Genomic DNA, 57671 nt, shown 5'->3' with positions numbered 1-57671 from the left:
ACGACCTGCGCGCCCTCGACCACCATCTCGCCGCCCACCGTGCGGGCGTTGTGCGTGGCACGGGCCCCGCACCAGCACAGGGCCTCCACCTGGAGCTGCTCCAGCCGGTCGGCCAGCTCGATCAGCCGCTGCGAACCGGGAAAGAGCTTGGTCCGGAAGTCCGTGGTGATGCCGAAGGCGAACACGTCCAGGCCCAGGTCGTCCACGATGCGCGCCAGCTGGTCGATCTGGACGGGGGCCAGGAACTGCGCCTCGTCCACGATCACGTAGTCCGCCTTGCCGCCCTTGGAGAGCTGGGCCACCAGGTACGCGTACAGGTCCATGCCCTCCGGCGCCTCGACCGCCTCCGTCACCAGCCCGAGGCGGGACGAGAGCTTGCCCTCGCCCGCACGGTCGTCACGGGTGAAGATCACGCCCTGCAGGCCCCGCGCATCGCGGTTGTGGGCGATCTGGAGCGCCAGTGTGCTCTTTCCGCAGTCCATCGTTCCGGAGAAGAACACCAGCTCGGGCATGGGGAGCAGGACCTTTCGGGTCAGGGAGAGGGAACGGCGGGGTGGGGGGGGAGGCGTCAGGAGCGGATTTCGAGCAGCGGGACGAGCTGCTCGGCCGGGGTCATGGAGCCGTGCATTCCGGTGAGCGCCGACTCGTTGGGCTCGTTGCGCGAGGCCGTGATCGCGACATCGGCCTGGGCGGCCGCGACCACGTCGCCGATCCGGCCCAGGACCCGCTCGTCGCATTCGCCCGGTGCGCCGAACCAGCCCAGTTCCAGGGCTTCTTCGCGGCTCGCGATCCAGAAGCGGTCGCCGAGCACCTCGCGCCAGACGGTCAGCACGTCGGCCTCGGCGCCCGGTACGGCGTACACGTGCCGGGCCCGGCCCTCGCCGCCCAGCAGGGCCACGCCCGCGCCGAGTTCCCAGTCGTCGTCGTAGTCGATGCGGGAGTCCTCGTCGAAGGGGACGTCCACCATGCCGTGGTCGGCGGTCACGTACAGCGCGGTGCGGGGCGGGAGTTGCTCGGCGAGGCGCTGGACGAGGCGGTCCACGTACATCAGCTGGCCGCGCCAGGCGTCGGAGTCGACGCCGTGCCGGTGGCCGGCCCCGTCGAGCTCGCTGTAGTACGTGTACACGAGCGAGCGGTCGCCGGCCGCGAGGCGCTCGGCCGCCAGGTCCATCCGCTCCTCGCCGGTCATCCGGCCGAGGAAGGTGCCGCCGCTCAGCGCGATCTTGGTGAGCGGGGTGCTCTGGAAGGCGGGGGCGGACACCTGGGCCGTGGCCACTCCGGCCGCATCCGCCTGCTGGAAGACCGTCGGGTACGGCTGCCAGGGCTTGGGCGAGGTCCACGGCTGCCAGCGGAGCTGGTTCATCAGTTCGCCGGTGGCCGGATTGCGCACGGCGTAGCCGGGCAGGCCGTGCCGGGCCGGCGGCAGGCCGGTGCCCACGGAGGCCAGCGAGGTGGCGGTGGTCGCCGGGAAGCCCGCGGTGATCGGGCGGCCGGTGCCGCCGCGCGAGCTGCCGAGGAGGGAGGTGAGGTACGGGGCCCACTCCGGGTGGGCCTTGATCTGCTCCCAGCCCATGCCGTCGACCAGGAACACGCAGTTCCGGTCGGCCGGGGTCAGCTCGGGGATCGAGGCCTCGAAGCCGGGTACGCCCTGGCCCGCGACGAGGGTGGGCAGCAGGTCGGCGAGCGAGCCCGAGCCGTACTCCGGGACGGGGGCGCCGGCCAGGTCCAGCAGTTCCGGCTCGTCCTGCCAGTTCTGCGCCGCGGCGGTGTACGCCATCAGCGGGCGGGGCCGGCGGACGAGGCCGCCGTGGCTTCGGAGAGGGCCTGGGCGAAGAGCAGCGTCTGGCGGACCGCCTCGGGGCCGTCGCCCGCCTCGCTGACGCGCAGGCTGAGGTCGTCGGCGGTGGAGTTGCCGGTGTACCCGTGGTCGGCGTCGCAGTTCTGGTCCCCGCAAGCGGCGGGTTCCAGATCGATGCGCGAGACCGCGCCCCAGCCGATGGTCAGGACGACCTCGCGGGGCAGGGTGCCCGGGGTGTAGGACTCCGGGTTGGCCACGACGCGGCTGAGGACCACGGAGGAGATGGTGCCCAGCTTGACCGACTCGGTGGAGGTGGTCGCGTACGGCGACGGGGAACCGGCGTCGGCGGCCTGCTCGTCGGTGTGGCTCACGATGAAGCGGTTGCCGGTCAGGACCAGCACGGTGACGTGCCTGCGCACCTCGTTGGAGTCGAAGGTCGTCTCCTGGTGGACCAGGTACGAGAAGATCGGCTCGCCGCCCACCGCGGCCTCCACGGCCTCGGCCACGAGGGCCGGGTAGTAGCCGCTGCGCTCGATCGCCGTGCGCAGCCCCTGGGTCGTCGTACCGGATTTCGCCATGAGGTCCATCCTAAGGCCCGTTCGGGGCACCCCGGCCGCCCCGGACCGCCCCGGACCGCCCCGGTCCGCACCGGCCCGCGCCGGTCCGGGGCTCAGTAGCTGGGCAGGGTCCGCGGCCCGAGGTCCCCGCGGGCGGGCGGGTGGGCGACGCGGACGGTCGCGCTGAGCACGGAGAGCCCGTCGGTGGCGACGACCACGGGCTCCAGGGCCACCCCGACCACCTCCGGGTGGTCGTCGACGAGGCGGGACAGGCGCAGGAGCAGTTCCTCCAGGGCCGGGGTGTCCACGGGGTCGCTGCCGCGCCAGCCGAAGAGGAGCGGGGCGGTGCGGATGGAGCGGATCAGGCCGGCCGCGTCCCGGTCGGTGGCGGGGACCAGCCGGTGGGCGGTGTCGCCGAGCAGTTCGGAGGCGACTCCGGCGAGCCCGAAGGAGAGGACGGCGCCGGCCGCGGGATCGATGACGGAGCGGACGACGGTGTCGACGCCCCGGGGAACCATGGACTGGACCACGGGGAGCAGCTCCTGCGGTCTGCCCAGCGCTTCGGTGAGCTCCCCGTAGGCCCGGCGCAGGTCGGCCTCGGTGTTGAGGTCGAGGCGTACGCCGCCGAGGTCGGAGCGGTGGCGCAGGTGGGGGGCGGTGGTCTTCAGGGCCACGGGGTAGCCGAGGACCTGGGCGGCGCGGGCGGCGGAGTCCGCGCTGGGGGCGGGGAGCGTGGGCAGCACCCGGATCCCGTACCGGGCCAGCAGCTCGCGGGCGTCGGGGTCCGGGAGCTGGAGCGCCTCCGTGTCCCCTACGTGCGCCAGCAGCCGGGAGAGCTGTCCGGCGGCCCCGCTCTCGTCGATGTCCTCGTACTCGGGCACCTGCCCGGCCTCGGCGGTGGCCCGCCGCCACTGTCCGTACCGCACGGCCTCGGCCACGGCCTTGACGGCCCGCTCGGCGGCGGGGTAGCTGGGGATCCGGATCGCGTCGCCGCCGGGTGCGTCCGGGCCCGCCGGCAGGCTTTGCGGCCCGGCCGGGGCGGAGGGCGCGGAGCCCCCGTACGGGGAGAGGGCGGGGTGGGGGAAGGTGCCCGCGGGGGCCGTGGCCGCCGAAAGGGCTTCGGCCAGGGCGCCCAGTTCCACGTGGACGACGGCCACCGGCTTGCCGGGGTGCTCCGCGACCGCCGCCCGCAAGGCCTCCGCCAGGTCGTCGGCCAGGGTCTGCTCGCTCACCCAGGGGATCGCGGTGACGACCACCGCGTCGTTGTCCGGCGAGGCCAGCGCCGCGGCGACCGCCTTGCGGAAGTCCTCCGGCGAAGCGGCGGTGGTCAGGTCCAGCGGCGCCAGCGGCCGCAGCCCCTCCGTCAGGCACGCGTCGTAGGTGAGCACCCCGAGCGACTCGGAGTTCCCGAGGATCGCCACCCGCGGTCCGGCCGGTACGGGCTGCGAGGCCAGCAGCAGGCCGACGTCCACCAGCTCCGTGACGGTGTCGACGCGGATCACGCCGGCCTGCCGCAGCAGCTCCGACACGGTCGCCTCGGGCAGCCGGGTGCCGGGGACCACGTGTCCGGCGGGGGTGTGGCGGCCGCCCTTGGCGACGACCACCGGCTTGACGGCCGCCGTGCGCCGCGCGAGCCGGGTGAACTTCCTCGGGTTGCCCAGGGTCTCCAGGTACATCAGCGCGACGTCGGTCGCCTCGTCGTCGTACCAGTACTGGAGGATGTCGTTGCCCGAGACGTCCGCCCGGTTCCCGGCGGAGACGAAGGAGGACAGCCCTTCCCCGCGCCGCAGCAGCCCCGAGAGCAGCGCGATGCCGATCGCCCCGGACTGCGTGAACAGGCCGACCCGTCCCCGCGCGGGGGCCGGGGCCGGGGCGAGCGAGGCGTTCAGCCCCACCTCGGGCGCGGTGTTGATCACCCCGAAGGCGTTCGGCCCGATCAGCCGCATCCCGTACGAGCGCACCTGCCGCACCAGTTCGCGCTGGCGGGCCAGGCCTTCGGGCCCGCTCTCGCCGTATCCGGCGGACAGCACCACCAGCCCCTGCACCCCGTGCTCACCGCAGGCCGCCACCGCCTCCGGGACCCGTTCGGCGGGGACGGCGATCACCGCGAGGTCGACCGGGGCTCCGATGTCGCCGACCGTGCGGTAGGCCCGTACGCCGTCCAGCAGGCCGCTCGCGATGCCGGGGGCGCACGCCTCGTTGACGGCGTAGAGGTGGCCGTGGAAACCGCTGTCGCGCAGGTTGCGCAGGGCGGCCGCGCCCACTCCCCCGCCGGAGCGGCTGACTCCGATCACCGCCACCGATCCGGGGGCGAGGAGCCGTTGCACGGACCGGGCCTCGGCGCGCTGTTCGCGGGCGCGCTGCACGGCGAGGGACTCGGCGGTGGGTTCGAGATCGAGGGTGAGGTGGACGGAGCCGTCCTCGAAGCTGCGCTTCTGCTGGTAGCCGACGTCCGTGAACACCTTGATCATCTTGGTGTTGGCGGGCAGCACCTCGGCGGCGAAGCGCCGGATGCCGCGCTCGCGCGCCACGGCGCCGATGTGTTCGAGCAGCGCCGAGGCGACCCCGCGGCCCTGGTGGGCGTCCTGGACGAGGAAGGCCACCTCGGCCTCGTCGGAGGGCCCGTTGGCCGGGCGGCCGTCGGAGCCGATCCGGTCGAAGCGGACGGTGCCGATGAACTCGCCCCCGATCGTCGCGGCGAGGCCCACGCGGTCCACGTAGTCGTGGTGCGTGAAGCGGTGCACGTCGCGGTCGGAGAGCCGGGGATAAGGAGCGAAGAAGCGGTAGTACTTGGACTCGTCCGAGACCTGCTCGTAGAAGCTGACCAGCCGGCCCGCGTCGTCGGTGGTGATGGGCCGGATCCGGGCGGTTCCGCCGTCGCGCAGGACGACGTCGGCTTCCCAGTGGTCCGGGTACGAGGGGTCCGACTCGGTGGTCATGGGGCCACCTTAAGGCTCGAACGGTTCGGGTGGCCTGGGCGCGGCGCATCGGGCAAGCTGTCCCGAATCAGTGCAAGCTGGGACAGGTCGAACGGCGGGATTTTCGGGCCGAAGGTCGGTCCGACCATTCCGGGCGTCGTGAGAGACTGGTCTAGACAACCGTAAGAACCTGAAGGGCATCACCATGGCAGAGCGCCGCGTCAACGTCGGGTGGGCCGAGGGCCTGCACGCTCGTCCCGCCTCGATCTTCGTCCGCGCGACGACCGCTTCCGGCGTCCCGGTGACCATCGCGAAGGCCGGCGGCGACCCCGTCAACGCCGCCTCCATGCTGGCGGTTCTGGGCCTGGGCGCCCAGGGCGGCGAGGAGATCGTCCTCTCGTCCGAGGCCGATGGCGCCGAGGCCGCACTGGACCGCCTCGCGAAGCTGGTCGCCGAGGGTCTTGAGGAGCTCCCCGAGACCGTCTGAACCCCTCGGGTTCGACCTCGCGGACTTGCACGGCGAAGCCGTTGCCGACCGACCACCGTCGGGGGGCAACGGCTTCGCTGCGTTTCAGCCGCACCGGGCGCGCGAATCGGGCGCGCGCGGCTGGTTAATCAGCCCGGCGGCAGGCTTGGCCGGAAATGCGCGCGGCGCACCCGGACACGAATTTCCGCGAATTGCACGGGCCGTGATATCCCCCGATGCCCCGCGGATATCCGACCTTTGTATACGGCGTTTGTTAATGCCGGCCGCTCGCCATGTTTACGGCAGGTTGCAAAGTCCTCACCCTGATCCGGTACGCTCCCGCCGCGCGGTCGACGTGGGCCGCGGTCAGCGTCCGGGCCCGCTCGGCGTCGCCCCGGGCCACCGCGTCCACGATCGCGCCGTGCTCCGCCCAGGACTCCACCGGCCGCGCCGGGGACTCCACCACGTACATCCAGGCCAGCTTGTGGCGCATCTGGGTGAGCAGCGTGATCAGGCCCGGACTGCCCGACGCCTGGGCGAGCGTCTCGTGGAACCAGCCGCCCAGGGAGCGCAGGTCCTCCCCCTGCCCCCTCCTGGCCCTCTCCTGGCCCAGCCTGACCAGCCCCCGCAGCACCTTGAGGTGGGCCTCGCCGCGGCGCCGGGCGGCCCGGGCGGCCGCCAGGGGCTCCAGCAGCATCCGCAGTTCCAGGAGGTCGGCCGCCTCCTGCTCGGTCGGCTCGGCCACGCAGGCGCCCGCGTGCCGGCGGGTGGTCACGAACCCCTCGGACTCCAGCGTGCGCAGTGCCTCGCGCACCGGGACGCGCGAGACTCCGTACCGGCGGGCCAGCACCTCCTCGGTCAGCCGGCCACCGGGTTCGAACACCCCGGAGACGATGTCGTCGCGGATTGCTGTGCATACCGTGTGCGCGGGAATACGCAAGACCGGACCTCCGCCTTTTTCGTATGGCTGTACGCACTGCGACTCTATTGCAACACACGATAATTTCCGAGGACGGCCGGAAATACGAAACATTCACACAACGCGAAGGCCCCGGCTCGGAGAGAGCCGGGGCCTTCGGGAAGACACGCGTGCGGCGGAGCGTCGTGCAGCCTGCGTCGTGCGGCCTGCGTCAGACGTTGACGCCGTGGGAGCGCAGGTACGCGACCGGGTCGATGTCCGTGCCGTACGCCTCGCCGGAACGGGCCTCGAAGTGCAGGTGCGGGCCGCTGGAGTTGCCGGTGGAGCCCGACAGGCCGATCTGCTGGCCCGGGGTCACCTGCTGGCCGACGGAGACGCTCAGCGAGGTCATGTGGCCGTACTGGGTGTAGGTGCCGTCGGCGTGCTTGATGACGACGTTGTTGCCGTACGCGCCGCCCCAGCCCGCCTCGACCACGGTGCCCATGCCGACCGCGTGCACCTCGGTGCCGGAGGCGGCGTGGAAGTCGATGCCGGTGTGGCTGCCGGAGGACCACATGCCGCCGCCCGCGTGGTACTGGGTGCTGACGTAGGAGTCCGTGATCGGGGCCACGAAGGTGTTGAGGCGCTTGCGCTCCTCTTCGCGGGCCGCGCGCTCGGCGGCGTCACGCTCTTCCTTGGCGCGGGCTTCGGCCTTCGCCTTGGCCTCGGCAGCCCGCTGCTTCGCGTCGGCCTCGGCCTGCGCCTTGGCGGCGGCGGCCTCGGCGGCCCGCTGCTGGGAGTGGGCCTGCGCCTGGATCTCGCCGGCGAGTTCGTCGGCCACCACGATGGTGTTCAGGCCGGTGTCCTCGACGGTGGGGGCCTTGTCCGCGGCGAACGCCGGGCCGGCCAGGGAGCCGACGACACCGGTGGTGACGACGGCGGCTATACCGGCGTAGCCGGCGGTCTTGCGGCTCAAACGACTGGAACCACGGTGCTTACCGGCGGCACGACTGCCAAAGGCCATGAAGGGGCTGATCCTTTCCTTCCCTCTCGCCTACCGGGTTAGCTGACGGGTTCGGAGCAGGAAGGTCTCCTACGGGCCCCCTCTCGCGAGGCGGTCCGATTCACCCCAGGGACACATGTGGGTCCCCGGCTCCCCAGGCTCGCGCCTGACGGGGACTCGGCGATCGCTGTCCGGTGCCGCGGACGCGGCGGTTACAACTGACGGACAGCACGGCCGACGCTAGGCGGATCATCAGTCAATCGCCAAACAGACACGCCCTTTTGTTGCGTACGCCACACCACATTCGAGCAACCACGCGACCAAACGGACAAAAGGGGCCCCTGCGGACAAGCCGCCAGAGCCCCTCCTGTGACCGCCGAACGGACGGTTTCCGTCCGGTCAGTTGGTGACCACGGTGACCTCGCCGATCCCGAGGGCCCGTACCGGCTCCTCGATCTGCGAGGCGTCGCCCACCAGCACCGTGACCAGGCGGTCCACCGGGAAGGCGCTGACGACCGCCGAAGTGGCCTCCACCGTGCCCGTTTCGGCGAGCCGCGCGTACAACTGCGCCTGGTAGTCGTCCGGGAGCTCCTGCTCGACCTGGTCGGCGAGGGTGCCCGCGACCGAGGCGGCCGTCTCGAACTTCAGCGGGGCCACGCCCACCAAGTTCTGTACCGCCACGTCCCGTTCGGCGTCGGTCAGGCCGCCCTCGGCGAGGGTGCGCAGCACCTTCCAGAGGTCGTCCAGCGCCGGGCCGGTGTTCGGGGTGTCCACCGAGCCGCTGATGGCGAGCATCGAGGCGCCCTTGCCGTCGGCGGTGGAACGCAGCACCTGGCCGAAGGCGCGCACGCCGTACGTGTACCCCTTCTCCTCGCGCAGCACCTTGTCCAGGCGCGAGGTGAGGGTGCCGCCCAGGCAGTACGTGCCGAGCACCTGGGGCGCCCAGACCCGGTCGTGCCGGTCCGGCCCGATGCGGCCGATCAGCAACTGCGTCTGGACGGCGCCGGGCCGGTCCACGATGACCACGCGGCCGCGGTCGTCGGCGGTGATCGGTGCGACCGGGCGGGGCTCGGTGGTGTCACCGGTCCACGCGCCCAGGGTGTCGGCCAGGACGGCGTCCAGGTCGATGCCGGTCAGGTCGCCGACGATCACCGCGGTGGCGGTCGCGGGGCGTACGTGGGCCTCGTAGAAGGCCCGTACGGCCGCGGAGTCGATCCGCGCGACCGTGTCCTCGGTGCCCTGGCGCGGGCGGGACATCCGCAGGGACGCCGGGAACAGCTCCTTCGAGAGCTGCTTGGCGGCGCGGCGCTGCGGGTTGGCCAGCTCGTGCGGGATCTCGTCGAGCCGGTTGCGCACCAGGCGGTCGACCTCGGCGTCGGCGAAGGCCGGCGCGCGCAGCGCCTCGGCGACCAGCCCCAGCGCCTTGTGCAGGCGGGAGGCCGGAACCTCCAGGGAGACCCGCAGGCCCGGGTGGTCGGCGTGCGCGTCGAGGGTGGCTCCGCAGCGCTCCAGCTCGGCCGCGAACTCCTCGGCGGAACGCTTGTCGGTGCCCTCGGACAGGGCGCGGGACATGATGGTGGCCACGCCGTCCAGGCCCTCGGGCTCCGCGTCGAGCGGGGCGGCGAGGTTGATCTCGACGGCGATGACCTGCTGGCCCGGCCGGTGGCAGCGCAGCAGGGTCAGGCCGTTGGCCAGGACCCCGCGGTCGGGGGCCGGGAAGGCCCACGGCTGCGGCTCGCCGGCCCGGGGCCGCGGGTGGAAGGTCATCGTGACGGCTGCGGTGTCGGCTGCGGTGTCGCTCACTGCTCCGCCCCTTCGTTCTCGTTCTCGTCGCTGTTCTCGGCCGCATCGGCCGACTCGTCCGCCGCGATCGGCTCGTACACGAGCACCGCGCGGTTGTCCGGGCGCAGTCGGGCCGCGGCCACGGCCTGGACCTCCTCGGCGGTGATGTCGAGGACCCGCTGGACGGCGGTCAGCGCCAGCTGCGGGTCGCCGAACAGCACCGCGAAGCGGCACAGTTCGTCGGCGCGGCCGGACACCGTGCTCAGCCGGTCCAGCCACTCGCGCTCCAGCTGGGCCTGCGCGCGCTCCATCTCCTCAGCCGTCGGGCCCTCGGCGGCGAACCGCGCGAGCTCCTCGTCCACGGCCGCCTCGATGGCGGGCACCTCGACCCCGCTGGAGGTCTTGACGTCCAGCCAGCCGAGCGAGGGCGCACCGGCCAGGCGCAGCATGCCGAAGCCGGCGGCGACGGCGCTCTGGTCGCGGCGGACCAGGCGGTTGTGGAGCCGGGAGGAGTCGCCGCTGCCGAGGACGGTCAGCGCCACGTCGGCGGCGTCGCACTCGCGGGTGCCGTCGTGCGGGAGCCGGTAGGCGGCCATCAGGGCGCGGGCCGGCACCTCCTCGACGATCTCCTCGCGCAGCTGCTCGCCCATGATGTCGGGGAGCGAGCCGTCGCGCGGCGGCTGCTTGCCGTCGTGGCCGGGGATGGTGCCGAAGTACTTCTCGACCCAGGCGAGCGTCTGCTCGGGGTCGATGTCGCCGACCACCGAAAGCACCGCGTTGTTGGGCGCGTAGTACGTACGGAAGAAGGTGCGCGCGTCCTCCAGGGACGCGGCGTCCAGGTCGGCCATCGAGCCGATCGGCGTGTGGTGGTACGGGTGGCCCTCCGGGTACGCGAGGGCGGTCAGCCGCTCGAAGGCCGTACCGTACGGGACGTTGTCGTAGCGCTGGCGGCGCTCGTTCTTGACGACGTCGCGCTGGTTCTCCATGGACTCCTCGTCCAGGGCGGCCAGCAGCGAGCCCATCCGGTCCGCCTCCAGCCACAGGGCGAGCTCCAGCTGGTGCGTCGGCATCGTCTCGAAGTAGTTGGTGCGCTCGAAGCTGGTGGTGCCGTTGAGGGAGCCGCCGGCCCCCTGGACCAGTTCGAAGTGGTCGTTGCCGGACACGTTCTTCGAGCCCTGGAACATCAGGTGCTCGAAGAGGTGAGCAAGGCCGGTACGCCCCTTGACTTCGTGGCGCGAGCCGACGTCGTACCAGAGGCAGACCGCGGCGACCGGGGTCAGGTGGTCCTCGGACAGCACCACGCGCAGGCCGTTGGCCAGCCTGTGCTCGGTCGCTGTGAGGCCGCCGGAGCCGGCCTGGGCTGTGGCCGTGTGACCCATGGGCATGTGGTCCCTTCGATCGCGATGCAGAGATTCCTGTCAGACCTGCCACTGTATGCAAGCGTGTCGGCGACCGGAGAAGTTCCCGGCCCAGTCCTGGGTCGGAGTCGGCGTTGTCGGTGCCTCGGGCCACAATGGTCCGCGTCACCCCTGTCCGAAACCCGGCCAGGCCCACCAGCCCACCCCGTGAGAGCTCAGCTCATCCCGATTCTTGGTTAAGGAGCCGCGCAGCGATGGCCCGCCGCAGCACGAAGACCCCGCCGCCGGAGGATTTCGAGGAGAAGATCCTCGACATCGACGTCGTCGACGAAATGCAGGGCTCCTTCCTCGAGTACGCGTACTCGGTGATCTACTCCCGCGCCCTGCCCGACGCACGCGACGGCATGAAGCCGGTGCACCGGCGCATCGTCTACCAGATGAACGAGATGGGCCTGCGCCCCGACCGCGGCTACGTCAAGTGCGCGCGCGTCGTCGGCGAGGTCATGGGCAAACTGCACCCGCACGGAGACGCGTCGATCTACGACGCCCTCGTGCGCATGGCGCAGCCCTTCTCCATGCGGCTCCCGCTGGTCGACGGCCACGGCAACTTCGGCTCGCTCGGCAACGACGACCCGCCGGCCGCGATGCGCTACACCGAGTCCAAGATGGCCGACGCCGCGTCGCTGATGACGGACGGCATCGACGAGAACACCGTCGACTTCGCCGCGAACTACGACGGCCAGGAGCGGGAGCCGGTCGTACTCCCGGCCGCGTACCCGAACCTGCTGGTCAACGGCGCGTCCGGGATCGCGGTCGGCATGGCCACCAACATGGCCCCGCACAACCTGGGCGAGGTCATCGCGGCCGCCCGCCACCTGATCCGCTACCCGGAGGCGGACCTGGAGGCGCTCATGCGCTTCGTACCGGGTCCCGACCTGCCCACCGGCGGCCGGATCGTGGGCCTCGCGGGCATCAAGGACGCCTACGAGAACGGGCGCGGCACCTTCAAGATCCGCTCGACGGTGGCCTTGGAGGACGTGACCCCGCGCCGCAAGGGCCTGGTCGTCACCGAACTGCCCTTCACGGTCGGCCCCGAGAAGGTCATCGCGAAGATCAAGGACCTGGTCGGCTCCAAGAAGCTCCAGGGCATCGCGGACGTCAAGGACCTCACCGACCGTTCGCACGGCCTGCGCCTGGTCATCGAGATCAAGAACGGCTTCCACCCCGAGGCCGTGCTGGAGCAGCTGTACAAGCTGACGCCGATGGAGGAGTCCTTCGGCATCAACAACGTCGCGCTGGTCGACGGACAGCCGCTGACGCTGGGCCTCAAGGAGCTCCTGGAGGTCTACCTCGACCACCGCTTCGAGGTCGTGCGGCGCCGCAGCGAGTTCCGCCGGGGCAAGCGGCGCGACCGGCTGCACCTGGTCGAGGGCCTGCTGGTGGCCCTGCTCGACATCGACGAGGTCATCCGGATCATCCGGGACAGCGACAACTCCGCCCAGGCCAAGGAGCGCCTGATGGAGCGCTTCTCGCTGAGCGAGATCCAGACCCAGTACATCCTGGACACCCCGCTGCGCCGCCTCACCCGCTTCGACCGGATCGAGCTGGAGTCCGAGCGCGACCGGCTGACCGGCGAGATCGACGAGCTGACCGGGATCCTGGACTCCGACAACGAGCTGCGCAAGCTGGTCTCCTCGGAGCTCGCCGCGGTGGCGAAGAAGTACGGCACGGAGCGCCGTACGGTGCTGCTGGAATCCGCCGGGACCCCGGTCGCGGCGGTACCGCTGGAGGTCGAGGACACCCCGTGCCGGGTGCTGCTGTCCTCCACCGGCCTGCTGGCCCGCACCGCGAACGCCGATCCGCTTCCCGAGGAGGAGGGCGGCGCCCGCGCCAAGCACGACCTGGTCGTCTCGCAGGTCGCGGCGACCGCTCGCGCCGACATCGGCGCGGTCACCTCGTACGGGCGGCTCCTGCGGCTCTCGGTGATCGACCTGCCGCAGCTGCCGGACACCCACGCCGCGCCGAACCTGGCGGGCGGCGCCCCGGTCTCGGAGTTCCTCTCCGGGCTGGAGGCCGACGAGAAGGTCGTCTGCCTGACCTCGCTGGACGAGTCGGGGCAGGGTCTGGCGCTCGGCACCGAGCAGGGCGTGGTCAAGCGGGTCGTGCCGGACTACCCGGCCAACAAGGACGAGCTGGAGGTCATCACCCTCAAGGACGGTGACCGGATCGTCGGGGCGGTCGAGCTGCGCACGGGCGAGGAGGACCTCGTCTTCATCACGGACGACGCCCAGCTGCTGCGCTACCCGGCGGGCCAGGTGCGCCCGCAGGGCCGCCCGGCGGGCGGTATGGCGGGCATCAAGCTGTCCGACAACGCCAAGGTGATCCACTTCTCGGCCGTGGACCCGGCGCGCGACGCCGTGGTGTTCACGGTGGCCGGCTCGCACGGGACGCTGGACGACTCCCTGCTGTCCGTGAAGCTGACCCCGTTCGACCAGTACCCGCGCAAGGGCCGGGCCACCGGCGGCGTCCGCTGCCAGCGCTTCCTGAAGGGCGAGGACCTGCTGGTCCTGGCCTGGGCGGGCGGCTCGCCCGCCCGCGCGGCGACGGCGAACGGCACCCCGGCCGAGCTGCCGGCGGTGGACCCGCGCCGGGACGGCTCGGGCACCTCGCTCCCGGTCGCGGTCGCGGCGCTGGCGGGGGCCGCGCTTTAGGAGGCGGGAGGTCATTCGGGTGGTACGTCCAGGGGACGTACCACCCGAATGGCGACTAGTGTTTTCCCTCTTGGCACGGTCGGGTGGGGCGGGGAGACACGGATCTGATGAGTCGTCGGTCGGGCGGATTGATCGGGGACTGGGCCGAGGCCCAGCGCCGGACGCAGCAGACACAGCTGATCCAGCAGCGCGAGGCGGAGCGCCGGCAGCGGACCTACGAACGTGACGTGGCCCGGGGTCAGCGTGAGCAACAAGCGGCCCACCGGCAGCGCCGCGAGGCCGAGGCACTGCGGCGGACGGCGCAGATCGACTCCGAAGTCGCCGCCCTGCAAGGCCTGCTGGTCGCGGGGTGCCGGGCACCGGCGTTCCGGACGGCCGCCCTCGCCCGGCCCGAGCTGCTGGAGCCGTTCAATCCCGGGACGCTGGCGAACCCGGTACCGATGCCGCGGATCGACCAGTTCCAGCAGCAGAGCAGCGGCTGGACCCTCGGCTCGGGCGGGCGGGCACAGGCGGAGCGCGAGGCCCACGACCGGTACACCCAGGCTTGGCAGGCCGCCCATGCCGCTGAGGCGCAGCGGCAGCAGCAACTGGCGGCGTACCGGCAGCAGTACGACCGGTGGGCGGCGGAGCAGCTCGCCGAGATCCGGGCGCACAACAGCGGGCTCACCGAGCTGACGGCGGCGCTGCGCACCGGCGACGCGGAGACGGTGGTGGAGTACTTCTCGGCCGCCCTGTACGCCTCTACGGCCTGGACCGAGGCGCTGCCGAGGCAGTTGGCGGCGGCGTACGACCCCTCGGCGCGCCAGCTGGTGCTGGACTGGGAGCTGCCCGGGTACGCGGTGGTCCCGGAGGCCAGGGCGGTCCAGTACCTGCCGAGCACGGACCAGGACAAGGTGAAGCCCCGGCCGGTCACGGAGCGGCGGGCGCTCTACCGGGACCTGCTGGCCCAATGCGTGCTGTTGGTGGTGCGCGAGCTGTACGCGGCAGACGAGTTCGGCGTGCTGGACTCGGTCGTGGTCAACGGCTTCGTGGACTGCCCCGATCCGGTGACCGGGCAGGAGGCCCGGTTCGTACTCGCCACGGTGTCGGTACCGCGCAGCACGTTCGCGGGACTTCGGCTGGAGCAGGTCAGCGCGGTGGACTGCCTTGTCGAAGGCCTGCGCGGGCAGTTGTCGACGCGGCCCGACCAGCTGACGGCCGTGCGGGCGGGGCGCCGCCCGGAGGAGGTCGGCGCCGTCGTCAGCCACGGCGGGAACGGGGGCGGTGGCGAGGAGGAGCCCGACCTCTTCGCGATGGACCCGATCGCCTTCGAGAACCTCGTCGCGGAGCTGTTCCGGGCCATGGGCATGGAGGCGGTGACCACGCAGCGCTCCGGCGACGGCGGGGTGGACGTCGAGGCGCTGGACCCGGCCCCGATCCGGGGCGGGCGGATCGTGGTGCAGGTCAAGCGCTACCGCAACACGGTCGCGCCGACGGCCGTGCGCGACCTGTACGGGACGGTCCAGGACCGGGGGGCGAACAAGGGGGTACTGGTCACCACCGCGACCTTCGGACCCACGTCGTACGCGTTCATCGCTGACAAGCCGCTGGAACTGGTCGACGGAGCCACGCTCGTGGACCTGCTGCACCAGCACGGACTGCGCGGACGCCTCGGCGGAGGCCCGGCGGCCCCGGTCCCGGCCCAGCGAACGGGCGAGTCCGAGCCTCCCGCCGAACGGAACGTGCTCGGCATGTCCTGGGCGGGTCCGGTCGTGCTGGACGTGTGCGCGCTGGTCTGCGAAGGCAACCGGGTGCTGAGCGAGGACCACTTCGTGTTCTTCAACAACCCCAGCACCCCCGACGGTTCGGTACGGGCCCACGCGCACTCGGCACCCGACAAGGCGGCGCTGGCGGTCGTCTTCGACGCCCTGCCGCTCCGCGCCGACCGGCTGGTCCTCGTCGCCGCGATCGACCCGGATGCCGATCCGCACGCCGACCTGGCGGGCTTCACCGACGCCCGGATCCGGCTGCTGGGACCCGGCGGCGAAGAGCTGGGCCGCCTGGAGGTATCGGACGGCCGCGCCGGCGAGACGGCCCTGGTCCTGGGCTCTTTCCGGCGCCGCGCGGGCGGCGACTGGGACTTCGTCCTCGGCGGCAAGGGCTACCCGAACGGTCTGGAACCCCTCCTCGGCGACTTCGGCATCGAGGTCGCCTGACGGGACCGCCGCCCTCACGGTTCCTCTACGTCGACCTCCGCCTCGGCATCGGCATCGGGAGCCGGTTCCGCCGGGCGGTGTACGTAGCGCAGGACGCCCCACATGGACTCCGGTCCCGCGCTCCGCGGCTCCGCCGCCCGGCACGCCTCCAGCTCGCGGAGCAGCCCCGGGCCGTCCGTGCCCGAGCCGATCAGGACGAGCTGCGTCAGGCGCGGCTCGCCCCGGCCCCAGGAGTGCGGGGAGAAGCGGAGGAACCGGCCGACCGCGTGGACCTCGTAGCACTCCTCGTGGCCGGGGACGCCGAAGTAGACGAAGCCCTTGATCCGGTAGAGCCCGGCCGGGCGGCGGTCGAGGAACTCGATGAACCGGCGCGGGTCGAGGGCCTGCTCGGACACGAACTCCGTGCTCTCGTACGCGGCGTGCGCGTGATCGGCGTGATCGGCGTCGTGGCCGTGGTCGTCCGCCTGTGCCAGCAGGTCCTCGAAGGAGAGCTGACCGCGGGTCTCGGTCCACGGCCGCCGGTCGAAGAGCAGCTCCGGGTCGATCCGCCCGTGATCCGCGCCGACGACCGGGATCCCCGGCGCGCAGAGCCCGCCGAGCACGTCCTCGATCCTCGCCCGCTCGCCCGCGTCCACCCGGTCGGTCTTGTTGAGCACCACCAGGTCCGCGACGGCCAGGTGCCGGTCGGTCTCCGGATGCCCGGCCCGGGTCGCGTCGAACTCCGCCGCGTCGACGATCTGCACCATGCCGCCGTACCGGACCGCCGGATTCTCGTTGGCGACGAGCATCCGGACCATCTCCTGGGGCTCCGCCAGCCCGCTCGCCTCGATGACGATCACGTCGATGCGGTGGACGGGGTCGGCGAGCTTCTCCAGGTACGCGTCCAGCTCGCTGCCGTCCACCGCGCAGCACAGGCAGCCGCCGCCGAGGGAGACCATCGAGTCGCCGAGCTGGCCGGCCACCGACATCGCGTCCACCTCGATGGAGCCGAAGTCGTTGACGACGACCCCGATCCGGGTGCCTCCCCGGTGGGTCAGGAGGTGGTTGAGGACGGTCGTCTTGCCGGATCCGAGGAATCCGGCAAGGACGATCACGGGGATGCTGTTCACCTGATCGATCGTACTCAGCCGGTGTACGCCTCCAGCTCGCCGAGCTGCCCGGCCGGCCAGCCGGTGTTCCCGGTGACGCTCAGCCGCAGGTGGCGCAGGTTCGTACCGTCCGGGAGGGCGATGGTGACCTTGTTGCCGCTCGCCGGATCGAAGCGGTAGCCCTGGGTGTGCGAGGACTCCGAGACCGGCCGGCCCTGGGCGAGGTTCCGCGTGGGGTCGGGGTCGGGGTGGGCGTGGGCGTCGGTGTGGGCGTCGGCGTCGGGGTCGGCGTAGGCGTGGGTGTCGGTGTCGGGTCCGGGCCCGGCTGGTCGTTGGCCGGCGGGAACGGCCCGCAGTAGGTGTTCGGCAGCTTGGAGTTCCAGCCGGAGTTCTCTCCGCCGCCACGTTGTCGGTGACGGAGTCGCTCATCGCGCCGCCGATCGCGTTGACCTGGTCGTCGTCGACGCGGGCGGCGATCTCGCCGATGATGGCGAAGTCCTTCAGCGTGACGTTCCGGCTCAGCCCGCCGCCCTCGTACGGGCGTATCTGGCCGCCGTATCCGCCGCAGCCCTGTACGTACTTCCCTTGAAGTGCTCTCCCGGCTGGAGCCGGGGGATTCCTGCCTACCTTGCGGTGGCGGGCTTGACGCGTTTCGCGCGCCTGACGACTGCCCTTCCGGCAGCCGGGAGGAGCGCGAGGCCCATCCGGTACAGGTGCAAGACGTTGCGGGCCGCGTTGTGGTCGGCGTTGCCCGACCATCCGCAGTCCGGGTTCTTGCACACGAACAGGGCCTGGGACTCCCGACTGCCGGGCGTGGTGATGCCGCACGCGGAGCAGCGCAGGCTGGTGCCGGAGGCGTGGACCCTGTGCAGGGCGCCGCCGTGCCGGGCGGTCTTGTACGTCAGCATGGTGACCGTCCGGCCCCACGCCTCCCCGCTGATCGAGCGGTTCAGCCCCGTCTTCTGGGCGACGTTCCTGCCCGGCTCCTCGATGGTCCCCTTGGCGGACTTGACCATGTTCGTGATGGTGAGCGCTTCGACCACGACCGTTCCGTACGTGCGGGCGATGGTGGTGGTCGTCTTGTGCTGCCAGTCCAGGGCCCGGCGCTTGGCTTTCGCACGGAGTCCCGCGATCTGGTCGGACGGACGAGGCGGCGGTCGCGGCGGGGGCCGCCAGCAGGGGCAGGGCGGCCGCCGCCCCGAGTACGGCGGTGGTGGCCAGCGCGGCGACCAGCGCGCTCGCCGGCCTCCCGCGTGCTGCGATTCGTGCTGCTGCGCTCATGACGGTGGGACCTCTCCATGCGGTGCTACGGGGTGTGGTGCGGGGAGGCGGTGCGTGTGGAGCGGTGGTGCCTGTCGGGCAGTGGTTCCGGCGGTCTGGCCGCGGCGTCAGGTCCGCAGCCAGACCGCCGTGTCCTGCGCGAGCAGCCCGCCGTCGTCCAGGGCGGAACTGCTCAGCAGGAGATCGGTGTGGGCCGGCAGCGGTACCGGCTCCGGTGACAGGTTGGCCACGCAGACCAAGCCGTCGGGGCGGGTGAAGGCCAGCACCCCGGGCGGCGCGTGCAGCCACTCCAGCGATCCGCCGCCGAAGCCGCCGGCGGCGCGGCGCAGCCACAGGGCCGTCCGGTAGAGGGTGAGCATCGAGTCCGGGTCGCCGGCCTGGCGGTCCGCGGCGTACGTCGCCCAGTGCGGGGGCTGGGGCAGCCAGGCCCCGTTCCACGGCTCGGCGGTCCAGGGCAGCGGGACCCGGCATCCGTCGCGGCCCGGGTCGGTGCCGCCGGAGCGGAAGTGCATGGGGTCCTGGATGCGGTCGAGCGGGATGTCGGCCTCGGGCAGGCCCAGTTCCTCGCCCTGGTAGACGTACACCGCGCCGGGCAGGGCGAGCGTGAGCAGCGCGGCGGCGCGGGCCCGCCGGGTGCCCAGGTCCAGGTCGGTCGGGGTCCCGAAGGCCTTGGCCGCGAAGTCGAACCCGGTGTCGGCGCGCCCGTAGCGGGTGACCGTGCGGGTCACGTCGTGGTTGCACAGCACCCAGGTGGCCGGGGCGCCGACGGGGGCGTGTTCGGCGAGGGTCTCCTCGATGGACGTGCGCAGCCGGCCGGCGTCCCACGGGCAGCTGAGGAAGGAGAAGTTGAAGGCCGTGTGCAGCTCGTCGGGGCGCAGGTAGCGGGCGAACCGCTCGGAGTCCGGCAGCCAGACCTCACCGACGAAGATGGCTCCGTACTCGTCGGCGATGGCGCGCCACGAGCGGTAGATGGTGTGCAGGTCGTCCCGGTCGATGTACGGGTGGACCTCGCCGGGCCAGGGTTCGGGCGAGCGGCCGGCCAGGTCGGGGAGGGCCGGGTCCTTCGCGAGCAGGGCCGCGGAGTCGATCCGTACGCCTGACACTCCGCGCTCGAACCAGAACCGCAGGACCTCTTCGTGCTCCCGGCGGACGGCGGGGTGGTCCCAGTTCAGGTCGGGCTGCTGCGGGGTGAAGAGGTGCAGGTACCACTCCCCGTCGGGTACCCGCGTCCAGGTGGCGGCGCCGTTGAACTGCGAGGGCCAGTCGCCGGGCGGCAGTTCCCCGTGCGCGCCGCGGCCGGGGCGGAAGTGGAACAGCTCGCGCTCCGGGCTGCCGGGGCCGGCGGCGAGGGCGGCCCTGAACCAGGCGTGCTGGTCGGACACGTGGTTCGGGACGATGTCGACAATGGTGCGGATGCCCAGCTCACGGGCTTCGGCGATGAGCTTCTCGGCCTCGGCGAGGGTGCCGAAGGCGGGGTCGATGGAGCGGTAGTCGGCGACGTCGTAGCCGCCGTCGGCCAGCGGGGAAAGGTACCAGGGGGTGAACCAGAGGGCGTCCACTCCCAGTTCGGCGAGGTAGGGGAGGCGGGCCCGGACGCCCACGAGGTCACCGGTGCCGTCCCCGTCGCCGTCGGCGAAGCTGCGTACGTACACCTGGTAGATGGCGGCCGAGCGCCACCAGTCGGCGGCGTTTTCGGGCAGGGGAAAGTCAGCCACGGAGGGGTCCTTTCACGGCGTTCTTTTCACAGCGTTCTCTTCACAGGGGGCGGCCGGGCGCGGCGGCGGAGCGGGGCTGTCACCCCTTGAGGGAGCCTGCCGTCAGGCCGCTCATGATGTTGCGCTGGAAGATCAGGAAGATGATGAGCGTGGGCGCGGAGGCCATCGCGAGTGCCGCGACGAGGTGGTTCTCGGGGACCCCCCTGGCCAGCGAGTAGATGCCGACGTTGAGCGTCTGCAGGGCCGGGTCGGGGAGGGTGAGCATGGGCCAGAGGAAGTCCTTCCAGACTCCGACGACCGCGAAGATCGACACGACTCCGAGGACGGGCCGGGACATGGGCAGGACCACGGAGCGCAGGGTGCGCAGGGCGGAGGCCCCGTCGATGGCGGCGGCGTCGAGGATCTCGCCGGGGATGGAGTCGAAGAATCGTTTCAGCAGGAAGATGTTGAACGCGTTGGTGACGGAGGGCAGCCAGATCACCCAGGGCGTGTTCAGCAGGTTCCGCTGGATGATCGGCATGTCCAAGACCGTGAGGTACTGCGGTACGACGAGCACGGTGGCCGGGATCATCAGGGTGCCCAGCATCATGCCGAGGACGGCCTTGCCGAAGACGGGCCGGAGCTTGGACAGCGAGTAGGCCGCGGCGACGTCGAGGACGAGCTGGAAGGCCAGGGCCCCGAAGGCGTAGTAGAGGGTGTTGAACAGCAGCTTGGCGAGGTCCATGACCTTCCAGGCCGCCGAGTAGTTCTCGGTGTGCAGGGAACCCGGTACCAGGGTCGGCGGGACCTGGGTGAACTCCTGGGTGCTCTTGAGGCCGTTGGCGACCATCCAGTAGAGGGGGCCGAGGAAGACGACGGTGAAACCGACGAGGACCAGGGCGAGGACGGACCAATAGGCGATCTTGCCCCGGGTGCGGCCGAGTTGGGCCGGCGATATCAGCGTGCGCTCTGCCATGTCAGGTGCTCCCGTCAGTTCTCGTTGTCGCGGCTCAGCCGGACGTACACGGCGGAGAAGCCGGCGAGCAGGACGAGCAGGCACAGGCCCAGGGCCGCGGCGCCGCCGTACTGGTTGAAGCTGAAGGCGTACTGGTAGATGAGGACGACCACGGTGGTGGTCGAGCCCTCGGGGCCGGCGCCGCCGGTCAGCATGAACGGTTCCACGAAGACCTGCATCGTCGCGATGATCTGCATGAGCAGCATCAGCGAGAGGATCAGCCTGGTCTGCGGGATGGTGACGTGCCAGATCTTGCGCAGCACGCCCGCTCCGTCCAGCTCGGCGGCCTCGTAGAGCTCGCCGGGGACTCCCTGGAGGGCGGCCAGGTAGATCAGGGTCGCGCCGCCCATGTTCATCCAGGTGGAAGCGATGACGACGGAGAGCATCGCGGTATCGGTGGATTGCAGCCAGTCTTGCGCCGGAAGGTGCAGGAATTCCAGGACCCTGTTGAAGATGCCGTAACCGGGGTCGTAGAAGTACTTGAAGAGCAGGATCGAGGCCACCGGCGGCAGCATCACCGGGAGGTAGACGAGCAGCCGCAGGTAGCCCTGTGCGTGGCGGAATTCGTTGAGCACGATCGAGACCGCGAACGGGACGACGAAGCCGAGGACCAGCGCGAGCCCGGTGAAGAGGAGGGTGTTGCGCCAGGCCTGCCAGAAGGCCGGGTCGTTGAAGACGTAGCGGAAATTGTCCCAGCCGACCCAGCGGACGGATCCGCCCCCGGTCTTCTGGAAGGCCAGCAGGAACTCCCGGACCATGGGGTACCAGGAGAAGAAGGAGAAGCAGAGGACGGCGCCGATCAGAAAGCCGTGGGCCGTGACGTTCCGCTTGAACGCCCGGACGAATTCCTCGCGGGAGGTACCGGACAGGGTGGGAGCCGACATCGCCGCTCGCTCCTAGGTGGGTCGTCGTCATCGATACGCGGGGCAGGGGCCGGAGGGCGGAGGGAGGGGCCTGCGGGCGGGTCCGGGCCGGGGAGGCCGCCCGGGCCTCCCCCGGCCGGGCCGCTACTGGTTGGCCAGCACCTGGTTGACCGCCTTCTCGGCTTCCGCGAGGAGCTGCGCCGAGTCCGCGTCCTTGTTCGTCAGGACGCCCGACATCACCTTGTCGAGGACCTTGTAGACCTCCTGGGCCTTCTTCGGCTCGGCCTTCCCGGCCACCGGGTTGTCCAGGAAGGACTTGAAGTTGACGACCGGCATGGTGGCGCTGGCGGCCTTGAGTTCGCCGTCCTTGGCCTTGCTGGCACCGGTGAAGAACGCGGGCTGCGGAAGGCCGACCGGCAGGCCGTCGGTCTTGGAGCGGTCGTACTGGAACTGGCCCTTGCCTACGGTGAGGAACTTGAAGTTCAGCCAGGCGATGCCGGCCTTGACCTGGTCGGGCGAGCTACCCTTCTTGATCATGTAGCCGTTGCCGCCGGCCAGTGTGGCGGCGCCGCCGGGGATGGGGCCCATGCCGAAGTTCTCGTACTTGGCGCCGAGCTGCTGGACCATGTACGTGATGTCGTCGGGCGCGGCCAGGAACATGCCGAGCTTGTCCGAGGCCATCTGCTTCTGCAGGTCGCCCCACTTGAGCAGCTGGGTCTTGCCCATGCTGTCGTCGTCCCAGCGCATGGCGTGGAGGTTGTCGACGATCTGCCTGCCGGTGGGGTTGTTGAAGGCCGCCTTGCCGTCGGCGCCGACGATGTCGCCGCCCATTCCGTACATCGCCGCCGTGTAGTGCCAGCCGCCGGTGTTCTCGACGCTGTAGTCGCCGTAGCCGGCGGTGCCGTTGCCGAGGGCCGCGATCTTCTTGGCCGCCTCGCGGACCTCGTCCCAGGTGCGCGGGGGCTGGTCGGGGTTGAGGCCCGCCTGCTGGAAGAGCTTGCGGTTGATCAGCAGGCCCATCGTGTAGTTGCTGGTGGGCAGGCCGTAGACCTTGCCGTCGCGCTTGAGGATGCTCGTGACGTTCTTGTCGATGTCGTCCAGGGCCGGCACCGACTTGGAGGTCGCGTAGGCCGAGATGTCCTCGGCGCCGTCGTTGTCCAGCACCTGCTGGAGATCGGTGAAGTAGGCGTAGAACACGTCCGGCTGGGACTTGGCCTTGAGCATCGCGGTGAAGCGCGGGGGCTCCAAGCACTGGCCGGGGGTGGAGCGGCCCTCGATCGTGACGTTCGGGTAGGTCTTGTTGAACTCCGCCACGTCCTCCTTCCACTCCTTGAGCTCGGCCGCCTTCGCCGCGGGCGGCATGCAGTCGATGGAGATGGTGACCTTGGTCTTCGGGTCGAGCGGGGCGGAGGCGTCGCTGGAACCGCCGGCGGACGGCTGGTTCTTGCCGGCGTCGCCGCCGCTGCTCGTGCCGCACGCCGCGAGGGCGGTGACGGCGAGCGCCGAGACGAGGGCGGCCGCGGTGGTGCGGCGGATGTCGGTTCTCATCGGTGGTCCCCTTCGAGCATCAAGCAGGAGGCTGGGGGCGAGTGTGGGGCGAGCGCGGCACACTCAACCACCACCCACAGATGAACGCAATATCTCGCGCAGATTTCGCAAGAGTTTGGCAACAGGGCGCCGGACAGGTCGGGCAGAGAACGCAAAACAGGGCTCCGAAACGTCGTCAAGACGTTGCGGAGCCCTGTGCTCAGGCGGTCGAGTACGCGGTGGAGCCGGCCGGAGCCCTACGCGGGACGGCGGCGCGGGACCTGTCCCGTGGAGCCGCGCACCACGAGCTCGGGCTCGAAGAGCAGCTCGCCGGGCTGCACGGCGGCGCCCTGGATCTGCGCGGTGAGCAGTTCCACGGCGGCCCGGCCCATGGCCTCGATGGGCTGGCGGACGGTGGTCAGCGGGGGCTCGGTGCAGTTCATGAACGCCGAGTCGTCGTACCCGACGACGGAGACCTCCCCGGGTACGTCCAGCCCGCGCCGACGGGCCGCCCGGATCGCGCCCAGCGCCAGTGGATCGCTCGCGCAGATGATGCCGGTCACCCCGCGGTCCAGCAGCCGGGAGGTGGCGGCGTGGCCGCCCTCCAGCGAGAACAGCGCCCGCTCCACGTGCTCGGCGGGCAGCTCGGTACCGGCCGCGGCGGCCACCGTCTGGGCGGCCACGAGCTTGCGCAGGGAGGGGATGTGGTCGGGCGGGCCCAGCACCAGACCGATGCGTTCGTGGCCCAGGGAGGCCAGGTGGCGCCAGGCCTGCTCGACCGCGACGGCGTCGTCGCAGGACACGCACGGGAAGCCGAGGTCCTCTATCGAGGCGTTGATGAGCACCACCGGGACCTTGCGGTCGTGCAGCAGCCGGTAGTGCTCGTGCGGGGCGTCGGCCTGCGCGAAGAGCCCGCCGGCGAAGACCACGCCGGACACCTGCTGCTGGAGCAGGAGCTCGACGTAGTCGGCCTCGGACACCCCGCCGGTGGTCTGCGTACAGAGCACCGGGGTCAGTCCCTGCTGGGCCAGCGCGCCACCGATGACCTCGGCGAACGCCGGGAAGATCGGATTCTGGAGCTCCGGCAGGACCAGGCCGACCAGTCGGGCGCGCTCGCCGCGCAGCTGGGTGGGGCGCTCGTAGCCGAGGACGTCGAGGGCCGTGAGCACGGACTGGCGGGTCGCCTCCGAGACGCCCGGCTTGCCGTTGAGCACCCGGCTGACCGTTGCCTCGCTGACCCCCACCTTCTTCGCCACTTGAGCAAGTCGTCGCGTCATGAGCGCAAGAGTAGCGCAAACAATGCAAGTTTCTTGCAGTTGGATTACAGCCAGTTTGGCCCATCGGAATCCGGCGTGGAACCCCCTGCGCCCCAGGGGCTGCGCCAGCGGGACGCGATCGACGCCGACCGGGCGAAATGGGCGGCGGCCTCGGACTCGCGTCCCAGCAGGACGGCGAGTTCGCCCAGGCTGTACGCCACCGGCCGCATCGCCACGGTGAACCCGGACGAGGGCGGCGGGGCGTCCGCGTAGGGCAGCAGGGCCTCGTAGAGCTCCTGCGCGCCCCGCTTCTCTCCGAGGGCCACCAGCGTCATCGCGCGGAAGGTCCCGAAGACCTTGAAGAGGTAGTTCGCGGGAAGCGGCCCCGCCTCGGCCAGGACCTCCCTGGCCCGCGCCGCGTCCCCGGCCTCGGCCAGCGCGACGGCCAGCAGGTCCGCGGCCAGGGGGCCGAACCCCTCGTACACCCGCCGGGCCCAGGCCACGGACTCCCCCAGCCGGCCCCGGCTCGCCCGGAGCGTCGCCGTGGCGATCGCCAGATGCCCGGCGGCGTGTGGTGAACCCTGCCGGGACATGGCCGCGGCCGCCTCCGCGTACATGCGCTCGGCATCCTCGGTACGGCCCTCGATGTGCGCGAGGGTGGCCCGTACGCCCTCGCCGACCACCACGGGTCCGGGCATCCGATAGGCCCTGGCGAACTCCGTGTACTCCCCCACCAGTCGGTGTACGGCGGCCACGTCCCCCGTCGCGGCGGCTGCCGTGGAGCGGATGAAGAGCCCGTACCACCGGTACGCCGGAAGGTCGTGCGCGGTCCCCAGATCCTCCAGTTCGCGCCCCAGCGCGGCCCGCTCGCGCCATGCCAGATCGGCGTCGAGCTCACGCACGAGCGCGGCGAGCGCGGCTGCCCGCAGCACGGGCCGGCCGAGCCCCTCGGCCAGCTCCACTGCCTCACGGGCCGCCGTGCGCACGGCCGGCAGCCGGGCGTCGGAGAGTTCGGTGGCGTACGCGACCAGCAGCCGGCAGCGGGTCGCCGGTTCGAGGTCCGGCCGCGCCAGCAGGCGTTCGAGCAGCGCCACCACCGGCCGGTCGACCGTCCCGTAGGGCCGTGTCTGCCACGGCGTCGGCTCGGTCCAGGCCGTGAAGGCACGGATCAGCAGGTCTTCGCGGCCCGCGCCGACTGCGTGGTCGATGGCCCTGCGGCGGGTCTCGCGCGCGGCCACGACCGCCCCGGCGCGCACCTGCGCCCGTACCAGCCGGCCCAGCAGGTCGGCCCGTTCGGCGTTCCGGTCCGGGCTCCGTCCGGCCTTCCCGTCGCTCGTATCACCCGCATCACCCGCGCCGCTGCCGCTGCCGGCATCCGCCGGGATGCGCTCGAAGCTCTCCAGCGCCTCCGACAGCAGTCCGGCGGCCACGTCGTGCGCGTAGCGCGCCTCGGCCAGTTCGGCCGCCCCCAGGCAGTACCGCACCGCCCGCGCCGCCGTGGCCGAGGAGGCGGCCCGGACGAAGTGGTGGGCCAGCGCGGAGACGTCGTCCGGCCCGAGCCGCTCCAGCACGGCCCCGATCCGGCCGTGCATCCGGGTGGCGCGCAGCCTGCTGAGGTCGGCCAGCAGGGTGTCGCGTACGAGGGCGTGCGCGAACCGGATCCGGCCCGGCCCGGGTTCGACCAGCAGTCCGGCGAGCAGGCCGGCCTCCAGCGCGCCCAGGACCCCGTCCTCGTCGGTGTCCGCGGCCCCGACCAGGACCTCCACTCCCGCCTCCCGCCCGGCGACGGCGGCCAGCCGCAGCACGGCGACCACCGGGTCCGGGAGCCGGCCGAGCCTCCGGCGCAGCACGTCGCGGACCCCTTCGGGTACCTCGGACAGCGCGACCAGGGCGCCTTCGCCGGCCAGCAGCCGGGCGCTCTCCCGGACGTAGAAGGGGTTGCCCCCGGTGCGTTCGGCGAGCGCCGGCACCGTCTCGGGGGCCACGCCCGGCCCGGCCACCGCCCGGACGACCTCGCCCACCGCGGCTTCGCCGAGACCGCGCAGCGCGATCCGGGCCGGGGAGCGGCGGGCCAGCGCGGCGAGGGTGTCGGCGAGCCGGTCGTCCACCTCGTCGGGCCGGTAGGCGCCCACCACCAGGACGGGCGTCCCGGCCGGCAGCTCACCGACGCCCGTGAGCAGCGCGAGCGTCTCGGCGTCCGCCCCGTGCAGATCGTCCAGCACGACGGCGACGGGCCGTTGCCCGGCCGCCGCCCCCAGCCACTCCCACACGGCCCGGTGGAGCCGGAACCGCCCCGCCGCGGCATCCTCCCCAGGCCGGTCTACGCCGGCACCCGCCGGGCCGCCTCCGAGCAGGGGCGCCAGGGCGGCCGACGCCCCGGGGCCGGGTGGGACGGCGGCCGCCACGGTGCGCAGGGCTTCGACCCAGGCCCAGGCGGGCGGTGCGCCCTCGGCTTCGCTGGCCCGGCCGAGCGCGACGAGCCAGCCCTCCCGGCGCAGGCGTTCGCCCAGCCGGTGCAGGAGCGCGGACTTGCCGAGGCCCGCTTCGCCGGTGACCAGCGCGACGGCGGGACCGGCGGCCAGCGCCCGGCCGGAGGCCTCGGCGAGCAGAGCCAGTTCCGCATCGCGGCCCACGAACAGCCCGGCTTCGCCTTCGGGTTCCGCGTCCGGTGGCTGCGCGGCCATCGGCACGACCGCCGGCGCGGCCACCCGCGCGGCCGGTGTCGCGGGCGGCCCGGCGGTGGCCTCCCGCAGCAGCCGGTCGTCCTGGGCCAGGACCGCCTTCTCCAGCTCCACCAGGGCCGCCCCGGGATCCAGTCCGACCTCGTCGGCCAGCACGGTCCGGGCCCGCCGCAGGGCGGCCAGTGCGTCGGCTTGCCGCCCCGCTGCCCACAACGCCAGCGCGTGCAGTCGCCAGGCCTCCTCCCGCAACGGCTCCTCCCGCGTGAGCAGCGCGGCTTCGGCCACCACCCGCGCGGGGTCGGAGCACCGCAGCCCGGCGGCGATGTCCAGTTCGCGGGCGGCCAGCCGGAGTTCGTCCAGCCGCAGGATCTCGGCGTGGGTCCACGGCTCGTCGGCACTCTCCGCGTACGCGGGCCCCTGCCACAGCTCCAGGGCCTCCCGCAGCAGGCCCCTGGCGGCGGCCGGACCGGCGGCCCCGCCAGTGACCGGACCGGCGACCCCGTCGGCTGCCAGCAGCTCACGGGCCTCCCCCAGCAGCCGTTCGAAGCGCCAGGCGTCCACCGCGTCCCCGGGCAGCCGCAGCGCGTATCCCGGGGGCGTGCTCACGAGCAGCCGGGCGGCGGTGCGCGGAGCCCGGCCCGGTTCGAGGAGTCTGCGCAGGTTGGAGACGTACGCCTGAAGCGAGGCCACCGCCCTGGCGGGCGCCGCCCCCTGCCAGAGTTCCTCGATCATCCGGTCGACCGAGACGACCCGGCCCCGCGCCGAGACCAGCAGCGCGAGGACCGAGCGCTGCCGGTGGCCGCCGAGCGGAACGGGCTCCCCGTCGAGCTCGGCGGCGAAGGACCCGAGTACGCGTATGTGCACCATGTGCCGACCAGCGTAATGCGGATCCCCCAACATCCCCTCCCTGAGAGGGAATTCGATCGGTCCGGCAGCCTGTCCGCCGTTCCAAGTCGCTTCCAAGAGCCCTCCATGAACCCGCGGCCAGTCTCGCCCCATGAACACGGAGACGAAGGACGCGGCGCCCGCGGCGAACGAGCTGGTGGCCCTCCAGCGCGGCCTGCGGCGCGAAGCGCGTCTGCTGGTCACCCTGGTCGCCGCGACGGCGCCCGGGGACACCGTCCGGGCCGGGTTGCTGTCCGGCCACTTCCGCGACTACCGCCGCGCCCTGCTCGACTGCCTGGACGCGCAGGCCTCGTCCCTTCGGCCGCTGCTCCTGGCCCGGCTCGACCTCGATGCCGACCTCGTGCTGCGCAGCACCCGGCGCGACGACCGGGTGGCGGCGACGCTCGCGGCGGCCGGGGCGGCGCTGCCCGGCTGGGAGGCCGGGGCGGGCGAGGCCGCCCGTGACGGGCTCACCGCCTTGCTGGCAGAACACCGCGCCGTGTTCGTGGAGCACCTGGCCGAGGAGGCGCGGACGCTGCTCCCGCTCGCCGCCCGGCACCTTTCCCCGTACGAGTGGGACGCGCTGGGCGGACGCCTCCCGGTGGGCCCCGGCCTCGCCCTGGAGGAGGCGGACCGGGCCGAGCGCCGGGCGCTGCTCGCCCGGCTCCCGCTGCCGGCCCGCCTGCACTGGTACGCCGTCGGCCGGGCCCGGTACGCCCGCCGGATGCGGGCCGTCCGCCGGACCCCGCGCCCGAACTGAACCCCTCCCCGCCCCACCCACCACACGCCACGCACCCCACCAGGAGACCGCCGTGAAGCTGAAGCACCTCACCACCGCCCTGGCCGCCCTCGGAGGCGCGTTCATCCTCTACGTCGGCCTCGGCTACCTGATCGCCCCGCAGGCCATGGCCGCCGACTTCGGCGTCCCGACCTGGCCCCGGAACGAGGGCGCGGCCTTCCTGGCGGTCAAGGGCGTACGGGACATCGCGACGGGCCTGGTCATCCTGGCCCTCCTGCTGACCGGGCACAGGCGGGCGCTGGGCTGGGCCACGGCGGCGATCGCCTTCGTGCCGCTCGGCGACGCGGTGATCGTGCTGAACACCGGAGGACCCGCCGCCACCGCGCTCGGGGTCCACGGTTCGACGGCCGCCGCCGTCCTGCTGACCGCCGTCCTGCTGCTCCGCGAACGTCCCGCCGCCGCCTGACCCCCTTACCTCCGTACTGCGTACCCCGTACCCCGTACCCCGTACCCCGTACCCCCGACCCGAACTGCCAGGGAGAAGACCCGATGTCCCTCATCGTCCCGAACTTCGACGACTCCGTGATCGTCCGCTCCGCCGACGCCGAGACCATCGGAGGCGGACCGACCACCGTCCGGCTCCTCGCCGACAGCGGCTCCACCGGCGGCGCCCTGTCCACGCAGCGCGTGACCCTCCTGGACGGCGCGAACGGCGCCGCGCCCCACCACCACTCCCGGTCCGCCGAGTTGTTCTACCTCCTCGACGGCACCGCCCAGCTCCTCTCGGGCGACCGGGTGGTGACCGCCGGGCGCGGCGACCTCGTGGTCGTCCCTCCCGGCCTCGACCACGCCTTCGCCGCCGCGCCGGGGGAGAACGCCGACATCCTCATCGTGATCACGCCAGGCGTCGAGCGGTTCGAGTACTTCCGCCACCTGGAGCGCATCGCCTACGGGAAGGTGCCGCCCGAGTCGCTGCTGGACGTACAGGAGCTCTACGACACGTACTTCGCCTCCAGCGAGCCGTGGACCGCGGCCCGCACGTGAAGCGGCGGGGCGCCCCCGAGGGGTGCCCCGCCGCTCTGCCGATCCGCGCATCCGCCGGTTCGCTACCCGACTACGGCAGCTGGTTGATCTTGAACGTCGAGGTCGTGTTGCGGACGTCCACGGCGTTGTCGTTCAGCTTCAGGTTCTGGATGGTGACCTCACCCACCGCCGGGCCCTGTCCCGCCTCGGGCATCTCGTTCGCCCAGAGGCCGAAGCCGGACTTGGCGTCGAAGGCGTCGCCGCTCTTCTTGGCCCCGGTGATGGTGATGTCCTTCAGGACGGTGTCCTTGATGGGATTGACCGGCTGCCCGCCTACGTACTGCGTCTGGAACATGATTCCGCTGTACGTCGGATCGATGATGTCGACGTTGTTGATCCGGATTCCCTGGAACACCTTGGAAGCCGAGAAGATCCAGATTCCGGGGAAGGTCTGCGCACCCCAGAAGTGGCCGCCGGACCGGACGATCGAGATGTTCTCGAAGGTCGTCGGGTCGGTCCCGAATCCGTTCATCGGATAACCGAAGTCCAGCGAGCTGATGGTGATGCCCGAGTAGACGAGGGTGTCGGCGATGTAGACGTTGCGGAAGGTGTTGTTGAAGCCGCCGTAGACGGCGACCCCGGCCGCACGCCAGGTCAGGATCGTGGTCAGGTTCTCGTAGACGTTGTTCTTCATGTCCGCGCCGCCCGCGTCGATCGCGGAGAACAGCGCGAAGCTGTCGTCACCCGTGGAGCGCGCCTCGTTGTTGGTCACGAGGTTGTCCGTGCTGCCGTTGGTCATGTTGATGCCGTCGGCGAAGGTGTCGCGGATCCGCGAGTTCTTGATGGTGATCCGGTCGGTGTTGGCACCCCAGTACAGGCACACCGTGTGCTCGTTCCAGACGTTGTCGATGGTCATGTCGGTGACATTGGAGAAGTCGAAGACCTTGCCCGGACCGTCGATGCGCGAGGTGTAGTTGCCGAAGTAGGCGAAGCCGGAGAAGGAGGATCCCTTCGCGGTGCCCTCCGCGCGCCAGCCGATGTCGGTGTTGTCCTGCGAGGCCGGGGCGTGGAAGCGGGTGAACCACGGTCCGGCGCCGACGACCTGCACGGCCTTGCCGTACACCTGGAACTTGCTCGCCGTCTCGTACTCCCCCGGCGGCAGGTAGACGCCCACGAGCTTGCCGGTGGTGTCCATGCGGACCTTGTCCAGGGCGTTCTGCACGTCCTGGTGGGTGAATCCGGCGGGCACGGTGTACGTCGCCGGGTCGGGGTTGGGGACGACGGTGGCCTGCTCCAGGCTCACGAAGTCGATCGCGTAGGTGGAGGTGTTGGCCGCGTCCTTCTGGAGGCGGATCTTGCTGCCCGCCGGGACGGTCTCGCCGAGGAGGATGTTGGCCTCGTCGTAGATGTGCCGCGGGGCGCCCCCGCTCGGGGAGTTGCCCGGACCGGCCTCGGCCCCGTAGAGCCAGGAGTACTTCGAGGTCAGCGGCATCGCCTTCTTCAGGACGCCGTTGACGTAGACGTCGATGGTGGAGTCGATGCCGCCGCCGCCCGGGGCGTCCGGGATGGAGAAGCGGGTGACCAGGGTGTTGGTGGCGGCCCGGGTGGTGAACTCCACGTACTCGCCGGTCGCGTCCAGGCTGACGGCCTTGCGGCCCGAGGCCTCGCCGGCGATGTCACCGATGGTGCGGTTGGGGCCGACGACACTGGCGCCGCCGCCGACCGCGCCGTCCTCCGCCTCGTAGGTGTCGAAGGGCATGTTCGCCCCGCGGCCGACGAAGAAGGGCTTGGTGGAGGTGTTGTTGCCGCGCTTGACCGGCAGTTCGTTGGCGTCGTCGGCGAGGACCACCTTGACGGTGTACTTGCCGTTGGCCGCCGTCCAGTTGCCGAGCGCCATCGGGGCCGAGGAGGCACCGGCCGCGAGCGCGCCGGAGAAGGAGCCCGTCAGGGTGCGGACGGTGGCGCCGGCCGCGTCCTGGAGGGTGAGGGTGACGTTGTGCGTGCCCGTGGCGGCGGCCACGGTGCCCTGGTTCTTGACGGTGACGGAGAAGTCCACCGGCTGGCCGGCGGAGGGGGCGCTCGGCGACCAGCTGATGGCTTGGGCCACCAGGTCGGAGCTGTCGACCGGCCGGATCACCAGCGGGGCGGCGGTGAAGGTGTTGTTGGTGTCGTTCTGCTCGATGACCGTGTTCGCCTCGTCGACGATCGCGCTCAGCGGGTACGAGCCGGCGTCGCGCGGGCCGATCCCGGCGGTGACGGTGGCCGCGGCGCCGGCGGCCAGCGCGGGCACGTTGGCGGTGGCGATCTTCGAGCCGCCGAGCTGGAAGGAGACGGCGGTGGCGCCGGCCGGGGCCGGGCCGGTGTTCTTGACGGTGGCGGACAGGGTGACGGAGTCCGATTCGACGGGGGCCGCCGGGATGGCGCTCAGCTCGGTGATCTGGAGGTCCGGGTTGGGCGCCGGGACGCCGATGACCTGGAACTCGGCGATCTGGCCGTTGCCCGCGCCGGTGTTGGAGGTGAAGCGCAGCTGCACGTCCGCGACCCGGGCGTTCACCGGGATGGTGACGGTGTTGGATCCGGCGGCCGGATTGAAGACGTAGTCCTTGGCGGCGACCAGGCTCGTGACGCCTGAGGCGCTCTGCTCGCGGCCGAGGACCTGGATGTTCTGGGTACGGGTGCCCCAGCTGCTGTCCGGGTTGAGCTTGAGGACCAGGCGGTCCACGTCGGCGTTGGCGCCGAGCTTGACCGTCAGGGTGCTCGGGTAGGCCCCGCCCGCGCCCTCCCAGTAGGTGGAGGTGCTGTTGTCGTTGGCGTTCTCCGCGACGAAGGTGTTGATCACGGAGGAGCCCTCGACGGGCTTGCCGACGGCCAGGTTGGAGCCGCCGCCTCCGCTGCCGTTGCGGGTCACGGAGTTGCTGTCGCCGGAGCGGTTGCCCGCCGCGTCCTTGGCACGGACGAAGTAGCTCACGGTGGCGGTGGCCGGCTGGGTGTCGGTGTACGTGGTGACGTTGCCCGCGACCGTGGTGAGCAGCGCGTTGTTGGCGAAGACCTCGTAGCCGGTGACGCCGGTGTTGTCGGTGGAGGCCTGCCAGGCCAGCTTGATCTGGCCGGAGGCGGGCTCGGTGAAGGACAGGGAGCCCGGGGTGGTCGGGGCCTGGGTGTCACCGGTGTCCCCGGCGCGGGTGACGCTGTTGCTGTTCGCCGACTGGTTGCCGGCCGCGTCCTTGGCGCGGACGTAGTACGTCACGCTCGCCGAGGCGGGCTGGGTGTCGGTGTAGCTGGTGACGTCTCCGGCGACGCTGGTGCGCAGCTGGTTGTTGGCGTAGACGTCGTAGCCGGTGACTCCGGTGTTGTCGGTGGCGGCGTTCCAGGTGAGCTTGATCTGGCCGGTGGCGGGCTCGGTGTAGGCGAGCCCGGCCGGGGCGGTCGGGGCCTGGGTGTCACCGGTGGTCGGGCCGTAGATCTCCAGCTCGGAGAGCTGCCCGCCGGGCTGTACGGAGTTGAGCGATATCCATACGCGTACGTAGCGGGTGGTGGTGGCGTCGAAGGTGATGGTCACGGCGTTGCCGCTGGCAGCGTTGAAGTCGTACGCCTTCGACGCGGTCAGGTCGGTGTAGTCCGTGCCGTTGGCGCTGCCCTGGATCTTGAGCGTCTGGCTGCGGGCGCCCCAGTTCTCGGGCAGCTTCAGGACCACGCGGTCCACGCGGACGGAGGAGCCGAGGTCGGCCTGGAGCCACTGGGGCATGGCGTTGTTGACGCTCTCCCAGTAGCTGGCCGTGTTCCCGTCGTTGGCGTTGCCGGGGACGTAGACCTGGGTGCTGCTGCTCGCGGTGAGCGTCTTGCCGAGCGCCAGGTTGGTGCCGGATTCGCCGGGGGCGTGGACTTCGAGCTCGGAGAGCTGGGCGGCCGGCCAGCCGGTGTTGGCGGTGATGTCGATCCGGACGTACCGGGTCTGGGTGGCGGGGAAGGCGATGGTGACCACGTTCCCGCTGCCCTGCCCGAAGGTGTACGTGGCCGAGCCGGCCAGGGTGCTGAAGCTGGTGCCGTCCGCGCTGCCCTGGACGGACAGGGTCTGGTTGCGGCTTTCCCAGGCGGCGGGGAGCTTGAGCACCACCTGGTCCACGCGGGTGGTGGCTCCGAGGTCGGTCTGCACCCACTGCGGGAAGGTGCTGCCGGCGCTCTCCCAGTACGAGGACTGGTTGCCGTCGGTGACGTTGGCGGCGGCGTAGCCGCCGTTGGTGCTGCTCGCCGTGGCGGGGCGGCCCGCCGAGATGCTCGGTCCACCGGCGGCCACGGCGGTGAGAGCGGGCCAGCCCAGCATCAGCAGGGCCGTGCTGATCAGGGCGGCCAGGGTCCGCCATCTCCAGTTGTGCATTCTCATACGTCCTCGTCCCTCGACATGAACTTTCTGAACCACGGGAGATAGGAATTTGCGATGTTCGGTGCGAGAGTTGCAGAGCTTTGCTGAGTCGTCTACCGCTCTGACCGCACTTTTATGTCGCCATCGCTTGCGCAAGCTGGGCGCAAATCACGCAAGCCATTTGCGTGCATGATGGAAATTCCGCTTACGGCCGAAGCGCCCTACGGTTCCTACTCATGCGGTTCCTCCAGATGAGCGCTCGGCGCCTCGGGCTGCCCAGACGGGCCGTCTCCCAGATCCTGCTGACCCAGCTGGCCATCGCCGCCGGGGTCCTCGCCCTGGCCACCGGCCTGTTCCTGGCCCCGCTGAGCGCGCAGCTCGACGACCAGGCCATGCGCCGCGCGCTGGCCATCGCCCAGAGCGCCGCGGCCGACCCTTCGCTCGCCGCCGACGTCCTCGGCTCGGGCCCCTCGCCCGACGGCCCGGTCCAGGCCTCGGCAGAACGGATCCGCAGCGCCACGGGCGCCGAGTACGTGGTCGTCATCGACCTGAACGGGATCCGCCGCTCACACCCGAGCCCCGACCGGATCGGGCATCCCGTCTCCACCGACCCCGGCGACGCCCTGGCGGGCCGCGAGGTCATGGAGATCGACGAGGGCACCCTGGGCCGCTCCGCGCGCGGCAAGGTCCCGCTGCTCGCCGCCGACGGCGAGATCGTCGGAGCCGTCTCCGTCGGAATCGACTACTCGGGCGTCCGCGACCGCCTGCTCGGCGCCGTCCCTGGGCTGCTCGCGTACGCGGGCGGCGCCCTGGCCGCCGGTGCGCTCGCCGCCTACCTGCTCTCCCGCCGGATCCAGCGGCAGACCCGCGATCTGGCCTTCTCCGACATCGCGGGCCTGCTCGCCGAGCGCGAAGCCATGCTGCACTCCATCCGCGAAGGGGTGATCGCCCTCGACCGGGACGGCCGGGTCCGGCTCGTCAACGACGAGGCCGCACGGCTGCTGGGCCTCACCCCCGACGCGGCCGGGGCCGTCGCGGGGCGCGCGCTGGACGAGGTACTCGGCGCGGGCCGCACCACCGACGTCCTCGCCGGCCGCGTCACCGGCCGCGACCTGCTGACGGTCCAGGGCCCCCGGGTGCTCGTCGCCAACCGGATGCCCACCGAGGACGGCGGAGCCGTGGCCACCCTGCGCGACCGCACGGAGCTGGAGAACCTCGGCCGCGAGCTCGACTCCACCAAGGGCCTGATCGACGCCCTGCGCGCGCAGGACCACGAGCACGCCAACCGCCTCCACACCCTCCTCGGACTGCTGGAGCTGGGCCTGTACGAGGAGGCGGTGGAGTTCGTGACGGAGGTCGTCGGCGTGCACCGCAGCACCGCCGAACAGGTCACCGAGAAGGTCCACGACCCGCTGCTCGCCGCCCTGCTGGTCGGCAAGGCCACGGTCGCGGCCGAACGCGGCGTCCCCCTGCGCCTGGCCGACTCCGCCCTGCTGCCCGACCGTCTCGTCGACCCGGGAGGGCTGGTCACCATCCTCGGCAACCTGGTCGACAACGCCCTCGACGCGGCGGTCGGCTCACGGGCGCCGCTGGTCGAGGTCGACATCCGCGCGCGGGGCCGCACGGCGGTCCTGCTGGTCCGCGACAGCGGCCCCGGCGTCCCGGTGGCGTGCCGCGAGGAGATCTTCACCGAGGGCTGGTCGACCAAGCAGCCCCAGGCCCACCGTGAGCGCGGGCTCGGTCTCGCGCTGGTGCGGCGCCTGGCGGAGCGACAGGGCGGCACGGTCCGGGCCGGCGAGACAGCGGACGGAGGGGCGGAGTTCTCCGTCGTACTCCCGGAGGCCCTGCGATGAGCGGGTCTGCGGTCATTTCCGTATTGGTCGTCGACGACGACATGCGGGTCGCCCGGATCAACGCGGCGTACGTGGCCAAGGTTCCCGGCTTCCGCGTGTCGGCACAGGCCCACTCGGCGGCCGAGGCGCTCGCGTTCCTCGACACCCACCCCGTGGACCTGATCCTGCTGGACCACTACCTCCCCGACGAGAACGGCCTCGACCTGGTCCGGCGGCTGCGCGAACGCGGCCACCACGCCGACGTGATCATGGTGACGGCCGCCCGCGACCTCGTCACCGTCCAGGCCGCGATGCGCCTCGGCGCCCTCCAGTACCTGGTCAAACCCTTCACCTTCGCGGGCCTGCGCACCCGCCTGGAAGCCTACGGAGCCCTGCGCCGCACCCTGGACACCGGCGGCGAGGCCGAACAGGCCGAGGTCGACCGGATCTTCGGCGCCCTCGCCGCGGCCGGCGCCCCCAACGACCTGCCCAAGGGCCACTCCACGACCACGGCCGACCTGGTCCGCCAGGTCCTGCGCGCCGCCGAGGGCCCGCTCTCCACCCAGCAGATCGCCGACCGCGCGGGCATCAGCCGCCAGACCGCACAGCGCTACCTCAAGCTCCTCGACCGCACGGGCCGCGTCACCCTGGCCCTGCGCTACGGCGAGACGGGCCGCCCGGAACACCGCTACGCCTGGCGCCCGGCGGACCCCGGCGGCGCGCACTGACCCGGCCGGTCCGGTGACGGCCCGGCCGGGCGGTCACACCGCTCCGGCTCCCGTCAGCGACCTGACCTCGGTCTCCGCGTGGCGCCGCTCGTCCGCTTCCTCCGCGGAGGTCACCGTGCCCAGCCAGCCCGCCAGGAAGCCCAGCGGGATGGACACGATGCCCGGGTTCTGGAGCGGGAAGTACTGGAAGTCGACGCCCGGGAACAGGGATTCCGGGCTGCCGGAGACCACCGGCGACAGCACCACCAGCAGAACCGCCGGGAGGAGGCCCCCGTACACCGACCAGACGGCGCCCCGCGTGGTGAAGCCGCGCCAGAACAGCGAGTACAGCAGCACCGGCAGGTTCGCCGAGGCCGCCACCGCGAAGGCCAGCCCCACCAGGAACGCCACGTTCAGGTCCTGCGCGAGCAGCCCCAGCGCGATCGCCACCGCCCCGATCCCGACGGCCGCCGCCCGGGCCACCGCCACCTCGCTGCGCTGCCGGGCGTGGCGGCGCTTGAGCGAGGCGTACAGGTCGTGCGCGACCGAGGCCGACGAGGCCAGGGTGATCCCCGCGACCACCGCGAGGATGGTGGCGAAGGCGATGGCCGCCACGAACGCGAACAGCACCGCGCCGCCGGTGGACTCGGCGCCGCCCCCGAGGAAGGCCGCCAGCAGCGGAACCGCCGTGTTCCCCGAAGCGTTGGACGCTTTGACCTGCTCCGGCCCGAGCAGGGCCGCCGCCCCGAAGCCCAGCACGATCGTCATCAGGTAGAAGCCGCCGATCAGCGCGATCGCCCACACCACCGACCGGCGTGCCGCCCGCGCCGTCGGCACGGTGTAGAAGCGCGACAGGATGTGCGGCAGCCCCGCCGTGCCGAGGACCAGCGCGAGTCCCAGGCTCATGAAGTCGACGCGGGCCGTCCAGCCGCCGCCGTACTTCAGCCCGGGGCCCAGGAACCGGGCCCCGTGCCCGCTGCGCTCGGCGGCGCTGCTGAGCAGCTGGTCGAAGTTCCCGTGGAAGCGCAGCAGCACCATCACCGTCAGGGTGATCGCCCCGCCCATGAGCAGCACGGCCTTGACGATCTGGATCCAGGTGGTGGCCCGCATGCCGCCGAAGGACACGTAGATCACCATGAGGGCGCCGACCCCGATCACGGTCAGCGTCCGCGCGGCCCGGCCCGAATCGGCGAGCAGCAGGCCCACCAGGCTGCCCGCTCCGACCATCTGCGCGACGAGGTACAGCACCGAGACCACGACCGACGAGGTCCCGGCGGCGATCCGCACCGGCCGCTCGCTCATGCGCGCGGCGACCACGTCGGCGAGGGTGAAGCGGCCGCAGTTGCGGACGAGTTCGGCGACGAGGAACAGCACGACCAGCCAGGCGACGAGGAAGCCCACGGAGTACATCAGGCCGTCGTACCCGAAGAGCGCGATCAGGCCGGAGATGCCGAGGAAGGAAGCGGCGGACATGTAGTCGCCCGCGATGGCGAAACCGTTCTCCAGCGGGGAGAAGAGCCGCCCGCCCGCATAGAACTCCTCCGCGGAGCCGTGCCGGTTGCGGCTGACCCACGTGGTGATGCCGAGGGTGACGGCGATGAAGACGCTGAACAGGATCAGTGCCAGGGTCTGGTGCTCGCTGGTCACCGGCCCGCCCCCCGGGTCCGGGTGCGTTCCTTGGCGTCCGCCCGGCGGACCTGCTCCTGCTCGAAGACCGTCCAGCGCAGGTCCAGGGCCGCGCGGTCGCGCCGCAGCCGCGCGTGCCGGGCGTAGGCCCAGGTGAGCAGGAAGGTGCTGAGGAACTGGCCGAGGCCCGCCAGCAGGGCCACGTTGACGGAGCCGACCACGGGCCGGGCCATCATGCCGGGCGCCGTGGTGGCCGCGACCACGTAGGCGACGTACCAGAGGAAGAAGCCGGCGGTCGCGGGGACGACGAACCTCCGGTAGCGGCCGCGCACCTCCTGGAAGGCGGCGCTGCGCTGCACTTCGAGGTAGATGTCGGATGCGCCGGGCGCGTGCGGGCCACCGGCGGCGAACCGCGGCGGTGACGTTTCCGCGCCTTGACCGGCTTCCCCGCCGGCACCCGCGCCTTCGCCGGCACCCGCGCCCTCGCCCCACCCGACGGCCAGCGCGTCGTACCAGGGGTCGTCCAGCCGGATCGTTCCGGCATCACGACCTTCGTGCTTGTCCACCGAACTCTCCTTGTCCGCGTCCGCATTGGCCGCGTGCCCACAAGGATGTGCGGGAGGGATGGTTTCCGGACTGGTGTCCCGGTGCTCTTCACTCCATCAGGTGATGGAGCGAAGAGCACCGGTGTGCCAGTGCGCCGGTGGTGCCCGCCGCTGTCAGGCGTCGATCCGCGAGCGGTCCAGGGTGGCGGCGGAGCTGGTGATGAACTCCTTGCGCGGGGCCACCTCATTGCCCATGAGCAGGTCGAAGACCGACTCGGCCGAGTCCAGGTCTCCGATGTTGATCCGGCGCAGGGTACGGAACCGGGGGTCCATCGTGGTCTCCGCCAGCTGGTCCGCGTCCATCTCGCCGAGGCCCTTGTAGCGCTGGATCGTGTCCTTGAACCGGATGTTCTTGCGCTGGTACTCCAACAGGGTCTGGCGCAGCTCGTTGTCCGAGTACGTGTAGACGTACTTGTCCTGGCCCTTCTTCGGCTGGACGAGCTCGATCCGGTGCAGCGGCGGCACGGCGGCGAAGACCCGGCCCGCCTCCACCATCGGGCGCATGTACCGCTGGAAGAGCGTGAGCAGCAGGCAGCGGATGTGCGCGCCGTCCACATCGGCGTCCACGAGCAGGACGATCTTCCCGTACCGGGCGGCGTCGATGTCGAAGGTCCGGCCCGAGCCGGCTCCTATGACCTGGATGATCGCCCCGCACTCGGCGTTCTTGAGCATGTCCGAGACGGACGACTTCTGGACGTTGAGGATCTTGCCGCGGATGGGCAGCAGGGCCTGGAACTCCGAATTCCGCGCAAGCTTGGCGGTGCCGAGCGCGGAGTCCCCCTCGACGATGAAGAGCTCGCTGCGCTCCACGTCGTCGCTGCGGCAGTCGGCCAGCTTGGCGGGGAGCGAGGAGGACTCCAGCGCGGTCTTGCGGCGCTGCGCCTCCTTGTGCTGACGGGCGGCGATCCGGGTCCGGGCGGCCGCGACGATCTTCTCCATCACGGCGCGGGCCTGCTGCTTGTCGTCCCGCTTGGTGGAGGTCAGGAAGGCCTTGAGCTCCTTGGCGACCACGGCGGCGACGATCCGGGTGGCCGCCGAGGTGCCGAGCACCTCCTTGGTCTGGCCCTCGAACTGCGGCTCGGCGAGGCGGACGGTGACCACCGCCGTCATGCCCTCCAGCGCGTCGTCCTTGACCACGTCGTCCTCGGCCACGCGCAGGAGCTTCGCCGAGCGCAGCACCTCGTTCACGGTCTTGGTGACCGAACGCTCGAAGCCGGAGATGTGGGTGCCGCCCTTGGGGGTGGCGATGATGTTCACGAACGACTTGACGTTCGTCTCGTACCCCGTGCCCCAGCGCAGCGCGATGTCCACGCCGAGCTCGCGGGTGACCTCGGTGGGGGTCATGTGGCCCCGCTCGTCGAGGACCGGGACGGTCTCCTTGAAGGTTCCCGTGCCGGTCAGGCGCTGTACGTCGCAGGCCGCCTTGTCCTGGGCGAGGTACTCGCAGAACTCGCTGATGCCCCCGTCGAAGCGGAAGGTCTCCTCGGTCTTGCCGGCCCCTTCGAGGGCGCGCTCGTCGCGCACCACGATGGTCAGGCCCGGGACGAGGAAGGCCGTCTGGCGGGCGCGCTGGTACAGCGTGTCCAGCGTGAGCTTGGCGTCCTTGAGGAAGATCTGCCGGTCGGCCCAGTACCGGATGCGGGTGCCGGTCCGGCCCTTGGTGACCCGCTTGCCCTTGCGGAGCCCGTTGTCGGGGTCGAAGGGGCTGTCCGGGCCCTGCTCCGTGAACATCCCGGGGACGCCGCGGCGGAAGCTGATGGCGTGCGTGGCGCCGTTGCGGTCGACCTCGACGTCCAGACGGGCGGAGAGGGCGTTGACGACGGACGCGCCGACGCCGTGCAGGCCGCCGGAGGCCGCGTACGACCCGCCGCCGAACTTGCCGCCGGCGTGCAGCTTGGTCATGACGACCTCGACACCGGAGAGGCCGGTCTTGGGCTCGATGTCCACGGGGATGCCGCGGCCGTTGTCCCGGACCTCCACGGAGGAGTCCTCGTGGAGGATCACCTCGATGTGGTCGCAGTACCCGCCCAGGGCCTCGTCGACGGAATTGTCGATGATCTCCCACAGGCAGTGCATGAGGCCCCGGCTGTCGGTGGACCCGATATACATGCCGGGGCGCTTGCGGACGGCCTCCAGTCCTTCGAGGACGAGCAGGTGCCGCGCGGTGTAGTTGGAGCCGTCCCGGTCTGCTCCGGTCAGCAGTGCGCTGGAAGGCACGGACGTGTCGGCGGTCACGCAGTTCGCTCCTCGCTGAATTTCTTTTCTGGCCCGGTCGGGCTCAGTGGTGGCTCGGCTGCCGCTGGAAGGGTACCGAGGCCTGGTAGAGCCGATGCAACGCCACCCCAGCCTCGTCGTCACCCTAGTGCAGATCCGCACGCGTGTTCGATCCCCCGTGGGAGTGAAGCAAACATCACGTTCCCTTCCACGCATGAACCATTTAGTGTTCGGGCACGTCCTCATGAACAACCGGCACCCAGCCGGAGAGGGCAGAACTGCGACAAGCGAACGACCTGACAACGCGAAACCGTAAAGCAACGCAATACGGCTCCTTCGCCGCCAACCGGCAACAGCCGGCCAGCTTCGGAAGGAAGTTTCGAGGAAAAGCCGCGAGCGGGAACGTTTTCGGCCTGGTTGGATGTTGACCCTGGTACGACAGCTCGTCGAGCTAGAGAAGAGGCGACGTGACTACTGTTCTGACACCCGCGACCCCGCTGACGGCCGCTGACCGATGCGACCGTTGTGGCGCCCAGGCATATCTGCGCGTCGTCCTGCTGAGCGGCGGTGAACTGCTCTTCTGCGCCCACCACGGGCGCAAGTTCGAGCCGGAACTCAAGAAGATCGCCGCGGAAATACAGGATGAGACCGAGCGGCTCACGTCCGCTCCGTCGGCGAATGCAGCCGACCCCGAGGACCGCTGACACAAGGCCTATACCTCGCATCCGACGAGCCAGGACCGGCCAGGCCGGTCAACGGGCGGGACCTCTGTGACCCAGGGGTACCGCCCGTCCTCATACCCGCTACCGGGCCGCGCTCAGCGCTTCGGCGGCTTCGGCGTTGGCCGGTCTCCCGCCAGAAGGCCCTTCCCGGGGCCGTGAGCGGGCCGTAGGCCCACGCCCAGCCCCCCGTGGGCATCTGGGCGGGTCCGCTTCCCCGGGCCCGCCTCCGGGCCGGTGGGGAAGTCGGCCACGAAGCCCATCAGCGGAGCGATCCGCGTGTACACCCCCGGGCTGTCGGCCCGGCCGCAGCCGCGCCCCCAGGACACCAGCCCGATGAGCCGCCCCTGGGCCACCAGCGGACCACCGCTGTCCCCCTGGCAGGCGTCCTTGCCGCCCTCGCGGTCCCCCGCGCACACCATGGAGTCGGCCCGGTACTGCCCGTCGGCATCCCCCGGGTACGCCCGTCCGCAGACCTCGTCCGCCAGCACCGTCACCCGGGCGGCCCGCAGCGCGTACGCGTAGTCACCGAATCCGCTCGTGTCGCCCCAGCCGTATACGGCCGCGTCGGTCCCGGCCGCGTACGCCGGATGCCCCAGGTCCGCCATGGGCAGCACGTGCTGCGCCGGCACGGGTTCGCCCAGCTCCAGCACGGCCAGGTCGCCGGCGTTGCTGCCGGGGTCGTAGCCCGGGTTCACCCGGGCGGAACGCACCGCGATCTCCCTGCCGTCGTCCGCACGCAGCTCCGTACGCCCGGTGATCACCCGGAAGTCCGCGACCGACTCGACCGGGCCGCCGAGCACCTGGCGACCCAGGCAGTGCGCCGCGGTCAGCACCTTGGTCGGGGCGACCAGGACGCCCCCGCAGAACTGCCCGCCCCGCGTACCCCCGAACCGGTCACGGCTCGCGAGGGCCACGACCCACGGGGCATCGGCCACCTTCACCGGCTTCCCGCCGATCACCACGCTGTCCGCAGCGGCTCGCGGCGCCTGGCTCAGCGGGGCCGCCGCCGCTCCCGCCACCAAGGTCAGCGCTCCCGCCAGGACACGGGCAAAGGGACGACGCATGAGGCCTCCTGACTCCGAGTGTGCATGACTCCACCCAGAGTGGGTCGCCCGGTGGCCGTGCGCACCCGCGCGGCCACCGGCGAAGGTCCTCGGCGAGGCTCAGTCCAGGTAGTCGCGCAGCACCTGGGAGCGGGAGGGGTGACGGAGCTTGGACATGGTCTTCGACTCGATCTGGCGGATGCGCTCACGGGTGACCCCGTAGACCTTGCCGATCTCGTCGAGGGTCTTGGGCTGGCCGTCCGTGAGGCCGAAGCGCATCGAGACCACGCCGGCCTCGCGCTCGCTCAGCGTGTCCAGCACCGAGTGGAGCTGCTCCTGCAGAAGCGTGAAGCTCACGGCGTCGGCCGGGACGACCGCCTCGGAGTCCTCGATGAGGTCGCCGAACTCGCTGTCGCCGTCCTCGCCCAGCGGGGTGTGGAGGGAGATCGGCTCGCGGCCGTACTTCTGGACCTCGATGACCTTCTCGGGGGTCATGTCGAGTTCCTTGGCCAGCTCCTCCGGAGTGGGCTCCCGGCCCAGGTCCTGGAGCATCTGGCGCTGGACGCGGGCCAGCTTGTTGATGACCTCGACCATGTGCACCGGGATGCGGATGGTGCGGGCCTGGTCGGCCATGGCGCGCGTGATCGCCTGGCGGATCCACCACGTGGCGTACGTGGAGAACTTGTAGCCCTTGGTGTAGTCGAACTTCTCGACCGCGCGGATCAGGCCCAGGTTGCCCTCCTGGATCAGGTCCAGGAAGAGCATGCCGCGGCCGGTGTAGCGCTTGGCCAGCGAGACCACGAGGCGGAGGTTGGCCTCCAGCAGGTGGTTCTTGGCGCGGCGGCCGTCCTCGGCGATGATCTCCAGCTCGCGCTTGAGCTTCGGCGCCAGCTTGTCGGAGTTGGCCAGCTTGTCCTCGGCGAAGAGGCCCGCCTCGATGCGCTTGGCGAGCTCGACCTCCTGCTCGGCGTTGAGGAGCGGGACCTTGCCGATCTGCTTGAGGTAGTCCTTGACGGGGTCGGCGGTGGCTCCGGCCACGGCGACCTGCTGGGCGGGTGCGTCGTCCTCGTCGTCCGAGATGACGAAGCCCTTGCTCTCGCCGCCGTCCTCTTCGTCCTCGGACTCCGCCTTGGCCGCGCCCTCTTCCGTGGCCTCGTCGCCGCCCGCCTCGTCGGCGTCCTTCTTGGCTGCGGTCTTCTTCGCCGCGGTCTTCTTCGCGGCGGCCTTCTTGGCGGGCGCGGCCTTCTTGGCCGCGGCCGTCTTCTTGGCCGCCGTCTTCTTGGCGGCGGGTTCGGTCGCCGTCTCCTGTACGAGGGCGTCGGCGGTCTCCGGGTCCGCCACCTCGGCCTCCGGGGCCGTCGCGGCGACGGCCGGCGCTGCCACCGTCTTCGCCGCGACCGTCTTCGTGGCCGTCCGCTTGGCGGGGGTCTTCGCTGCGACGCTCTTGCGGGTGGTGCGCTTGGGCGACTCCGCGGCACTGACCATCAGCGTCACACCCTCTTCCTCGAGGATCTGGTTGAGGCTGCGCAGAACATTCTTCCACTGGGTCGCAGGAATCTGGTCAGCCTCGAAGGCCCGACGCACGTCATCGCCGGCGATCTGCCCCTCGGCCTTGCCCCGCTCGATGAGCGCCATCACAGACTCGGAATCGGCGATCTCCGGCGGGAGCGTACGGGATGTGCTGGCCGACACGAACAACCTCTCGGAACGATGGAAACGGCTTCCGACCCCGGGCCTGGTGGTGCTGGACCGGAGCCGACGACCACCGACTGGGGATGGGCCGGCGGCGCGGGCAGGGGCCGGGGAGCTGCACAGCACCCCCAAGGGCTGCTGTCTTCCCTCCGTCGGCCATCACCTCTTAGGTCATCGCGTGACCTCGCGGAGCGTTACGCCCAATCTTCGTGGCCCGAGTCACACCCCGTTTGATGCCATGCCGGTCATACGGTCATAAATGTGGGTCCGGTGTGTCCGAACACGCCCCGTTTCGGGGGCCGGAGGACCAGTCGGGAGCGGCGGCGCGAGGGCTCCGGACCGACCGGGGCCGGTCCCGGACCACCGACCGGACCGCCGATCGGGCCGCCCGCCGCGATCCTCATGCCGATGCCGCCGGGCCCTCCCCTGGGGCCCGGCGACACGTCGGCCGCTCTTCCGCATCCCCACACCCCCGCGCACCCGAGCCCGTGGGCCCGTCAGTGCTCGCGCGGGGCGGGGACCACGCGCTCGACCTCCGGATGCACCGTCAAAAGCTGGCGCATCGCGTTCTCCGCACCCACCGCGTCGCCGGTGGCGATGGCCTCGACCATGCGCGCATGGTGCGCCACGCAGGTCTCGCTGGGGCGGTCGCAGGCGGTGATGGGGCTGCCGGAAACCTGGAGGGCGGAGGAGACGATGCCGGAGAGGTGCTCCAGCATGCGGTTGCCCGCGACCTGGATGAGCAGCGCGTGGAACTCGTTGTCGGCACGCGCGAAGGTGATCGAGTCGCCCTGGCCCAGGGCGTGGCCCATGATCTCGACCATGTCGACGAGACGCTGCTGGATGTCCTGACGGCCGTGGCCGGCGGCGAGGCGGGCGGCGAGCGGCTCGATGGTCCAGCGGAGCTCGTTGAGCTCGCGGCGCTGGTCGTCGCGCTGGGGACCGAAGGCGCGCCACTCGATGATGTCGGGGTCGAGCAGGTTCCAGTCGGCGACCGGACGGACCCGGGTGCCGACGTTCGGGCGAGCGCTGACGAGGCCCTTGGCCTCCAGGACCCGCAGCGATTCGCGGACGACCGTACGGGAGACCTCGAAACGCTGGCCGATCTCCTCGGGGACCAGCGGGCGGTCCGCGCCGAGGTCGCCGGAAACGATCATCTGGCCGAGCTGCTGGACGAGTTGGCCGTGGAGTCCGCGGCCGCGGCTGCCTGCCGCGCGCCGGCCGACCCGGCTCAACTCGATGTCGGATCCGTCCCAGTGGGGCACGCCGACGCGGTCGGTCCCGGAGGCCTCCGCGAAGGGGTAGCGGTCGAGTTCGCCCGAGCCGGCGAGGCCGGAGTCGGCATGGCGGGCGGCGGTCATCATGGTGTGCGCAAGGGTACTCACGAATCCTTTGTCGGCCTCGCCTCCATCACCCTTGAGGTCTTTGGTGAAAAGCACACGAAAGGGTGATCGGCGCCACCTGCGTAATTGACGACTTATCGTAAAGAACCGGGCTATTTACAGGGAGTTGCGGTCCGCCGCTCTCGATGTGGGCGACATCGGTCCCGTTGGGGTGCCGTCCGGCATCGGAACGATCACCAACGATCCCTCACAAGCGAACGCGGCCGCGCAGTCCTGTGAACCCATAGGCGCACAACAGGACCATCAGCGACAACACCAGTGCGGTGCCGACCGGTTGGGCCATCACCCGGAGCGCCCCCAGAACCAGGCGGTCCGCCTCCGGGGGCCACTGCGCCCAGGCCAGTCCGCGCAGCCGCTGTGCGAGGCCGCTCACCGGGTACGCGGACGGACCGTCCAGCGCCTTGCGCACCAGCGGTACGACCATCACCGGTACGGCGAGCACCGCGGCCAGGCCGGCGGAGGCGGACCGGAAGGCTCCGGAGGCCAGCACCCCGGACCAGGCGCAGCCGATGAGCAGCCCCGCCCAACTCGCTGCCGGGGAGACCCACTCTGCGGGGGTACGCAGCGGGCCGCTGCCGAAGACCAGCGTCAGGGCGGCGGCGTCGGCGGTCACGGCGAGGATCCCGAGCAGGAGCGCGAGGACGGCACTGACCCCGAGCTTCGCGGTGAGCAGCCCGAGTCGGCGGGGGACGGTGCCGCGGTCGGCGGCGAGCGCGGGATAGCGGTACTCCTCGCCGAAGGCCAGGGCGCCGAGCAGTCCGGCGCCGAGCGCCGCGGGCGGCAGCGGCAGCAGCTCCGGCCAGGCGGCGAGCAGCCGGTTCTGGGCGGTGTGGCCGACTCGGGCGAGCACCAGCGCCGCGACCACGGACACGACGACGACGAAGGCGGCGGTGAAGGCGGGGGTGGCGGTGCCGAAGACCCTGTGCAGTTCGTAGCGCAGGGGCCGGAGCGGGCCGCCGAGCCGGCGCGCGGCCGAGGCGGGCCGCGGGGAACGGGCATGGCGCGGGCTCCCGTCGCCGTCCGCATTCGGGTCCGCGCTCGCATCCGCGTCCACGTCCGCCCCGACGGGCCCGGCCGGCGCCGAGTCGGCGCCCGTGGCCCGGGCCCCCGATTCGGCGCCGGTGCGAGCGCGGGCGCGCGGCAGCGACGGGGCTCCCGCGTCGCCGGTCTCGTCGGCGAGTTGATGGACGAGCACTCCGTGGCGGAAGGCCGCCTCGCCGATCTCGGCGCAGTTGCTTCCGTACACGGACAGGCGGCTGCCGCTCTCCTCGACGATCTCCACCGCGCGCCGGGTCGCCCGCGCCTCGCGGCCCAGGACGTCGGCCAGCCGGGCGGCGTGCGGGGTGCGCACGGCGACCCGCGGCCGCAGCCGGGTCCGGGCGAACTCCGCCGCGTCCTGGTCCGCGAGGAGCCGGCCCGCCTCGATGCTGACGACCCGGTCGGCGCTGCGGGCGGCCTCCTTCGCGTCGTCGGTGGTGAAGAGCACCGCTCCGCCGAGGGAGGCGTGTCCGCGCAGCAGGCCGTGCAGCCAGCTCCGTTCGCGGGGCGAGAGCCCGGCGGCGGGCTCGTCGAGGAGCAGCGTGCAAGGGTCCGCGAGCAGGGCACAGGCCAGGGCGACCCGGCGTTCCATGCCGAGCGAGAGCGAGCCGAGCCGCTGATCGCGCAGACCTGCGACTCCGACGACCTCCAGCATGGTGTCGGCCCGGGAGGAGGGCACGCCGGCGGCGGCGCACAGCATCCGCAACTGGCTCCGGACGGTGCGCGACGGGTTGCCGGGGAGGTCGCCGAGGAGCACGCCGACCTCGCGGCCCGGATGCGGGATCCGGTGCAGGGGGCGCCCGCGGAAGTAGGTCACTCCGCGGCCGGGTTCGAGTTCGAGCATGAGCCGCAGGGTGGTGGTCTTGCCCGATCCGGGCTCGCCGAGGAGCGCGGTCACGCTCCCGGGGCGGGCCTCGAAGGTGAGGTCGTCCACGAGGGGCGGGAGGTCCCGACGGGGGTTGCTTGTCAGTCCGATGGCCTGGAGCATCGCTTCTCTCGCGGGGGGTGAGACCGCTCAGCGGCAGGGTGAGTACCGCTAACAAGATAACGCGATATGTCCGATATTCGGCGGATTCGACGCGGGGGTTCGCCCGTGTCGGACCGGACGCCGGGGCGGGTGCCAGGGCGGGTGCGGGTGCCTGCGGGTCAGACTTCCGGGCGCAGCATCGGCGGGTTGAGCAGGGTGGCCCCGCCCGCCCGGAACAGCTGTGCGGGCCGACCGCCCTGACGGGTCGTCGTCCCCCCGGCGGGGACCAGGAACCCGGGGGTGCCGGTGACCTTGCGGTGGAAGTTGCGGGGGTCGAGGGCCACGCCCCAGACCGCCTCGTAGACCCGGCGGAGCTCTCCGACGGTGAACTCGGGCGGACAGAAGGCGGTGGCCAGGGAGGAGTACTCGATCTTCGAGCGGGCCCGCTCCAACCCGTCGGAGAGGATCCGCTCGTGGTCGAAGGCGAGTCCACCGCCGGCCTGGCCTTCGGCGGAGACGAGCTCGTCGACGGGGGCCCAGCGCGCACTGTTGGCGTCGCCTCCGGCCCGGGGTGCGGGGAGGTCCGGAGCCAGCACCAGGTGCGCCACGCTGACCACGCGCATGCGCGGATCCCGCTTCGGATCGCCGTAGGTCGCCAGCTGTTCGAGATGTGCCCCGTTGCCCACGCCCGGAGTGGCCCCGGCGGCCGGGTCGTGCGTGCACAGACCGGTTTCCTCGGACAGTTCACGGGCCGCGGCCGCCGCGAGGTCCTCGTCTGCCCGCACGAAGCCGCCGGGCAGCGCCCAGCGCCCCTGGAAGGGCTGCTCGCCCCGCCGGACCACCAGCGCGCAGAGCGCGTGGCGCCGCACGGTGAGCACGACCAGGTCGACGGTGACGGCGAAGGGCGGGAAGGCCGACGGGTCGTAGGGCGACATGCCGCGATCATAGTCGTCTGCCTGACGATAAACAGAGCTTTGGTGATCCTCGGACCAACGAACCGGAAGCCGTTCCCCGGTGGTGGGGCCGGACCGGACTCAGCCGCCCAGTTGCAGCGCACCGGCGGCCTCCTCGACCATTCCGAGGCCGAGGCGGCTGATCCGCACGGCGAAGGGTTCCCCGGAAACCCGGAGGCCGGAGAGGCGGAGCTCACCGAGCGGGGCCCCGGGGAGCGGGTTGAGGGCGACCGTGCCGGCGGGGGCGTCCGGCCGGATCCCGGCCAGGGCCGTCAGTACGTGGATCGCGGCGGCCGCCGGGACCGCCGCCGGGCGGCAGGCCGCCGGATGCGGAAGCGGAGCGCTGCCCGCGGTGCGCTGCTCGGCCGCGTACATCTCCGGGAGGCGGTACCCGAAGCTCTCCGCGGCGTCCAGCAGGCCCCGGAGCAACGCGGTGGCCTCCTTCTCGAAGCCCGCCTGAGCCAGACCGGCCACCGCGACCGCGCTCTCGTACGGCCGTACCGCGCCCGACCGGTAGCCGAACGGGTTGTGGCCCGGCTCGCGGAGGGCCATGCTCCGCAGTCCCCACCCGGAGTCCATGGCCGGGGCTCCGAGCAGCCGTGCCAGCTGCTCGGTACGGACCCGGTCGAGGAGTCCCGGCGCGAGCCGGCCGCCTCCGAGCAGCCCGGTGTCGAGCAAGTGAGCGGCGGCCCCCGTCAGTCGGGGCAGCGGCCGCCCGTCGGGATGCAGGGCCGCCGCGGGCCGACCCCCGTCCGGGCCGCCGACCCAGAACCCGGCTGCGAACCGCTCCCGCAGGGCGGCCGCCCACTCCCGCCACTCCCCGGCTCCGGGGCGCCCGCACCCGTCGAGCAGATCGGCGCCGAGCAGCGCGGCCCGATGGGCGTGGGCCTGGGTTTCACAGCGGCGCGGACCCGGGTCGGGGTCGGCCAGGAACCCGTCCTCCCCCAGGGCCCCCCGCAGCCAGTCCAGGCACCGCTCGGCAGCCGGGAGGAGCCGCGCCACCTCCGCCTCGGGCATCCCCCAGCGCCTGGCTTCGGCCAGCACCGCCGGGAAGGCCAGCGTCGCCTCGGTCCCGGTGCAGCCGGGGGGCAGTTGCGGCCCGGCCCCGCGCAGGGGGCCCGGGATCTTCCCGGAGTCGGCCCCGCGGCCGCCGGTCTGGGTCCGGGCCAGGATGCGCAGGGTCGCGGCGGCCAGTCCGGTGCCGAGCGGGAGCGCCATGCGGGCCGCCCACAGGGATTCCGCCGGGGCCAGTCCGAGCCGCCACGGCACCCCGGCCGCCGCATAGGCGTCGGCCGGATCCCGCGGGTCCCTCAGCAGGAGCGCTCCGAGGTCCTCGACGCCGGTGCGCAACCACGCCTCGGCCCTGGGGTCGTCGCCCTCCGCGCGGGCTTCGGACAGCGGATTCGCCACGTGCCCAGCGGGGGCCCGCGCCACGCGGTCCCGGGTGGTCCGCAGCTCGATGGTGCGGGATTCCCCGGGGCGCAGTTCGAGCTGCCAGCGCAGCAGCCCGACGGAGGCGAGCGCGTCGTCGGGAGCCGGCTCGGCCGCGGTGACGGCCTGGGCCTCCCCGCTGGTCCAGCGCAGCCCCGCGGCGTGCACCCCGGCGGGCAGTTCCGGCCCGGCCCGGCCGGCGGCCACATCGGCGAGCTCCGCCAGGTCGGTGCCGAGCGAGACCTCCACGGGGATCCGCAGCGGCCGGGTGGTGAAACTGCGCAGGGTGATCCGCTCGGTGCCGTCGGCGTGCCGGATCCGCTCCACACCGACGTCGGGGTCGGGCCCGGCCTCGGCTCCGGTCCGGACGGTCGCGGTGAAGGCGGCCCGGTCCGCGCCGAGGCTGCGCCCCTGTACCGCGACCGGATCCCGGCCGTCGACCCGCAGCACGCAGCGGGACAGCAGCCTGCGCCCGGAGCGGTAGATCCCGTCGATCCCCCGCCCGGTGAGCTGGCCGTGCTCGGGCGAGATGACCAGGCAGGGCGCGGAGACACAGATCACGGCGCCGTGCACGGGCGGCAAGTCGGGCCTGCGGGACGGTGGTACGCGGGCAGGAGGTACGGGGTGGGACATGCGTCGCCTTGTCTGCGCTCCGGGCGGATCGGCTGGGCGGCGGCGCGGCCGGACCCCCACCACCCCCCAGGGCAACGCCCCCACCCCCGCCCGGGTCACGGGCCCCGGCGGTGGCTGCGCCCATCGGAGACCCGGCCATCGCACGAGCCGTCGCCGCGGAACCGAGCGGACCACGCCCGCCGGCAGCCGCCACCGCGGCCACTGAGGCAACCGGCCCGACCGGGGCCACTGGGGCAACCGGGCTGCCCGCGCAGTCACTGCTCTCCCCCCGCCGTGCGGCCGGACTCGCGGCGGGCGGTCCGGCCGCGGCGGCCCGGCGGCCTGCTGACGCCCCGTCGGCCCCCGGCCTGGAGACGTCCCCTGCGGGGCTCCCGACGGCGCCGCTCCTCCCTCAGGCACTCCCGCAGCCCCTCCGGGTCGACCCCTTCGTTGCAGGCGTGGTGCAGCAGCTGCGCGAAGCGGTAGTCGCCGTCCGCCCGTAGAGCCAGCCCCAGAGCGATCCTCGCGGTCGGCTCGTCGCCGGTGGACCAGGAGACCCAGCCCGCCAGGGTCAGCGGGGCCGCCGCGTGTTCCCCGTAGGCCCCGACACAGCGCCGGGCCAGGGCCCGCCACAGCCGCAGGGCGGGGGCGGCCTCCTCGTCCTCCATCCACTCGGCGGCGACGTCGCGGATCTCCCGGTCCTGGAGGCCGAGGATCAGCGAGGCGGCCTCGTCGTGGCCGAGCAGCGCGTCGTCCCGTTCGTCGGCGCGGGGGCCGCCTTCGGCCTGCGGGGCGAGGGCCATGCGCTGCATCAGGGCGCGGGCGAGGAGCACGGTCTCGGCGCCCACCTCCTCCCGGGTCGCCCCGTCGAGGATCTTCGGTACCAGGGCTGCGGCCGCCCGGTCCAGGGCCCGCTCCATCTCCTCGGCGACCGTGCCGCGCAGCGGTGTCAACCGCCGCTCGATCTCCCGTAGGGAGCCCCGGACTTGCAGCCCGGCGAAGGTGGCCGCGGCGGCCATCACGGAGGTCCCGGGCGGGGCCAGCGCACTGCCCTCGGCGGGGCAGCAGCGCTCGTCGGGACAGCAGTAGGACCAGTACCGCCCGGCGGAGAGGCACAGCGCCTCCAGCACGGGTACGTCCAGGGCCCCGCAGGCCAGCCGGATCCGCTGGGCGAGCGGGCGCAGCCGGGTCATGACCCGCTGTCCGCTCTCGTCCCCGCGCGGGTCCTGACAGAGGAAGACGACGATGCCGTCGGGCTTGGCACCGCGCCGGCTGCTGCCGCCGACCAGGCAGTCGGCGACCTGCCGGGCCGTGTCCTCCCATTCCGCGGGGGTGTCCGGGATGCCGACGCGGAGCCGGCCGCCGAAGCGTCCGCCCTCTCCGTGGACGGCGACCATGACGAGGGAGTCGGTCGGGTGGAAGCCGAGCATGTAGGGCAGCGCGTCGGCCAGTTCGGCCGGGCTGCGCAGGGTGATCGGGGGCGCTTCGGCGTCTCCGGACGGACTGGCCGAAGACCGGCCGGACGGGCCGCGCGCTTCGCGACGGTGTGTTTCGCGACTGTGTGTTTCCCCACTGTGCGCTTCATGGCCATGCGCTTCGCGGCCGTGTGCTTCGTGGCCGTGCGCTTCATTGCTGTGTGCTTCGTGGCTGTTCGTCATGGATCGAAGGTCCCGCGTGCGACCGGATCCGGAAACCCCTGTGGATAACCCCCGGACCAGCGCCAACCGGACTCCGAACCAGTCGGCCCTTCACCATCCACAGGCCCTCGGCGGCATGCGCGTGATACCGGATCCCTGGTTCGCGCATCATCAGGAAAGGGACAAATTGATCACCCCGCACAGCCGCCGCCGAACCCCGGTGAACCCCGCCCCTTGACCTGAATATTACGTTCCGGTAATTCAATGCATTTGACACCCAAGCCGCTTTGGAGGCAATCTGCTGGATGATCGCTGGAGTGCCCCCCTCGCCAAGCAGGGCAGTCGACCCGGACGAGGGGCAGCTTCAGGCAACAGCAAGGCGGGGGATCTTGCGGTACACCACACAAGAACACGGGATCAATACCGACCGAACTCTAGCCCATGTGACCGAACAGGGGGAGCTGGCCAAGAACTTAAAGGCCCATCAATCCGCACTGCTCGAAGATTACCGAAATCTTCTCATCGAGAACCACAATCCGCTGGGATCGAATCCCGAAGCGTGGATCAGCTGTAAGGAACAGGCTCAGCACATTCTCGCCGAGTGCCTCGACGCACTGGCGGAAGGAACCGAGGCACCTCTCGATTCCAGTCTCATCATGAAGACGCGCAGACTCGGCGGCGCCCGTATCGCTCAGGGAATCGCGCCCGTCCACTCGGTCCGCGCCGGAGCACTTCTGTTCCAGGTCGCCATGGACCATCTGGTCCGGCTGGCCCCGGGCTGGCCGGAGAGCCAGCGCTGCCTGATGAAGGTACTGGCCGTACTGCAATCGTCGATCACCCAGCGACTCGAAGCGGGTTCCACCGGGCAGGACCTCTTCCTGCTCAACATCGTGTGCGACGCCGCGCAGCGCGGCCGCAACAGCATGGCCCGCGAGATCCACGACCGCATCGGCAGCGCGTCCAGCCTCGCCCTGCGCCAGCTGGAGCTCTACGAACTCTCCGACCGCTCCGACGACATCTCCCCGGAGCGGAGTGAGCGCCTGGAGGCGCTGAAGCAGTCGATCCTGGAGACCATGCACGCCACCCGCGAGATCGTGACGGACCTGCGGACACGCGTGGAAGCGACACAATCCCTCCACGTATCGCTCTCCGCCTTCGTCACCGCCATGGCCCTGGACCAGCCGCGGGTGGAAATCCGCGTGGACGATCCGCAGGACCTGCTGCCGCCCGATCTCGTGGAGGACCTCTATCTGATGCTCCGCGAGGGCCTGCGCAACGCCTTCACCCACGCCGATGCCACCCGCATCGACATCGAGGTGCGGGTGGACGCGGACAGCGTGGAGGCGTCGGTGCGCGACGACGGCAAGGGGATCGCCGCAGCGGCTCACCGGCACGGGAACGGCCTCGCGTCCCTGACGGAACGCACCAGACTGCTGGGCGGCCGGTTGATCATCGAGAGCTCCCCGGGCCGGGGAACGGCCATCGAACTCTCCATACCGCTCCACAAGGCGAACCATGCCCACACCGCCTGAGCCGGGACCGGCGGCCGCGGCGGCCGAGCCGCTGCGGATCATCGCCGTGGACGATCACTCGCTGCTGCGCCGCGCCCTGTGCGAGCTGATCGAAATGGAAGACGACCTCACGATCGTGGCCGACACGGACACGTCGGAAGGGCTGGCCGATCTGGTGGAGCGGACCAGCCCGCACGTCGTCCTGCTCGACGTGGAGATGCCGGACCACCACGCACCCACGGTGGTCCGCGAGCTGACCACCCGTTTCCCTCAGCTGCACGTGCTGATGCTGACCATGCACAGCGATGCCCAGCTGGTGCAGGAGCTGCTCGCCCAAGGGGCCCGCGGCTATCTGCACAAGAGCGTCCCGCGCGAATCGCTGCTCGCCGCGGTGCGCAACACCACCTCCCGCGACCCGCACGTCACGATCGCCCTGCCGAGCAGCGGCGTCCCCGCGGCCGGCTTCAGCACCTCGCAGCAAGCGCTCTCGCCCAGGGAACGCGAGGTGCTCACCTTCGTCGCCGCCGCCCTCAGCAACCGCCAGATAGCCGTGCGGCTGCGCATTACCGAGGGCACCGTAAAACGACATCTGCGTAACATCTTCGAGAAACTTGGCGCCGTATCGCGCATCGACGCGGCGAACAAAGCGATCGACGCCCGGCTCATCAGGAGACCGAGACCGGGCGAGTACCAGGAGAACTGACCGACGGCGCACCCGAGTCCTGTCGGCATCGCGCAACCCGGGGGGTCCACGATGCCGACAGGACTTCCTCGCTTACGACACATGGGCGCAACACGGGATACCTCTTTGAGAGTAGTCCGGATACCCCTCCCGGGGATGACTTTCATCCAGCCATTGAAATAGATTCCAGGCATGTCGACAATGACGCCCGCGAATCCCGATAGAATGAGAAATTCCGCAACGCCGCTCGACTCCTCACCGGCAACCCGGAACCCCCTGCGCATTCTGCTGCTCTGCTGGCAGGAATCCCGGATAGCCGTGCAACTCATTTTCCTGATGCGTTTCCTGCTCGCCGGTACGGCCGGCACGGTGTCCTACGTGTCGCTGCCCCCGCTGCTCTTCGCCGGGGCGGCGGTCTGGTCCCTGGCCGTGACGTCCGCCTACCTCTACAACGGGGTCACCGACGTCAACGAGGACCGGGCGAACGGCTCCACCCGCCCCATCGGGCGCGGCGCCCTCACGCTCGTCCACGCGCGTCGCACCGCGCGGATACTGGCCGCGCTCGCCCTGGCCGGCGGCGCCTGGATCGGCCCGGCGATGCTCACGGTCACCGCCTTGATGATCCTCCTCGGCTACGTCTACTCCGCGCCGGGCATCGCCCTCAAGTCCAGCACCCCCGGCACCATGGTCACCGTGATCGCGAGCGGCGCGCTCACCTACGCGGCGGGAGCCCTGTGCGCGGGCACGCCCGTAGGGCCCTCCCTGATCGTCTTCTGCACCGCCATGTGCCTGTGGATGGGTCTGGTCGGATCCGTCGCCAAGGACTTCTCGGACACCACGGGCGACGCCAAGCACGGCCGCCGCAACTGGACGCTCGTACGGGGACGCGCGTACACGGCCGCCTTCGTGTCGGTCAGCGCCATGTGCGTCGGCACCGGACTGCTGGCGAGCGCCTTCGTGCTGGCCGCGCCGCAACTGCTGGCGCCCGCCGTCGTGATGCTCGGCGGGGCACTCGCGGTGACCGCCGCGGCCTTCACCGGGCACCGGGACGACTCGCGCTCCCGGCGCAGGCTGCCGTACCGGATCTTCATGGTCACGCAGTACGCGGCGCATCTCGTCGCTTTCGCCCAGCCCGTCGGCTGAAGAACACAACGGGGGATTCATGCTGAGCCACAACCAGATACCCACCCAGATATCCACCCGGGTACCCGCCCAAATGCCCGCCCAGTTACACAGCAGGACGTTCGACCGGACACTCGGTGAGCCCGCGACGGGCACCCGCTCCGGCGGATTCGGCATCCGCATCCTCGGCCCGCTCGAAGCCTTCAACGGCCCCTCGGCGCACCGACCGCGCGGTCCCAAGGTACGCAAACTGCTCGCCCTGCTGGCCGTTCGCGCGGGCGACATCGTCGAGGTGGACACCCTCGTCGAGGAGTTGTGGGACGGCGCGCCCCCCTCCACCGCGGTCAGTACGGTCCGCACGCACATCTACCACCTGCGCCAGGAGCTGGAGCGGGAGCTGGCCGGCACGGCCGTTCGCGACGTCGTCGCCACCGAGGGCACCGGCTACTCGCTGCGCCTCGCACCCGGCCGGCTGGACCTGGAACAGTTCACCCAGCTGTACGGGCAGGCGCGGACGAAGCTGCGCGCCGGCGATCCGGAAGCCGCGCTGGAGAAGCTGGACACGGCGCTCGGCCTCTGGCGCGGGCGCGCCCTCGCCGATGTCGCACAGGGCCGCGTCCTCGCCGGACACGGGGTGCGCATCGAGGAACTGCACTCGCGCGCCCGGGAACTGCGGATCGAAGCGATCATGATCCTGGGTCAGCACCGGGAAGCCGTACCGGAGTTGTTCCGCATGGTCGCCATGGACCCGCTGAACGAATGGCTGCACGCACGCCTCATCGACGCCCTCTACCGCAGCGGGCGGCGCGGCGAGGCACTGCGCGCCTTCCATCACGTACGCGACGTCCTGGCCGAGGAACTGGGGCTGGAACCCTCCGACGACCTGCGCCGGCTCCAGCACCACATCCTGGCGGGGGGCTCGGCTGCGTGAGCACCACCTCGATCGGCGAACGGACCGCCGCCGGGACGACCCCGCCCGAGGCGGGCATACGGATCTGGATGGTCCCGACCGCGGCCGCGGCGGCCTGGGTGCCGTACGAAGAGGCGTACGCGGTGATGGACTCCAGGGAGCGCGAGCGGCTGGCCCGCTTCAACCGCGGCTCCGACCGGCTGCGCTACCTGGCGATCCACCACGTCTACCGGAGCCTGCTCGGCCGGGAACTCGGCATCGGCCCGCACGAGGTGGCCTTCCGCCGCTCCTGCGCCGGCTGCGGAAGCGAGGAGCACGGAAAGCCGGTGCCCCATGCCCCCAGCGGTGCCACTCTGTCGGCGAGCCTGTCCCACTCGGCGGCGTACGCGGCGATCGCCATCGCCGACGGCCCGCGCCTCCCGGTGGGAATGGACATCGAACGGGTACGGCCCCACATGGACTGGAGCCGGATCCCGTGCGTCCAGGGCGGCCGCACCACGCACGGCTTCGAGCAGTGGACGCGTGCCGAGGCGCTGGTGAAGGCGGCGGGCACCGGTCTCAGCGCCGACCCCCCGCGGTACGACGGCCGCGTGTTCGGGCCCTGGCGCGCGGCACGCGTACCGGGCTCGGGCCAGGAGTGGTTCGTGCGCAGCGTCCGTTCCCCGGAGGGGTACGCCGCGTCCGTCGCGTGCGGAAGCGCTGACGTGCGGGTCACCGTCTCCGAGTGGCGGCCCTGACGGCCGCTGCGGAACCGCAGGAGGGGGGGGGGGGGGGCGGGCGGGGGGGGGGGGCGCGCGCGCCGCGGCGCTGGGGGGCGCCCGCCCCCCCCCCCCCACCCCCAGCGGCCGGGGCCCGCCGCCGCCGCG

At 71.9% G+C, this 57671-nt stretch carries 40 protein-coding genes, 1 pseudogene and 1 riboswitch (1 of these 42 only partly in view); of the genes and pseudogenes, 14 read left to right on the top strand and 27 right to left on the bottom strand.

What is annotated here, in order from left to right:
* The 4 genes from ACFXDJ_RS13805 to ACFXDJ_RS13790 form a co-directional block, all read right to left on the bottom strand.
* Window positions 1–512, bottom strand: partial view of a thymidine kinase gene (locus ACFXDJ_RS13805; RefSeq protein ID WP_384655486.1) — the 5' portion only. It extends 139 nt beyond the left edge of the window; only the first 512 of its 651 coding nucleotides appear in the window; it begins with the start codon at window positions 510–512; the stop codon falls past the left edge of the window.
* 56 nt (window positions 513–568) lie between these two features.
* Window positions 569–1777 (bottom strand): alkaline phosphatase family protein, encoded by a 1209-nt coding sequence (locus ACFXDJ_RS13800; RefSeq protein ID WP_384655488.1) that lies wholly within the window; start codon window positions 1775–1777, stop codon window positions 569–571.
* Entirely contained in the window at window positions 1777–2376 is a 600-nt protein-coding gene (locus tag ACFXDJ_RS13795) for a DUF5998 family protein (RefSeq protein ID WP_384655491.1), read from the bottom strand. Before ACFXDJ_RS13795 ends, ACFXDJ_RS13800 begins: the two co-directional genes overlap by 1 nt.
* Before the next feature lie 92 nt (window positions 2377–2468).
* Window positions 2469–5294, bottom strand: a complete 2826-nt coding sequence (locus tag ACFXDJ_RS13790) for a GNAT family N-acetyltransferase (protein WP_384655494.1) — start codon at window positions 5292–5294, stop codon at window positions 2469–2471.
* A gap of 184 nt (window positions 5295–5478) precedes the next feature.
* On the opposite strand from ACFXDJ_RS13790, the gene ACFXDJ_RS13785 reads away from it, so the two are divergent.
* A complete protein-coding gene (locus ACFXDJ_RS13785) occupies window positions 5479–5760 on the top strand; it encodes an HPr family phosphocarrier protein (RefSeq protein ID WP_250746483.1) in 282 nt (93 codons plus the stop codon).
* Between the two features lie 253 nt (window positions 5761–6013).
* Here the strand turns inward: ACFXDJ_RS13785 and ACFXDJ_RS13780 are convergent, their stop codons facing one another.
* From ACFXDJ_RS13780 to ACFXDJ_RS13765, 4 genes are all read right to left on the bottom strand, one after another.
* Window positions 6014–6679, bottom strand: a complete 666-nt coding sequence (locus tag ACFXDJ_RS13780) for a GntR family transcriptional regulator (protein WP_371618276.1) — start codon at window positions 6677–6679, stop codon at window positions 6014–6016.
* A 190-nt stretch (window positions 6680–6869) separates the two neighbouring features.
* Window positions 6870–7661 carry a M23 family metallopeptidase gene (locus ACFXDJ_RS13775; protein ID WP_384655497.1) on the bottom strand — a complete coding sequence of 264 codons (792 nt, stop codon included), beginning with the start codon at window positions 7659–7661 and terminating at the stop codon, window positions 6870–6872.
* A gap of 12 nt (window positions 7662–7673) precedes the next feature.
* A riboswitch (cyclic di-AMP (ydaO/yuaA leader) is annotated at window positions 7674–7833 on the bottom strand.
* Window positions 7834–8039: 206 nt separating this feature from the next.
* Window positions 8040–9407, bottom strand: coding sequence for a M16 family metallopeptidase (locus ACFXDJ_RS13770; protein WP_384655509.1), 1368 nt, complete (start codon window positions 9405–9407; stop codon window positions 8040–8042).
* Between the two features lie 32 nt (window positions 9408–9439).
* On the bottom strand, window positions 9440–10801 hold the full coding sequence (locus ACFXDJ_RS13765) for a M16 family metallopeptidase (protein WP_384655499.1): 1362 nt from the start codon (window positions 10799–10801) through the stop codon (window positions 9440–9442).
* A gap of 233 nt (window positions 10802–11034) precedes the next feature.
* Between ACFXDJ_RS13765 and ACFXDJ_RS13760 the strand changes: the two genes are divergently transcribed.
* Window positions 11035–13491, top strand: a complete 2457-nt coding sequence (locus ACFXDJ_RS13760) for a DNA topoisomerase (ATP-hydrolyzing) subunit A (protein WP_384655502.1) — start codon at window positions 11035–11037, stop codon at window positions 13489–13491.
* Between the two features lie 107 nt (window positions 13492–13598).
* Complete coding sequence (locus tag ACFXDJ_RS13755) at window positions 13599–15686, top strand: restriction endonuclease (RefSeq protein WP_384655504.1); 2088 nt, start codon at window positions 13599–13601, stop codon at window positions 15684–15686.
* A 14-nt stretch (window positions 15687–15700) separates the two neighbouring features.
* Here the strand turns inward: ACFXDJ_RS13755 and ACFXDJ_RS13750 are convergent, their stop codons facing one another.
* The 8 genes and pseudogenes from ACFXDJ_RS13750 to ACFXDJ_RS13715 form a co-directional block, all read right to left on the bottom strand.
* Window positions 15701–16795, bottom strand: a complete 1095-nt coding sequence (locus ACFXDJ_RS13750) for a CobW family GTP-binding protein (protein WP_384655506.1) — start codon at window positions 16793–16795, stop codon at window positions 15701–15703.
* Between the two features lie 602 nt (window positions 16796–17397).
* Window positions 17398–17913 (bottom strand): annotated as a pseudogene (locus ACFXDJ_RS13745) (RNA-guided endonuclease InsQ/TnpB family protein); the annotation flags it as partial.
* 249 nt (window positions 17914–18162) lie between these two features.
* Window positions 18163–19770 (bottom strand): alpha-amylase family glycosyl hydrolase, encoded by a 1608-nt coding sequence (locus ACFXDJ_RS13740; protein WP_384653359.1) that lies wholly within the window; start codon window positions 19768–19770, stop codon window positions 18163–18165.
* 79 nt (window positions 19771–19849) lie between these two features.
* Window positions 19850–20725 carry a carbohydrate ABC transporter permease gene (locus ACFXDJ_RS13735; RefSeq protein ID WP_384653361.1) on the bottom strand — a complete coding sequence of 292 codons (876 nt, stop codon included), beginning with the start codon at window positions 20723–20725 and terminating at the stop codon, window positions 19850–19852.
* Between the two features lie 14 nt (window positions 20726–20739).
* Window positions 20740–21648 carry a carbohydrate ABC transporter permease gene (locus ACFXDJ_RS13730; RefSeq protein ID WP_384653363.1) on the bottom strand — a complete coding sequence of 303 codons (909 nt, stop codon included), beginning with the start codon at window positions 21646–21648 and terminating at the stop codon, window positions 20740–20742.
* A gap of 123 nt (window positions 21649–21771) precedes the next feature.
* The gene (locus tag ACFXDJ_RS13725; RefSeq protein ID WP_384653365.1) at window positions 21772–23175 is read right to left on the bottom strand and encodes an ABC transporter substrate-binding protein; all 1404 of its coding nucleotides are present in this window, start codon (window positions 23173–23175) and stop codon (window positions 21772–21774) included.
* A 236-nt stretch (window positions 23176–23411) separates the two neighbouring features.
* The gene (locus ACFXDJ_RS13720) at window positions 23412–24431 is read right to left on the bottom strand and encodes a LacI family DNA-binding transcriptional regulator (RefSeq protein ID WP_384653367.1); all 1020 of its coding nucleotides are present in this window, start codon (window positions 24429–24431) and stop codon (window positions 23412–23414) included.
* Between the two features lie 44 nt (window positions 24432–24475).
* Entirely contained in the window at window positions 24476–27958 is a 3483-nt protein-coding gene (locus ACFXDJ_RS13715) for a BTAD domain-containing putative transcriptional regulator (RefSeq protein WP_384653369.1), read from the bottom strand.
* A gap of 130 nt (window positions 27959–28088) precedes the next feature.
* Between ACFXDJ_RS13715 and ACFXDJ_RS13710 the strand changes: the two genes are divergently transcribed.
* From ACFXDJ_RS13710 to ACFXDJ_RS13700, 3 genes are all read left to right on the top strand, one after another.
* Window positions 28089–28736, top strand: coding sequence for a hemerythrin domain-containing protein (locus ACFXDJ_RS13710; RefSeq protein ID WP_384653371.1), 648 nt, complete (start codon window positions 28089–28091; stop codon window positions 28734–28736).
* Window positions 28737–28788: 52 nt separating this feature from the next.
* Window positions 28789–29181 carry a DUF4267 domain-containing protein gene (locus ACFXDJ_RS13705; RefSeq protein WP_384653372.1) on the top strand — a complete coding sequence of 131 codons (393 nt, stop codon included), beginning with the start codon at window positions 28789–28791 and terminating at the stop codon, window positions 29179–29181.
* An 83-nt stretch (window positions 29182–29264) separates the two neighbouring features.
* The gene (locus ACFXDJ_RS13700) at window positions 29265–29759 is read left to right on the top strand and encodes a cupin domain-containing protein (RefSeq protein ID WP_384653374.1); all 495 of its coding nucleotides are present in this window, start codon (window positions 29265–29267) and stop codon (window positions 29757–29759) included.
* A gap of 70 nt (window positions 29760–29829) precedes the next feature.
* Here the strand turns inward: ACFXDJ_RS13700 and ACFXDJ_RS13695 are convergent, their stop codons facing one another.
* Window positions 29830–34119 carry a discoidin domain-containing protein gene (locus tag ACFXDJ_RS13695; protein ID WP_384653376.1) on the bottom strand — a complete coding sequence of 1430 codons (4290 nt, stop codon included), beginning with the start codon at window positions 34117–34119 and terminating at the stop codon, window positions 29830–29832.
* A gap of 215 nt (window positions 34120–34334) precedes the next feature.
* Between ACFXDJ_RS13695 and ACFXDJ_RS13690 the strand changes: the two genes are divergently transcribed.
* Window positions 34335–35951: an ATP-binding protein gene (locus ACFXDJ_RS13690; protein WP_384653378.1), complete on the top strand. Its 1617-nt coding sequence runs from the start codon at window positions 34335–34337 to the stop codon at window positions 35949–35951.
* On the top strand, window positions 35948–36658 hold the full coding sequence (locus ACFXDJ_RS13685; RefSeq protein WP_384653380.1) for a response regulator: 711 nt from the start codon (window positions 35948–35950) through the stop codon (window positions 36656–36658). Before ACFXDJ_RS13690 ends, ACFXDJ_RS13685 begins: the two co-directional genes overlap by 4 nt.
* A gap of 33 nt (window positions 36659–36691) precedes the next feature.
* On the opposite strand, the gene ACFXDJ_RS13680 is transcribed toward ACFXDJ_RS13685, so the two are convergent.
* The 3 genes from ACFXDJ_RS13680 to ACFXDJ_RS13670 form a co-directional block, all read right to left on the bottom strand.
* A complete protein-coding gene (locus ACFXDJ_RS13680; RefSeq protein WP_384653382.1) occupies window positions 36692–38284 on the bottom strand; it encodes a cation acetate symporter in 1593 nt (530 codons plus the stop codon).
* On the bottom strand, window positions 38281–38829 hold the full coding sequence (locus ACFXDJ_RS13675; protein WP_384653384.1) for a DUF485 domain-containing protein: 549 nt from the start codon (window positions 38827–38829) through the stop codon (window positions 38281–38283). The genes ACFXDJ_RS13680 and ACFXDJ_RS13675 overlap by 4 nt, the downstream gene beginning before the upstream one ends.
* A gap of 153 nt (window positions 38830–38982) precedes the next feature.
* The gene (locus ACFXDJ_RS13670; protein ID WP_384653386.1) at window positions 38983–41103 is read right to left on the bottom strand and encodes a type IIA DNA topoisomerase subunit B; all 2121 of its coding nucleotides are present in this window, start codon (window positions 41101–41103) and stop codon (window positions 38983–38985) included.
* 446 nt (window positions 41104–41549) lie between these two features.
* Between ACFXDJ_RS13670 and ACFXDJ_RS13665 the strand changes: the two genes are divergently transcribed.
* Window positions 41550–41786 (top strand): hypothetical protein, encoded by a 237-nt coding sequence (locus tag ACFXDJ_RS13665; RefSeq protein WP_384653388.1) that lies wholly within the window; start codon window positions 41550–41552, stop codon window positions 41784–41786.
* Window positions 41787–41899: 113 nt separating this feature from the next.
* Here the strand turns inward: ACFXDJ_RS13665 and ACFXDJ_RS13660 are convergent, their stop codons facing one another.
* The 7 genes from ACFXDJ_RS13660 to ACFXDJ_RS13630 form a co-directional block, all read right to left on the bottom strand.
* Window positions 41900–42868 carry a S1 family peptidase gene (locus ACFXDJ_RS13660; RefSeq protein WP_384653390.1) on the bottom strand — a complete coding sequence of 323 codons (969 nt, stop codon included), beginning with the start codon at window positions 42866–42868 and terminating at the stop codon, window positions 41900–41902.
* Between the two features lie 99 nt (window positions 42869–42967).
* Window positions 42968–44539 (bottom strand): RNA polymerase sigma factor, encoded by a 1572-nt coding sequence (locus tag ACFXDJ_RS13655; RefSeq protein WP_384653392.1) that lies wholly within the window; start codon window positions 44537–44539, stop codon window positions 42968–42970.
* A gap of 497 nt (window positions 44540–45036) precedes the next feature.
* The gene (locus tag ACFXDJ_RS13650) at window positions 45037–45978 is read right to left on the bottom strand and encodes a FadR/GntR family transcriptional regulator (RefSeq protein WP_384653394.1); all 942 of its coding nucleotides are present in this window, start codon (window positions 45976–45978) and stop codon (window positions 45037–45039) included.
* A gap of 151 nt (window positions 45979–46129) precedes the next feature.
* Complete coding sequence (locus ACFXDJ_RS13645; RefSeq protein ID WP_384849071.1) at window positions 46130–47968, bottom strand: ATP-binding cassette domain-containing protein; 1839 nt, start codon at window positions 47966–47968, stop codon at window positions 46130–46132.
* Window positions 47969–48126: 158 nt separating this feature from the next.
* Window positions 48127–48882 carry an NUDIX domain-containing protein gene (locus tag ACFXDJ_RS13640; RefSeq protein ID WP_384660657.1) on the bottom strand — a complete coding sequence of 252 codons (756 nt, stop codon included), beginning with the start codon at window positions 48880–48882 and terminating at the stop codon, window positions 48127–48129.
* Between the two features lie 99 nt (window positions 48883–48981).
* Window positions 48982–50964: a glycogen debranching N-terminal domain-containing protein gene (locus ACFXDJ_RS13635; RefSeq protein ID WP_384849067.1), complete on the bottom strand. Its 1983-nt coding sequence runs from the start codon at window positions 50962–50964 to the stop codon at window positions 48982–48984.
* A gap of 254 nt (window positions 50965–51218) precedes the next feature.
* The gene (locus tag ACFXDJ_RS13630) at window positions 51219–52373 is read right to left on the bottom strand and encodes a DUF4192 domain-containing protein (protein ID WP_384660663.1); all 1155 of its coding nucleotides are present in this window, start codon (window positions 52371–52373) and stop codon (window positions 51219–51221) included.
* An 863-nt stretch (window positions 52374–53236) separates the two neighbouring features.
* On the opposite strand from ACFXDJ_RS13630, the gene ACFXDJ_RS13625 reads away from it, so the two are divergent.
* The 5 genes from ACFXDJ_RS13625 to ACFXDJ_RS13605 all read left to right on the top strand — a co-directional run bounded on the left by ACFXDJ_RS13625 (window position 53237) and on the right by ACFXDJ_RS13605 (window position 57542).
* Window positions 53237–54112 carry a sensor histidine kinase gene (locus ACFXDJ_RS13625; protein ID WP_384660666.1) on the top strand — a complete coding sequence of 292 codons (876 nt, stop codon included), beginning with the start codon at window positions 53237–53239 and terminating at the stop codon, window positions 54110–54112.
* Window positions 54096–54794, top strand: coding sequence for a response regulator (locus ACFXDJ_RS13620; RefSeq protein ID WP_384660669.1), 699 nt, complete (start codon window positions 54096–54098; stop codon window positions 54792–54794). Before ACFXDJ_RS13625 ends, ACFXDJ_RS13620 begins: the two co-directional genes overlap by 17 nt.
* A 204-nt stretch (window positions 54795–54998) precedes the next feature.
* Window positions 54999–55916, top strand: a complete 918-nt coding sequence (locus tag ACFXDJ_RS13615; RefSeq protein ID WP_384660672.1) for a UbiA family prenyltransferase — start codon at window positions 54999–55001, stop codon at window positions 55914–55916.
* A gap of 19 nt (window positions 55917–55935) precedes the next feature.
* Window positions 55936–56826 carry a BTAD domain-containing putative transcriptional regulator gene (locus ACFXDJ_RS13610; protein ID WP_384660675.1) on the top strand — a complete coding sequence of 297 codons (891 nt, stop codon included), beginning with the start codon at window positions 55936–55938 and terminating at the stop codon, window positions 56824–56826.
* Window positions 56823–57542, top strand: coding sequence for a 4'-phosphopantetheinyl transferase family protein (locus tag ACFXDJ_RS13605; RefSeq protein ID WP_384660678.1), 720 nt, complete (start codon window positions 56823–56825; stop codon window positions 57540–57542). The genes ACFXDJ_RS13610 and ACFXDJ_RS13605 overlap by 4 nt, the downstream gene beginning before the upstream one ends.
* Window positions 57543–57671 lie beyond the last annotated feature (129 nt).

The sequence above is a fragment of the Streptomyces sp. NPDC059443 genome (assembly GCF_042750105.1).
GTDB lineage: Bacteria > Actinomycetota > Actinomycetes > Streptomycetales > Streptomycetaceae > Streptomyces.
The sequence above is the reverse complement of the archived record's forward strand: the minus strand, read 5'-3'. Positions and strand labels throughout refer to the sequence as shown.

Coding starts and splice junctions, on each gene's coding strand:
- ACFXDJ_RS13630 (WP_384660663.1), bottom strand. CDS start 52,373: ATGCTCGGCTTCCACCCGACCGACTCCCTCGTCATGGTCGCCGTCCAC.
- ACFXDJ_RS13640 (WP_384660657.1), bottom strand. CDS start 48,882: ATGTCGCCCTACGACCCGTCGGCCTTCCCGCCCTTCGCCGTCACCGTC.
- ACFXDJ_RS13715 (WP_384653369.1), bottom strand. CDS start 27,958: ATGGTGCACATACGCGTACTCGGGTCCTTCGCCGCCGAGCTCGACGGG.
- ACFXDJ_RS13800 (WP_384655488.1), bottom strand. CDS start 1,777: ATGGCGTACACCGCCGCGGCGCAGAACTGGCAGGACGAGCCGGAACTG.
- ACFXDJ_RS13720 (WP_384653367.1), bottom strand. CDS start 24,431: ATGACGCGACGACTTGCTCAAGTGGCGAAGAAGGTGGGGGTCAGCGAG.
- ACFXDJ_RS13795 (WP_384655491.1), bottom strand. CDS start 2,376: ATGGCGAAATCCGGTACGACGACCCAGGGGCTGCGCACGGCGATCGAG.
- ACFXDJ_RS13775 (WP_384655497.1), bottom strand. CDS start 7,661: ATGGCCTTTGGCAGTCGTGCCGCCGGTAAGCACCGTGGTTCCAGTCGT.
- ACFXDJ_RS13685 (WP_384653380.1), top strand. CDS start 35,948: ATGAGCGGGTCTGCGGTCATTTCCGTATTGGTCGTCGACGACGACATG.
- ACFXDJ_RS13660 (WP_384653390.1), bottom strand. CDS start 42,868: ATGCGTCGTCCCTTTGCCCGTGTCCTGGCGGGAGCGCTGACCTTGGTG.
- ACFXDJ_RS13760 (WP_384655502.1), top strand. CDS start 11,035: ATGGCCCGCCGCAGCACGAAGACCCCGCCGCCGGAGGATTTCGAGGAG.
- ACFXDJ_RS13615 (WP_384660672.1), top strand. CDS start 54,999: ATGAGAAATTCCGCAACGCCGCTCGACTCCTCACCGGCAACCCGGAAC.
- ACFXDJ_RS13625 (WP_384660666.1), top strand. CDS start 53,237: ATGAAGACGCGCAGACTCGGCGGCGCCCGTATCGCTCAGGGAATCGCG.
- ACFXDJ_RS13730 (WP_384653363.1), bottom strand. CDS start 21,648: ATGTCGGCTCCCACCCTGTCCGGTACCTCCCGCGAGGAATTCGTCCGG.
- ACFXDJ_RS13755 (WP_384655504.1), top strand. CDS start 13,599: ATGAGTCGTCGGTCGGGCGGATTGATCGGGGACTGGGCCGAGGCCCAG.
- ACFXDJ_RS13700 (WP_384653374.1), top strand. CDS start 29,265: ATGTCCCTCATCGTCCCGAACTTCGACGACTCCGTGATCGTCCGCTCC.
- ACFXDJ_RS13790 (WP_384655494.1), bottom strand. CDS start 5,294: ATGACCACCGAGTCGGACCCCTCGTACCCGGACCACTGGGAAGCCGAC.
- ACFXDJ_RS13610 (WP_384660675.1), top strand. CDS start 55,936: ATGCTGAGCCACAACCAGATACCCACCCAGATATCCACCCGGGTACCC.
- ACFXDJ_RS13770 (WP_384655509.1), bottom strand. CDS start 9,407: ATGACCTTCCACCCGCGGCCCCGGGCCGGCGAGCCGCAGCCGTGGGCC.
- ACFXDJ_RS13645 (WP_384849071.1), bottom strand. CDS start 47,968: ATGCTCCAGGCCATCGGACTGACAAGCAACCCCCGTCGGGACCTCCCG.
- ACFXDJ_RS13725 (WP_384653365.1), bottom strand. CDS start 23,175: ATGAGAACCGACATCCGCCGCACCACCGCGGCCGCCCTCGTCTCGGCG.
- ACFXDJ_RS13695 (WP_384653376.1), bottom strand. CDS start 34,119: ATGAGAATGCACAACTGGAGATGGCGGACCCTGGCCGCCCTGATCAGC.
- ACFXDJ_RS13765 (WP_384655499.1), bottom strand. CDS start 10,801: ATGGGTCACACGGCCACAGCCCAGGCCGGCTCCGGCGGCCTCACAGCG.
- ACFXDJ_RS13735 (WP_384653361.1), bottom strand. CDS start 20,725: ATGGCAGAGCGCACGCTGATATCGCCGGCCCAACTCGGCCGCACCCGG.
- ACFXDJ_RS13690 (WP_384653378.1), top strand. CDS start 34,335: ATGCGGTTCCTCCAGATGAGCGCTCGGCGCCTCGGGCTGCCCAGACGG.
- ACFXDJ_RS13620 (WP_384660669.1), top strand. CDS start 54,096: ATGCCCACACCGCCTGAGCCGGGACCGGCGGCCGCGGCGGCCGAGCCG.
- ACFXDJ_RS13710 (WP_384653371.1), top strand. CDS start 28,089: ATGAACACGGAGACGAAGGACGCGGCGCCCGCGGCGAACGAGCTGGTG.
- ACFXDJ_RS13785 (WP_250746483.1), top strand. CDS start 5,479: ATGGCAGAGCGCCGCGTCAACGTCGGGTGGGCCGAGGGCCTGCACGCT.
- ACFXDJ_RS13635 (WP_384849067.1), bottom strand. CDS start 50,964: ATGTCCCACCCCGTACCTCCTGCCCGCGTACCACCGTCCCGCAGGCCC.